This is a genomic window from Bradyrhizobium sp. 22 (genome assembly GCF_000482425.1).
GTDB lineage: Bacteria > Pseudomonadota > Alphaproteobacteria > Rhizobiales > Xanthobacteraceae > Bradyrhizobium > Bradyrhizobium japonicum_B.
Genome location: NZ_KI519399.1, coordinates 2,876,941 through 2,931,734 on the forward strand (window position 1 = coordinate 2,876,941; position 54,794 = coordinate 2,931,734).

Consider the following 54,794-nt stretch of genomic DNA (forward strand, 5'->3'; position numbering starts at 1 on the left):
GAGCAAGCTCATCGCCGACGTACTTGGCGAAGGCGAGGTCGCCGGGGTCGTCGCGTTGCCGGACGGATCGCTGGCCCAGATCCAGGAATCGGTCTTGGCGGGCATCTGGCGCGTGCGGCTGGAGACCGACGCTGCCTCCGAATATCTCGAAATCGGCGCCATCCCGGAGATCGTCAAGCGGGCCGCCGCCGATCTGACGTCCGCCGATTTCGAGATCGGCGAGGTGCCGGAAGGCGCCATGAACGTGCTGCCGGTGCTCGCCGAAATCCGCGAGCGCGCGCTGGCCTGGCGGCCAGGCATGCGCTCGCAGATCATCAATTTCACCTTGCTGCCGATGAGCCCGGTGGACATGAGCTTCCTGCAGGACACGATCCGCAACGGGCCGATCCAGCTGGTGTCGCGCGGCTATGGCACCTGCCGGGTGCTGTCGACCGGCATCCGCAATGTCTGGTCGGTGCAGTTCTTCAATGCCATGGACACCATCATTCTCGATACGCTCGAGGTCGGCGGCGTGCCGACCGTCGCGCTGGCGGCGGAGGAGGATTTCGAGGATTCCGCCGAGCGGCTGCAGGAAATCATCGAGGCCTATTTCAAATGAGCGCCTTCGAGAACTTTGGCGTGCGCCAGGACGTCACCGAGGCCACGCGGCTGGAATGCGGCATCTGCTGGACCGTCTACGATCCCGTCGACGGCGACGAGGTGGCCCAGATCGCGCCTGGCACGCCGTTCGCGGCGCTGCCGGAGGAATGGCGCTGCCCGAACTGCGACGCTCCGAAATCCAAATTCATGGCGATCGAAGCATGACGGGGGCCGCGCCAGATCCCGATGCCGAGGACGCCGTCGCGTGGGGCGAGCGTCTGGCCGGAAGCTATCGGGAGATCGGCGATCGCGCGATGCGCGATCTGCCGATCTACAACGATGCGCTCGGGGTCGACGCGGTCGGCTTCCGCCGCTTCAACGGCACGATCATCGGCATCATGGTCACGCCCTGGTTCATGAACGTCGTGATGCCGGCGGGCGCCATGCGGGAGACGTCGGGCACGACCTTGCAAGTTCGTTTTCCCGCAGGCGAAATCGAGTTCGTCCTCAGCGAGGTCGGGAAGATCGGGCAGATCGCGAGCTGCTCGCTGTTCTCCCCGATGTTCGAGTTCGCCGACATGGCTGCCGCGCGGGCGACGGCCGAAGCCGCGCTTGCCGAGCTGATGCTGCCTGATGACAGCGAGGAGGCGGTTCGCCGTCGCGAGCCCGCGACAACCCCGATCGATCGGCGTAGCTTCCTGCGCGGCACCTTGGCGGAGCGGCGCGGATGAACCTGGCTTTCCGCAATGAGATCGACATCACGGTGTGGCTTGCCGGCGGCACCATTGCCGACGTTGCGATCCAGCCGCGCAGCCGGCCGCCGCTGACGCGGTTGTTCGCGGGTAAGCCGGCAGCGTCCCTACTTACCGTGCTGCCGCGGCTGTTCTCGCTCTGCTCGGTCGCGCATCAGGTGGCGTTTCTGTCGGCGGTCGAGGCCGCGCAAGGGCAGCAGGCGACGCAAGCTGCGGCGCGCAGCCGCCTCACGGCGGTCGTCGCCGAGCGGCTGACCGAATTGCTGCGCAGCCTGTTCGTCGGCCGGCTCGCGCTCGACGGCGCGAGCGCTGCCGCTGTGCGTGCCATGATGCAGGCGAGCACGGTCCTCGGCGGCGCCAGCGAAGGGGTGTCGGAGACCCTGCGGCGTGAGGCCGTGGCTCAGATCAAGGCCGCGCTCGCCGGCTTGGGGATCGCCGGCGACGGCCAGGGTCTCGCGCCGGGCAGCGCGCTCGCTGTCCATCTCGAACGCTGCGGGGGTGAGGAATTGTCGCCGCCGCCGGCCGAGCAATCCTTCCTGACGGCGGCTGACGATCTCGACGTCGTTACATCTCTGCTTGCGGGCGGGGCTGCCTATTCCGACGCGCCGGAGCTCTGTGGCAAGATTCCGGAAACCGGTGTTTGGGCCCGGCGGGCGCGGCGCGAACCGGTGTTGCCTGCGGCGGGCTCGGCCGCGCGACTCCAGGCGCGCATCGCCGAGGTCGCGCGGCTCTGCGCCTGGCTCGAGCGCGGCGACGGCGACCTCGACGATGGCGTCGTCGCGAGCTATCGGCTCGCTGCGGGCAAGGGCGCCGCGGCGGTCGAATGTGCACGGGGCCGGCTCTACCACGCCGTCGTGCTCGACGAGGCGGACCGCATCGTCAATTTCGAGTTCCTGGCGCCGACCGAGTGGAATTTTCACGCCCGCGGACCGTTGGTCCGGAGCCTCAAGGGAGCGGTGCTGACCGCGGGCCGGCGCGGCCAGGACGCGGTGCGCGCGCTGGTCGGCGCGTTCGACCCCTGCGTCGGTTTCAATCTCAGCTTTCGCGAGGTGGGCCATGCATGAGATGGCGCTCTGCGAAGGCATCATCGGCATCGTCGAAGAGGAGGCGCGCAAGCGTTCCTTCGCCAAGGTGAATGTCGTCTGCCTCGAGATCGGCGCGCTCAGCCATGTCGCGCCGGAGGCGATGAAATTCTGCTTCGAGGCCGTCGCAGCGCGGACCATCGCGCGCGGGGCACGGCTCGAGATCGTCGAGACCCCGGGAACGGCCTGGTGCATGGCTTGCTCCAGGAGCGTCGAGATCAAGCAGCGTTACGAGCCATGCCCCTCCTGTGGCGACTATCAATTGCAGGTGACGGGCGGGGAAGAGATGCGCGTAAGGGAACTGGAGGTCGATTGATGTGTACGGTCTGCGGCTGCGGCGACGGCAAGGCGTCCATCGAACACGCGCATGATCATCACCATGACCATGACCATGGTCACGGCGGGCATCATCATCGTCACGGTCATGCGCACGGTCATCATCATGGGCATGGCCACGGCCATGTTCACCCTCACCACCATGACCACGCCAAGGACGAGGCGGGGTTGCTCGATTGCGGCGCCAATCCGGCCGGTCAAGAGATCGCCGGCATGAGCAGCGAGCGCATCATTCAGGTCGAGCGCGACATTCTCGGCAAGAACGACCGGCTCGCCGCCGACAATCGCGCGCGCTTCCATGCCGACGAGGTGCTTGCCTTCAACCTGGTGTCGAGCCCGGGCGCTGGAAAGACCTCGCTGCTGGTTCGCGCAGTCTCGGAATTGAAGGACAGCTTCCCGATCGGCGTGATCGAGGGCGACCAGCAGACCTCCAACGACGCCGAACGTATCCGCGCCACCGGCGTGGCGGCGATCCAGGTCAACACCGGAAAAGGCTGTCACCTCGATGCCGCCATGGTCGGCCAGGCCTATGACCGTTTGCCCTGGCTGAACGGTGGCATCCTCTTCATCGAGAACGTCGGCAACCTCGTTTGTCCGGCCGCGTTCGATCTCGGCGAGGCCTGCAAGATCGTGGTGTTCTCGACCACCGAGGGCGAGGACAAGCCGCTGAAATACCCAGACATGTTCGCGGCGTCGTCCTTGATGCTGATCAACAAGATCGATCTCGCCCCGGTGCTTGATTTCGACCTTGCCAGGACCGTCGAATATGCCCGCAGGGTCAACCCTGGCATCGAGGTGATGACGGTGTCGGCGCGCACGGGCGAGGGTTTTTCGGCCTTCTATGCCTGGATACGCAAGCGCCGGGCGAAGGCGAAGCAGGCCGCGATGGCCATGCAGGGATGACGATGGACGGTGGGACGCGCGCGCCCGAGGTGAGGAGACTGCGCCTGCACGTGCGCGGCGCGGTGCAGGGCGTCGGCTTTCGCCCCTATGTCTACGGCCTCGCCACGCGCTACCGTCTCGGCGGCTTCGTCGCCAACGACCCCGACGGGGTCGTCATCGAGGTCGAGGGCGAGCGCGCCGCCGACTTCATCACGGCGCTGCCGCTGGAAAAGCCGCCGCTTGCCCGCATCGACGACATCTCGGTGCATCCGGTCGGGACGGTGGCGGGCGAGGGGTTCTGCATCCGCGCCAGCGAGCAGGGCAGGGTGTCGACCCGCATCGTCGCCGACGCTGCGACCTGCAAGGAATGCCTGCGCGAGCTGTTCGATCCGAGCAGCCGCTTTCATCGCTATCCCTTCATCAACTGCACCCATTGCGGGCCGCGCTACACCATTGCCGAGCGGCTGCCCTACGATCGTGCGGCCACGGCCATGAAGGGCTTTGCGATGTGCAGAGCCTGTGCGGACGACTATGCCGACCCCGACAGCCGCCGCTTCCATGCCGAGGCGATCGCCTGCCCGGATTGCGGCCCAAGGCTCAGCCATGAGGTCGCGGACATTGCCGCCGCGATCGCCGGCGGCAGCATCGTCGCGATCAAGGGGCTCGGCGGCTATCAGCTGCTCTGCGATGCGCGCGACGATGAGGTGGTGCGGCGGCTGCGGCAGCGCAAGCAGCGCGACCAGAAGCCGTTTGCCGTCATGGTCGCTTCGGTGGAAGCGGTCGCCGATATCGCCGAGGCCGAGACCGCCGAGCTTGCGTTGCTGGAAAGCACGCCACGACCCATCGTGCTGCTGAGGTCGCGCGATCGGCTGGCGCCGGCCATCGCGCCGCAGCTGTCGCGTCTCGGCGTCATGCTGCCGGTCGCCCCGCTCCATCACCTGATCTTCGATGCACTGAATGTGGCCCATGCGCGGGTCGGCGACAGCTGGGCGATCGTCGCCACCAGTGCCAATCCCGGCGGCGAGCCGCTCCTGATCGACAATCGGCAAGCCGAGCGACGCCTTGCCGGCATTGCCGATCTCATCGTCACGCACAACCGCGACATCGTCACCCGTGCCGACGATTCCGTCGCGGCAATCGTCGCGGGCCGGATGCAATTCATCCGGCGCGCCCGCGGCTACGTGCCCGAGCCGGTCCGCCTCGCGCGGCCGGTGCCGCCGATCCTTAGCGTCGGCGGGGCCTTGAAAGCGACGGTGACGGTCACGCGCGGCAACGAGGCGTTCGTGTCCCAGCACATCGGCGACCTCGACACTGCCGAAGGCGTCCGCTTCTTCGAGGAGACCGTGGATCATTTGCTTGCGACACTCGACGTCGAGCCGGTCGTCGTCGCGCATGACCTGCATCCGAATATGGCCTCGACCCGCTTCGCCGAGGCCAGCGGCAAGCGGCTGATCGCGGTCCAGCACCACCACGCCCATGCGGCCTCCGTGATGGCCGAACATGGCATCGCAGGACCGGCGCTGGCGCTGGTGCTCGACGGCTTCGGCCATGGCAGCGATGGCGGCAATTGGGGCGGCGAGCTCCTTGCATGCGACGGCGCTGCCTTCCGGCGGCTCGGGCATCTGGCCCCGATGAAGATGCCGGGCGGGGATCGCGCCGCGCGCGAACCGTGGCGGATGGCTGCGAGCGTGCTACATGGCTTGGGGCGAGGCGACATCATCGCGGCGCGTTTCGACGCGCAGCCGCAGGCGCCACGCCTCTGTGCGATGCTCGAGCAACCGGGCGTGCCGACGACGACCAGCGCCGGCCGGTTGTTCGATGCGGCCGCCGGGCTGCTGGGCCTTTGCCCGGTGCAGAGCTACGAAGGCGAGGCCGCGATGAAGCTGGAAGCGCTGGTACGCACCCCCCGCATCGCGCAAGACGGCTGGATCGTCGAGGACGGCGTGCTGTCGCTGGCCCCGTTGTTCGAGCGCCTGGCAGGTGCGAGCCTCGATCGGACCGAACGCGCCGAGCTGTTCCATGGCACGCTCGCCGCGGCCTGCACCGACTGGATCGGCCGCATGGCGCGCGAAACCGGCATCACCACAATTGCCCTCAGCGGCGGCTGCTTCCTCAACGCGGTCTTGTCGGATGAGATCGCGCGCGGCTGCATCGCGGCCGGCCTTTCGCCGCTGCTGCCGCGCCAGATGCCGCCCAATGACGGTGGCCTCAGTTTGGGCCAGGCCTGGGTGGCCGCGTTGACGCTCCTCGAACAGCAAGATCTGGAAGGAACCGCCTGATGTGTCTCGCGATACCCGCGGAGGTCACGAAGCTCCTGCCCGACGAGATGGCCATCGTCTCGATTGACGGCGTCAGCAAGGAGATCTCGGTCGCCTTGATCGAGAACCTCGCAGTCGGGGACTACGTGATCATCCATGTCGGCTATGCCCTGACCAAGATCGATCCGGAGGAGGCGCGGCGGACGCTCGAATTGTTGCGCGAGCTCAGCCTCGAGGGACAGGGAGCGGCGCCATGAAGTATGCCGACGAGTTTCGCGACAAGGAGATCGCGCTGGGGCTCGCGAGGACGATTCGCGCGGAGACCGATCCGGGGCGGCCGTACCGCTTCATGGAGTTCTGCGGCGGCCACACCCATGCGATATCACGCTACGGCCTGGAAGACATGCTGCCGGACAACGTGCGCATGATCCACGGACCCGGCTGCCCGGTCTGTGTGCTGCCGGCCGGGCGCATCGATATGGCGATCCGGCTTGCCGAGCGCAGCGAGATCATCCTGTGCGTCTATGGCGACCTGATGCGCGTCCCCGGCTCGCAAGGCGCCTCGCTCCTGAAGGCGAAGGCGCGGGGCGCCGACATCCGCATGGTCTATTCCACCATCGACGCCGTCAGGATCGCGCAGGAGAACCCCGCGCGCGAAATCGTGTTCTTCGCCATCGGCTTCGAGACCACCACGCCGCCGACCGCGGTGATGATCCGGGTGGCCGAGAAGAAGCAGCTTTCGAACTTCAGCGTGTTCTGCAATCACGTGCTGACCCCGCCCGCGATGCAGAACATCCTGGAGAGCCCCGATATCCGCAACATCGGCCGCGTCGAGATCGACGGCTTCGTCGGGCCTGCGCATGTCTCGACCATCATCGGCACCGCGCCTTACGAGTTCTTCGCGGAAGAGTTCGGCAAGCCCGTAGTGATCTCGGGCTTCGAGCCGCTCGACATGATGCAGGCGATCCTGATGCTGGTGCGCCAGGTCAACGAGAACAGGCACGAGGTCGAGAACCAGTATAGCCGCGCGGTCACGCGCGACGGCAATCTGCGCGCCAAGGAGGAGGTCTCCGACATCTTCGAGCTGCGCGACCAGTTCGAATGGCGCGGGCTCGGACAGGTTCCCTATAGCGGGCTGAAGCTGAAGCGCGCCTACGCGACATACGACGCCGAGGTCCGCTTCGGCATGAACGAGCTTTGCGTCGACGACAATCCGGCGTGCGAATGCGGTGCCATCCTGCGCGGCGTGAAGAAGCCGGTCGACTGCAAGCTGTTCGGCACGGTCTGCACGCCGGAGACGCCGATGGGATCCTGCATGGTCTCCTCGGAGGGCGCCTGCGCCGCGCATTGGACCTACGGCCGCTTCCGCGACCACCAACAGAGGCGGGCGTCATGAAGGCCTATCAGCGCAAGCTCGATATCAGGAACGGCTGCGTCGACCTGTCCCACGGCTCGGGCGGCCGGGCGATGGCGCAGTTGATCTCGGGGCTATTCCATGAGGCCTTCGGCAATGAATGGCTGGCGCGCGGTAACGACCAGTCGGCCTTCGACGTCGGCGCCGGACGCATGGTGATGACCACCGACGGCTACGTGGTCTCGCCGCTATTCTTTCCCGGCGGCAATATCGGCTCCCTCGCGGTCCACGGCACGGTCAACGACATCGCGATGGCCGGCGCAAAGCCGCTTTATCTGTCCGCGAGCTTCATCATCGAGGAGGGATTTCGCTTCGCCGACCTCAAGACGATCGCGGACTCGATGGGTGAGGCGGCGCGCGCGGCCGGCGTCCACATCATCACCGGCGACACCAAGGTGGTCGAGCGCGGCAAGGCCGACGGCCTGTTCATTTCGACATCGGCGGTCGGGATTCTTCCCGACGGGCTCGATCTGTCGGCCGAGAACGCACGCGTCGGCGACCGCGTCCTGATCTCGGGCACCCTCGGCGATCACGGCGTGGCGATCATGTCGAAGAGGCAGAACCTCGCCTTCGAGACCGAGATCGTGTCGGACTCGGCGGCGCTGAACGATCTCGTGGCCAGGATGGTCGAAGCCGGGGGCGCCGGCATCCGCCTGATGCGGGATCCCACCCGCGGTGGCCTCGCCGCGACGTTGAACGAAATCGCCCAGCAATCGCGGCTCGGCTTTCACCTCGTCGAGGAGGAGATCCCGGTCAAGCCGGGCGTGGCGGCGGCCTGCGAATTGCTCGGGCTCGACCCGCTCCATGTCGCCAATGAGGGCAAGCTGGTTGCGATCGTCGCGCCCGACATCGCCGGTGCCGTGCTCGCCGCTATGCGAGAACATCCGCTCGGCCGCGACGCCGCCGACATCGGCGAGGCCGTTGCTGACGACCATCATTTCGTGCAGATGGCGACGAGCTTCGGCGGCGGGCGGATCGTTGACTGGTTGTCGGGCGAGCAATTGCCGCGGATTTGTTGAGGGATCCCGATGCGTATCCTGCTGCTGTCGCATTCTTTCAACAGCCTGACACAGCGCCTGCATGTCGAGCTGCGCGAGCGCGGCCATGAGGTCTCGGTCGAGCTCGACATCCACGCCGACGTCACCCGGGAAAGCGTGGCGCTGTACCAGCCGGACCTGGTGATCGCGCCGTTTCTCAAGCGGGCGATTCCCGAGGATGTCTGGCGCAGCGTGCGCTGCCTGATCGTGCATCCCGGCCCGCCCGGCGACCGCGGCCCGGCCGCGCTCGACTGGGCCATTCTCGAAGGCGCGACCGAGTGGGGCGTCACTGTGCTGCAGGCGGACGGCGAGTTCGATGCCGGTCCGGTCTGGGCGTTCCGCACGTTCCCGATGCGGCGCGCTGCGAAATCCAGCATCTACCGCAACGAGGTGACCCGATGCGCGGTCGAAGCGGTGCTGGAGGCCGTCAACGCGATTGGAGCGGGACTGCCGACGCCGCAGCCGATGGCGGCGAACGACGGGCGCATTCGCGTGCGCGGGCCCTGCCGCCAGTCGGACCGGGCGATCGACTGGCAGCACGACACGACCGAAACCGTGCTGCGCAAGATCAACAGCGCCGACGGCATGCCCGGCCTGGTCGACAGCCTGTTCTTCCAGGACGTGCGGCTGTTCGACGTCCATGAAGCACGGAATATCTCCGGCATTCCCGGCACGGTCGTGGCCCAATGCGACGGCGCCTTGGCCCGTGCGACAATCGACGGGGCAGTCTGGATCGGCCATGTGCGGCAGCTGGCGCCGAAGAGCTTGAAGCGGTCTGCGGCAAAGGTTTTCGCCGCGCAGGCCGCCTGCCTGCCGCGGCGGCCGGATTGCGGCTATGCTCCGGTTCAATATCGCGAGCACGGCGAGGTCGGCGAGCTGCAGTTCGCCTTCTACAACGGCGCGATGTCGACGGATGATTGTGCAGCGCTGCGCGATGCCTACCATGCCGCGCTGGCGCGCCCGACCAAGGTTCTGCTCCTGACCGGCGGTTTCGACTATTGGTCGAACGGCATTCATCTGGCCGAGATCGAGGCCGCCGACAGTGCCGCCGATGAATCCTGGCGCAACATCAACGCCATCGACGATCTGGCGCGCGCGATCATCGAGACCACGGACCGGCTGGTGATTTCGGTCATTCGCGGCAATGCGGGCGCGGGGGGCGTGTTCCTGAGCCTGGCGGCCGACGAGGTCTGGGCCAGCGACCAGATCGTGCTCAATCCGCATTACAAGGACATGGGAAATCTGTTCGGTTCCGAATACTGGACCTATCTGTTGCCGCGCCGCGCGGGCGCCGGGAACGCGATAGGGATCACGCAGTGCCGGCTGCCGATGGGCGTCGCCGAGGCGCAGCGCCTCGGCATCGTCGACCGCGTGCTCGCACGCGTCGAGCTGGCACGCGAAAGTCTCGTGAAGCTGGCAGCTGCTGCAGGCGCGGATCCAGGCTTTGCAGCGCGCCTCGCCGAGAAGCAAAGGCGCCGCGCGGCGGACGAGGCCGAAAAGCCCCTGCAGGCCTATCGTGACGAGGAGCTGCGGCGGATGAGGCTCAATTTCTACGGCTTCGATCCGAGCTACCACGTCGCGCGCTACAACTTCATCCACAAGGTGCCGAAGTCGCGCACGCCGCTGACCATCGCCAATCACAGGGCGCGGCGGACGACCGAGCGGCAGAGACCCGTGGCGGTGCCCTCATGAGCGTTCTGGGAACCATTCTCGTCGTCGACGACGAAGTCCGTTCGCAGGAAGCGCTGCGCCGCGTTCTCAGGGAGGATTTCGAGGTGCTGTGCGCGGGTAATGCAGCCGACGCGGAGAAGCTGCTGGAAGGCGAGATCGTCCACGCCATCCTCTGCGACCAGCGCATGCCGCATGAATCGGGCGTGAGCTTCCTGAAGCGCGTGCGCGAGCTGTGGCCCGATCCGGTGCGGATGATCATCTCCGGCTATTCCGATTCGGAGGATATCATTGCCGGCCTCAACGAGGCCGGCATCTATCAATACATCACCAAGCCCTGGCAGCCGGAGCGGCTGGTCGACATCGTCAAGGAGGCGGTGCAGCTCTATCGCCTGCAGAAGGAGACGGAAACCGCCGGTGTCGACGTCAAGGCGACGCCGGGGCATATCAAGAAGGTCGTCTCGGTCAAGCGCGGGGTTGCCAAGCAGCTCTATGATTTCGACCGCATCGTGCATTCGCCGGAAAGTCCCATGCACAAGGTGATCGAGCTCGGCAGGCGCGCCGCAGACTACGACATCTCCGTGCTGATCACCGGCGAGTCCGGGACCGGCAAGGAGCTGCTTGCGCGCGCGATTCACTACGGCTCGGCGCGCGCCAACAAGGCTTTCGTGGTCGAGAATTGCGGCGCCTTGCCGGACGAGCTGCTCGAAAGCGAGCTGTTCGGCTGCAAGAAGGGTGCCTTCACCGGCGCCTATCAGGACAGGATCGGCTTGTTCGAGGTCGCCGACGGCGGCACCATCTTCCTCGACGAGATCGGCGAGACTTCGCCAGCATTCCAGGTCAAGCTGTTGCGCGTTCTGCAGGAGAGCGAGATCAGGCCGCTTGGCGCACAGCGGGTGCGCAAGGTCGACGTCCGTGTCGTGGCGGCGACCAACCGGGATCTCGAAGCCGAGGTCGAGGCGGGCCGCTTCCGGCGCGATCTCTACTATCGCCTGGCGGCGTTTCCCGTCCACATGCCGGCCTTGCGCGAGCGCCCGATGGATGTCTCGTTGATCGCCGAAGGGGTGCTGTCGTCGGTGAAGACTTCCTTCAACCGGCCCGGCCTGCGCTTTGCTGCCTCCGCGCTCGAGGCCTTCGCCAGGTATCATTGGCCCGGCAATGTCCGCGAGCTGCAGAACGAGATCCAGCGCATGGTGGTGCTGGCGGACGCGGATGAATTGCAGGCCCCGCCGCTGCTCGGCCGGCGCAACGGCAAGCCGCCGGCGGCGGCGATCCAGGGCAAATTGAACGGCTCGGCGACCCTCAAGGACAAGGTGGAGGATCTGGAGAAGGCGGTTATCATCAGCACCCTGGAGCGGTACGAAGGCAATATCAGCCGGGTCGCCAACGAGCTCGGGTTGTCGCGCGTCGGGCTCAGGAACAAGCTGTCCCGGTATGATTTGAGGAAGAATGCCTGAGGTGACGCATCCTCCTGAAGCCAGCGAGCCCGAAACGCTGCTCAAGCTGATCGCCAAGCGTGGCGCGATGGAGCTTGATCAGGAGCGTGAGGGCGCCTGGATCGAGGTCATCCGCAAGATGGACGAGGTCTATTCCGACCTCCTCCGCTACGAGGTCGACCTCGAGCACAAGAATGCGGAGCTGGAGGAGGCGCAGGCCTTCGTCACCAACGTCATCGAATCCGTCTCCGACATCCTCATCGTCTGCGATGCGAAAGGGCTGGTGCAGCAGGTCAATTCCGCCTTCCAGCACACGCTCGGCTGCAATGTCGCGGATATCGTCGGCAGGAACATCGCCGACGTGATCGATATCGAGGACAAGTCCAAGCTGGTCCCGCTGCTGAAGCCGCGCAGCGCCTCCGACGTCGTCGACGGCGAGCTCAGATTTTCGGGCGAGGGCGGCAGCTCGGATCTGTTCGCCATCAACGCCTCGCCCCGGCACGATCATCGCGGCCGTTTCATCGGCGTGGTGCTGACCGGCCGGCCGATCGGGGAGCTTCGCCGCGCCTATGAGGAGCTGCACAAGGCCCATCACGAGTTGCAGCGTGCCCAGCGGCAATTGGTCGAGCAGGAGAAGATGGCCAGCCTCGGCCGTCTCGTTGCGGGCGTCGCGCACGAGCTGAACAATCCCATCAGCTTCGTCTACGGCAACGTCCATACCCTGATGCGTTATCGCACCGCCATCGCCGCCTATCTCGACGCGGTCCACGGCGAGGCCGGGGAGGATGACCTCGCCGCCAGGCGGCGGAGCCTGCGCATCGACGAGATCCTGGAGGATTTCGGTCCGCTGATCGAGGGCACGCTGGAAGGCGCCGTCCGCATCAGCGAAATCGTGAAGAATCTGCGCCGGCTGTCCTTCAGCAAGCTCGGCGAGGTCGAGCGCGTCAACATCGAGCGGCTCATCAACACCGCGGTGCTGTGGGCCGTGCGCACCAAGCAGGTGCGCATCGACTTGCAGTTGGAGATCGAGCCGGAGCTCTGGGTCAGCGGCAACGAGGGGCAATTGCACCAGGTGATCGTCAATCTCGTGGAGAATGCGATCGACGCAATGCGCGGCACCGAAGCGCCGCGGCTGGTGGTCTCGGCGGTGCGCAAGGGCAACGAGATCCTGTTCCGGATCGCGGACAACGGACCGGGAATCGACAAGGATCACATCAGCCACATCTTCGAGCCGTTCTTCACGACCAAGCGGGTCGGCGAGGGCACCGGACTCGGCCTCTGGATCAGCTATGGCATCGTGCGCGAGCACGGCGGCGAGCTGGTCGCAGGCTATGGGCCGGAAGGCGGCGCGACATTCTCGTTCGCGTTGCCGGCGGCCTAAGCGCGGGCTACGGCATCGCGCCTGTGTCGCCCCGCTGTCAACCGGCTTCGCCAAAAATATTCCACTTTACCGAAATTCGGTTTTGACGTATGTGTCGTCCATCCCGGCTCAACCAGGAGGGGCGATCTCGAGGTCGTCTTGATCGCGAGCCGGGCTTGCGGTGGACGCGGCAGCGTCGGCACGAGAGGGGACGGGCAGGGCGGGTAGTCCCTGTGAGCCCGACACCCGCGTGCAGACGAACGGCGCTGCTAGGCTTCGTCTCGCCTGTAGGTTTCGCAGCTCCGTCGACAGGGCTGGAAATACTGCGGCGAAAGGGCGGGCCGTGCGTACGGCAAAACCGTGTGGTCCTGGCCGTCGTTGCTACGGTCAAGCCGGATCGAAGATGTGCGCGAGCCCAACCGGGTGGACGGCATCGTCAATTCGACCGGCGAGGGAGGCCAGAAGGAAAGTTCGGCTCCCGGGAGAGCACGGCATAAGCCGTCCGACCATCGCGCAGGGAAGGCCGAGTGATCGGCACCACCTGTATGCTGCTGTGCGGTTCTTCTGCGTGTGCATTTTGCGCAGCAGACCGCGGGTGCGTTGTCAGCACCCGGCCTTCCCTGCGCCCTCTTGGATTTGAGGGCGGAGACGCAAGCAAAGCTCGGGCGAAATCAGTCGCGAGAGCGTGAAGGCATGTCTGTGAGTCAAAGTGCTTGCGACAAACTTCATTTCGTAGAGTGAGCAAAGCGCAGCGTGCCCACGCGTCTATCGCCGCATCGGACAGATCGTGGGCACGGCGCTAAGGGCGCCTTTGCCCACCTTACGGCCTCGCAATGACGTCGTTGGGAAACCGTGCGCTATTCAACTCTCGTGCCCCGGACGCAGCGCAGCGCTTCCCCGGCGATGCGAAGCATCGTCCGGTGCGGTGCGCTGCAGAGCCGGGCCCATGTCGCAGCATTGGACCGTGTCGCCCTGGGTCCCGGCTCTGCGCCGCAACGCTTGCGCGTTGCGGCTTGTCCGGGACACGATGGTTTTGCAATGACGCGGGAGGGGCCGCCGGCGTCGACGCCGGGAGCATCAACCCACGCCCTTCCCACGATTCAAGTATCGAAGCGCGAGCTTGATGAAATTGTGCACCACGATCGATGTCTCGTCCGCTCTGAAGACCAGAAACACGTCGGCCGTGGGCGGCGCGGGCCGGATCGGACGGAACACGATGTCGGCGGTGGTGAAGCGCGCGATCGACTGCGGCACGAGCGCGACGCCGAATCCCGCGGCGATCAGGCTCGGGATCGACTGGGCATCGACGACTTGCTGCGACACCTTTGGCAGGAAGCCGGCATCGACACAGCAGGTCTGCAGGTGTCGCGCGAAATCGGAGCTGTCGGGATGGAGGACGACATGATCCTCGGACGCGAGTTCACCGAGCGCGATGCGTTTGCGGCGCGCCAGCTGATGGGTGCGGGGCATTGCGATGACGACCTCTTCCCGCCACGCCAGCTTGCTGGTCAGGTCGCGCTCGGCGGGAATTCCGCGAATGAGACAGATGTTGGTCGTGCGGCTGAGCAGCGCCGCGATCTGCAATGCCGGCGCCTGCTCATGCACCGTCATCCTGACCTGCGGGGCCACCTTGCGGTACGCCGCGAGCAGCTCGGCGAGACGGCCGCGCAGGATCGAGCCGGTTGCCCCGACATCCAGCGTTCCGATCAGGCCGGCTCCGATCGACCGCGCCTCGTCTTCCGCGGCTTTGACCTGTTGCAGGATGGCGCGTCCGCGCACCAGCATGGCCTTACCCGCCTGCGTCAACTCGACCCTGCGGCTGGTCCTGTAGAGCAGCGGGGTCGCGAGCTCTGCCTCAAGGGCCTGGATGTGCTGGCTGAGCGGCGGCTGCGAGAGGTTCAGCCGCCGGGCGGCGCGGGTGAAGCTGCGCTCTTCGGCAACCGCGATGAAGTACCGAAGCTGGCGGAGATCCATAGCGAAAACCTATCAATCGTGTCGGTCTATATATTGGACTTGATGTCGCAGCTGGTCAACGAATGACCCACGCGGGCCTGCAGACCCTTTGAATGCGGAGTGCTTGAGGTTGGCTATGATGACGCTCTCGATCGAGCCTTTGACGAAGCAGGCGTTCGCTCCGTTCGGAGACGTCGTCGAAACGGAAGGCAGGACGCCGCTATCGATCAACCAGGGCTACGCTCAGCGCTTCGACGGGCTTGCCGATATCGACGTTGCCGCGGAAGGCGGACACGTCAACATCAGCTGGTTCATCGCCTCGGTGCGGCCCGCGCCGATCGCGATTCGCCTGATGGAACGTCATCCGCTTGGAAGCCAGCTGTTCATGCCCCTGAACGCAGCGGATTGGCTGGTCGTCGTTTGCGACGACCCCAGCGTCTCGTCGAGCTACCGGGCATTCGCGGCAAGGGGCCACCAGGGCGTGAACTATGCTAGAAATTGCTGGCACCATCCGCTCCTGGTTCTCGAGGACGCAAGCGCGTTCCTCGTTGTCGACCGCAAGGGAGATGGCGCCAATCTCGAAGAACATTGGCTGACCGAGCCGCTACAGCTCGGTGTCCGGTCGGCTGCAAGCTGATACGTTCCCATCGGTAACCTTCACGAGGCTTGATGATGTCATCGCGCACCTATCACGTACCGCAGGGCGGCCTTCCGTCCCAGACGGACCTGCTGAGCGGCCGCGCGGTCTTTACGAACGCATACGCCGTCATCCCCAGCGGCGTGCAACGCGACATCGTCGTCAGCCACCTGCCGCACTGGGACAACACGCGGCTCTGGGTGTTGGCGCGACCGCTGTCCGGTTTCGCCGAGACGTTCTCCCACTATCTCATGGAGATCGCGCCGGCCGGCGGAAGCGACATGCCCGAGCCGGACAAGGATGCCGAAGGGGCGCTGTTCGTCGCAGGCGGGACGTTGATGCTCAACTTGGAAGGTGAACGTGAACTGAGGCCTGGCAGCTTCGCCTATCTGCCGCCCGGCTGCGCCTGGAGCGTTCGCAACCGCGGTCCCAGCCCTGCACAGGTGCACTGGATCCGCAAGCTGTACCAGCGCGTGCCGGGGTTGGCCGAGCCCGAGGCGATCGTGACCCACGAAGAGTCCATCGAACCCGTCGCGATGCCGGGCACGGAGGGAAGGTGGGCCACCACCCGCTTCATCGATCCGGCCGATATGCGCCATGACATGCACATCAACATCGTGACGTTCGAGCCGGGGGCGACGATCCCCTTTGCCGAGACGCATGTCATGGAGCACGGGCTGTACGTGCTCGAGGGCAAGGCGGTCTACCGTCTCAATCAGGACTGGGTGGAGGTCGAGGCCGGCGACTACATGTGGCTGCGCGCCTTCTGCCCCCAGGCATGCTACGCCGGAGGCCCGGGCCGGTTTCGCTATCTGCTGTACAAGGACGTCAACCGGCACATGAATCTGCGGCAGGGCCCGCCGCTGCTCTAGCCCCGGCGGTGGGCCCGCGCGCGCGCCGCTGCGATCTAGTCGATCGCGGTGCGCGAGCGGCGGGAGCTGCTCTGAAGCTCGGGATAGCCGGTCAGCATCAGCTTGTCGGCGCGGACGCCCCAGCTCTCCAGGCGGTCGAGGAAGCTCATGCCGAGCAGGTTGGTCTTCATCTGCCCGCGTTGGACGACCAGCGCCGGCACCGACTTTTCGACGAGATGGCCGACGGAGAGACGGTCGAGCGTGAGCCGGGCCGCCTTGGTGTGGCCGTTCGCGGTTTCGAGTTCGACATCGTATTCGAGCATTTCGAGCGGCAGCCCGATGGCTTTCGCAGTTTCCCAGGTCAGCACCACCGAGGTCGCACCGGTATCGATCACCATCGGCGCTGCGACACCGTTGATCTTCGCACGCAACGCAAATTCGCCGCCCTGGCCACGCGGGATCTGCACGGCGGGGGCGGGCGCCACCGTCTGCGCGCGAAAGATGTGCGAGACCTTGTGGCCGGCGCGCGCGATCTGCTCGGGATCGCCATAGGCGACGACCGCGCCGGCCGTGCCGGCGAGCATGACGAGGACGAGCAGGAAGCGGATCATCGTGCGCCTCCGCAGGCGCGCAGGCCGGTCAGGCCCGCTTCGGAGATGCCGCGATCGGTGCAAGCCCGGCTTCCGTCATGCGTTCCGGCAACATGGCCATGACCGCGCGCCGTTCCGCGCTGTCCATGGCGTGCCAGCGCGCGATCTCGGGCAAGGTCCGGCCGCAGCCGAAGCACAGCTTGGTCCTGGGATCGATCATGCAGACGGCGACGCACGGCGTTTCTTGGCTCATTCGGACATAGTGGGGGATTGTCGGGCATGTCTGCAAGCATCTGGTTAGGAGCCGGTGCCGGCGCTCATGATCGGCTTGTGGCGCGGCCGGCGCTTCTCGTCGGGCAGTGCGGAACCCTCCGGCTGGAGCGGTGGCGAATCGTCCGACAGCGGCGCAAGCGCGCTCATCACCCGTTCCGGCGGGAAGGTGACGATCACCTCGGTGCCGATGCGCAGCTTCGATTTCAGCGTGAACGTGCCGCCGTGCAGGTCGATCAGATTCTTGGCGATCGGCAGGCCGAGGCCTGCGCCCTGTTCGGCCGATTTGATCGAGTTGGAGCCCTGGCCGAACGAGGCGAGCACGACCGGTATCTCGTCCTCGGGGATGCCGGAGCCGGTATCCCTCACCGAGAGGTATTGTCCGCCCGAAGCGGTCCAGCCGGCCTTGAGCCAGATCTCGCCGCCCTGCGGCGTGAACTTGATCGAGTTGGAGATCAGGTTGAGCACGACCTGGCGGATCGCGCGCTCGTCGGCCCAGAGCCGCGGCATGGACTGCTCGAACACCTCGTGGATGGTGATGCCCCGGCTCGATGCGCGCAGCTTCATCAGATGGTGGCAGTCGGCGACGATGCCGACCAGCGACACCGCCTCCTCGTTGAGCTCGTAGCGGCCGGCCTCGATCCGCGACAAATCGAGGATCTCGTTGATGAGGTTGAGCAGGTGGACGCCGGAATTATGGATGTCGGCCGAATATTCCTTGTAGACCGGCACCGCATGGGCGCCGAAGATCTCGCTCTTCATCACCTCGGAGAAACCGAGGATGGCGTTCAGCGGCGTGCGCAGCTCGTGGCTCATCTGCGCCAGGAAACGCGACTTGGCGACGTTGGCGGATTCGGCGCGGTGGCGCGCTTCGTCCGAGATCGCCTTGGCCTGTTCGAGCTCGCCGATCAGCGCGTCCTTCTCGGCGCGCGCCTCCAGCGTCGCGAAGGTGGAGGAGTGCAGGCGGTGCGCCAGCAGCACGAAATAGCCTTCGGCCGCGAGCGAGAGCGCGGCCAGGATGTAATTGTCCAGCGAGCCGGTGATCGCAAAGCTCAGCGCCATCGCGACCGCGACCGGCGCGGTGGCGGCAAGGGCTGCGATCGGCAGGTTCGCCGCGACCATGCTCGATACCGCGATCACCAGCAGCATCAGGAACATCATCAGCGTTTCCGTGACCATGTCGAGCACGGGATGAATCAGGATCGCCATCCAGCACAGGCCATAGAGCAGATCGAGCACGACGAAGCGCGTCCGCCACGCCCGCGTCGCCGCGGGCGAGGCGGGCTCGGTCAGGAAGCGCCGGCAGCTGCGGATCATCGCCGCATGGATGCAGAGCATGCCGACGGTCCAGGCGGCGGCCGGGATCGGCTGCATCCACAACCCGAACAGCAACCCGGTCGCGACCACCAGCAGCATCACGACATAGGAGGCCGACAGCCGGGTCTGGGCGTATTGCCGCAGCATCTCGGCGTCGAAGGCCGGCCGGGTTCCGCTGGTCGACGTTAACTTGTCGCGCGCCTCGCGCACCCGCTGCGCCGCAGCCCGTCGGCTGCTCGCCGATGGAGCGCTCACCGGCTCGGCCGGAAGCTGCACAACCTCGGGCTTTTCAGCGGGGTTACTCATCAAGCAACAACGATTCCTGCCCACGCCGGACGAGGGCCTTCTGCATTGTCTATCTCTGGCAAGAAATCCTTAAGAGGTGACTTAAGGAGCTAAAGAATTACGTTAACGGGGCGTTAATCCAAGACCCGGCTCGACCTCCGCTCGCGGACCCCGCAGGCCCTTCACCTGAAGAAAACGAGCGTGACCAACGCGAACACCGGCAGCAGCAGGACGGAGGTCCAGGCCATGTACCCGAAGAAGCCCGGCATGGCGACGCCGCTCCCTCGCGCGATCGCGTACACCATGAAGTTGGGCGCGTTGCCGATGTAGGAGTTTGCGCCCATGAACACCGCACCTGCCGAGATCGCGGCCAGGGTCATGGCGCCATTCGTCATCAGATGCTTGGCGTCGCCTCCAGCAAGCTCAAAGAAAACCAGATAGGTCGGCGCGTTGTCGAGAAAGGACGAGAGCAAGCCGGTCAGCCAGAAATAGGCGGCATTGTTCGGCGTGCCGTCGGCATTGGTGACCATGTTCACGACGGAGGCAAAGGCGCCGGATTTTCCGGCGTTGAGGATCGCAAGCACGGGAATGATGGTGATGAAGATGGCGGCGAACAGCTTTGCCACTTCGATCATGGGGCCCCACGAGAAGCCGTTCGCGTCGTGGTCCTCCTTCGAGGTGACGGCAAGAGATGCGAATACGACGCCGATCATCACGGCATCGCGCAGAAGATTCTGCAGCTGAAGGTGCGTGCCGAGAACCTCGAATCCGCCGAGATCGAGCTTGGCACTCAAGAGGATCGCAGCGATGATGACGCCCATCAGAGCGAAGTTGAGGCCGCCGCTGATCCGCAACGGATTGTCTGGAGTCGGGTCCGGTTTGACGCGGCCTTCCTTGCGATACAGATAAGCGTCGATGCAAAAGAACAGGACGAGCAGAATCCAGGCGGCGAACGTCGTCTGGGGGAACAGGTGCGTCGTCGTCCAGAAGAAGTCCACGCCGCGCAGGAATCCCAGAAACAGCGGCGGATCTCCCAGGGGCGAAAGCGAGCCGCCGATGTTCGATACCAGAAAGATGAAGAAGATGACGACGTGCGCGTTGTGCCGCCGGTCGTCATTGGCGCGGATCACCGGCCGGATCATGACCATCGACGCGCCGGTCGTGCCGATGACGCTCGCGATCAGGGTGCCTAGCGCGAGCAGCAGGGTGTTCAGGACCGGCGAGCCGTGAAGATTGCCGCGCACCACGATTCCGCCTGCCACCGTGAACAACGCAAGGAGCAGCAGAATGAAGGGGATGTATTCGAGCAACGCGGTATGAACGAGAGCCTGGATGGTCGGCAGCGGGCCGTGCCAGACTACAAGCGGCAGCACGATCAGGGCACCCCACATCGCGGCAATCTTGCCCTGGTGGTGCTCCCAGAAGTGAGGCGCTGCGAGCGGAAAGATCGCGATCGACAGCAGCATGCCGGCGAAGGGAAGCGCCCATTGCGGGCCGATGCTGGCGCCATCGAGCGATGCGGCGAGCGCCTGCGAAGGTGATGCAGCCAGGATCAGGAGCGCGACCGGGAGCAGGCGCACAACAACAAGGATGGCGGCGATCACGCTAAGCAAGGCTCCCCCCGAAGGCTATTTTTCTTTCCGTTCAACCGCTTGGCCGAAGCTTCGTCGCGGCCGAGGTCGCGACGAAGCTCGGATGCTGCACGCCCCCGAACGACGCCGCAACAGCTCCTCAGCGCTGCAGGCGCGCGAGCAGGCTGGAGGTGTCCCAGCGCTTGCCGCCCATCTTCTCGACCTCGGAATAGAACTGATCGACCAGCGCGGTGACAGGCAGGTTGGCGCCGTTGCGGCGGGCTTCGGCGATCGCGATCGAGAGGTCCTTGCGCATCCATTCGACCGCGAAGCCGAAATCGTACTTGTCCTCGTTCATGGTCTTGTAGCGATTTTCCATCTGCCAGGACTGCGCGGCCCCTTTCGAGATGGTCTCGATCACAGCAGTGACGTCGAGGCCGCTCTTCTTGGCGAAGTGGATACCCTCGGAGAGACCCTGCACCAGACCGGCGATGCAGATCTGGTTGACCATCTTGGTCAGCTGGCCGCTTCCGGCCGGCCCGAGCAGCTTGCACATCCGCGCATAAGCGCCTGTGATGATCGGCTCGGCGCCGGCATAGCTATCGGGCGCGCCGCCGCACATCACCGTCAGCACGCCATTCTCGGCGCCGGCCTGGCCGCCGGAGACCGGCGCGTCGACGAATTTGAAGCCGGCCTTGCCGGCGGCTGCGTCGAGCTCACGCGCGACCTCGGCGGAGGCGGTGGTGTGATCGACGAAGGTCGCGCCCTTCTTCATGCCGGCGAAGGCGCCGTCGGGCCCGATCGTGACCGCGCGCAGATCGTTGTCGTTGCCGACGCAGCACATCACGAAATCCTGACCCTCGGCGGCCGCCTTCGGGGTCGCTGCGGTCTTGCCGCCGAACTTGTCCGACCATTCCTTCGCCTTGGCCGCGGTGCGGTTGTAGACGGTGACCTCATGGCCCCCTTTTTTCACGAGGTGTCCGGCCATCGGGAAGCCCATGACGCCGAGACCGAGGAAAGCGACTTTAGCCATGTGTGGTACCTTGTCCGTAGTTTTGAGCTTTACGGTTGTAGCAGGGCGAGGGCGCCGGGCGGCACCCTCGAAGTTCCGCAGCGAGGGCGGATCGGAGGCGCACCATAAACCGTTAAGCCGGGAGGGCAACGGCTTCGTTTGGCGGCCCCCTGTGCTAGGATGGCGGGACCTAAGGACTTCGAAAAAGGGAGCGAAACATGGCATCGGGCTTGGGCGGTGTGAGCGTTGGCGTCCTCGATCATTTCAACATCCGGACCCGCAATCTGGCCGAGACCGTCCGTTTCTACGAGGACGTGCTGGGCCTGGAAAAAGGCGCCCGTCCGAATTTCGCCTTCCCCGGCGCCTGGATGTACAGCGAGGGCCGGGCGGTGGTGCACCTGGTCGATATTTCCGCGACGGCGGAGCCGCAGAAGCCGGATTCCGGCGTCGTCCATCATGTCGCCTTCGTCAGCCGCGGTTTTGACGGCATGAAGCAGCGGCTGGCCTCCAAGGGGATGAAGTTCGACGCCCGCCAGGTGCCCGGCGGCGACCTCTGGCAGATCTTCGTTCACGACCCCAACGGGGTCATGATCGAGCTGAATTACGAGGCCGCCAAGGAGCAGGGGGCGGCGCCCGCCGAGATGGCTGACGATATCGGCAGGCAGTAGCCTTTTGAGCGTTTCCGCTCTAATGGGGCATCCTAAAGTCTCGTGCCTGGCCCTGCCGGAAAGCCGCTTCCCGCTTCGCGCTGGTGCGGCCCTCCGGGTCCGGATCAGGCTCCGTCCAGGAGATGCACTTTGAGCGTGACGCAGCAACAGGTTCTCGACAGCCTCGCCAGGATCAAATCCCCCCGCGGGGTCGCGCTCACCAATGCCAACGTGCTGAGCGCGATCAGCGCGTCCGACGGCAAGGTGTTCTTCTCGATCAATGTCGATGCCGCCGAGGCCAGGGCCTGGGAATCCATCCGGGCCGAGGCCGAGGCCGCCGTGCGCAGCATCCCCGGCGTCACCACCGTCATGGTGGCACTGACCGCCGAGCGCAAGCCGGGCTCCGCACCGCCGCCGCCTCCGCAACCCAGTCGCGGCGCGCCGGGCGTGCAGCCGGCCCATGCCCACAAGCCGCCGCAGGGAGGCGGCTCGCCGATGGCGCGGCAGTCGGAGATCCCGGGCGTCGCTGCCGTGATCGCAGTCGCCTCCGGCAAGGGCGGCGTCGGCAAGTCGACCACCGCGCTGAACCTGGCGCTCGGCCTGCGCGATCTTGGCCTTAAGGTCGGGCTGCTCGATGCCGACATCTATGGCCCCTCGGTGCCCCGCCTGACGGGCCTGCGCGACAAGCCGGAGCTGAACGACGAGCGCAAGATGATTCCGCTTCGACGCTTCGGCCTCGCCATCATGTCGATCGGTTTCCTAGTCGAGGAAGAAACCGCGATGATCTGGCGCGGTCCCATGGTGATGTCGGCGGTGACGCAGATGCTGCGCGACGTCGAATGGGGCAAGCTCGATGTTCTCGTGGTCGACATGCCGCCGGGCACCGGCGATGCCCAGCTCACCCTGGCGCAGAACGTGCCGCTCAAGGGCGCGGTGATCGTCTCGACCCCGCAGGACCTGTCCCTGATCGACGCGCGGCGGGGACTTGCCATGTTCAAGAAGGTCAACGTGCCCGTGCTCGGTATCGTCGAGAACATGAGCTATTTCCAGTGCCCGCATTGCGGCACGCGGTCGGACATTTTCGGCCATGGCGGCGCGCGGCACGAGGCCGAGAAGCTCGAGGTGCCGTTCCTCGGCGAGATCCCGCTGCACATGGCGATTCGCGCGACCTCGGATGCCGGCAACCCCGTCGTCGATAGCGAGCCGGACGGTCCCCATGCGGCGATCTACCGCGCCATTGCAGGGCAGGTCCGGGACCAGCTCAAGGGCGTCATCGCGGCGGCTTGAAGCGGCCGCCGGCGCGCCGCCTCGTCCCCTTGGGAGACATGCGACTTTCGTAGAGCCCCGTCATGCCATTGTCGCGTTCCGCAAACGCGCCTTCCGTGTTAAAGGCCCACCGCAGTCAAGCCCCTTCGGTTCGACGCGGCCCTGTCGCGTCGCCGGAATCAGCGGCGGCACAAGAGAAGTTCAAGGGGAAACGCCCCAGCAAGGAGAGACCTGAAGATGAAGCGTCGTGATTTTCTGAAAGTGTCGGCAGCAGGCGCGGCGGCGACCGCAGTGGCCTCGCCGGCGATCGCGCAGTCCTCGCCCGAGGTGAAGTGGCGCCTGACTTCGAGCTTCCCGAAATCGCTCGATACCATCTATGGCGGTGCCGAGCAGGTGGCGAAGTACGTCGCCGAGATGACCGACAACAAATTCCAGATCCAGGTGTTCGCCGCCGGTGAGCTCGTTCCCGGCCTGCAGGCGCTGGATGCGACCACGAACGGCACCGTCGACATGTGCCACACCGTGTCCTACTATTACGTCGGCAAGGACCCGACCTTCGCGATCTTCGCCTCGGTGCCGTTCGGCCTCAATGCGCGCCAGCAGAATTCCTGGCTGTTCCAGGGCGGCGGCAACGAGCTCGCCAACGAGTTCTTCAAGAAGTCGAACGTGATCGGTTTCCCCTGCGGCAACACCGGCACCCAGATGGGCGGCTGGTTCCGCAAGGAGATCAAGACCGTCGCCGACCTCTCCGGCCTCAAGATGCGCATCGGCGGCATCGCCGGCCAGGTGCTCCAGAAGGTCGGCGTGGTGCCGCAGCAGCTCGCCGGCGGCGACATCTATCCGGCGCTGGAGAAAGGCACCATCGACGCCGCCGAGTGGGTCGGCCCCTACGATGACGAGAAGCTCGGCTTCGCCAAGGTCGCCAAGTACTACTACTATCCGGGCTTCTGGGAGGGCGGTCCCACCGTCCACGCCTTCGCCAACCTGGAGAAGTTCAACGCGCTGCCGAAGAACTACCAGGCCATCCTCGCCAATGCGACCACCCATGCCAATACCTGGATGGCCGCGCGCTACGACATGCAGAATCCGGCGGCGCTGAAGCGCCTTGTTGCCGGCGGCACCCAGCTTCGTCCCTTCACCAACGAGGTGCTGGAAGCCTGCCTCAAGGCGACCAACGAGCTCTGGGCCGAGGTCTCGGCCAAGAACGCCGACTTCAAGAAGGTGATTGACGCCATGCAGGCCTACCGCTCCGACGAATATCTGTGGTGGCAGGTTGCCGAATATACCTACGACAGCTTCATGATCCGCTCGCGCACGCGCGGCTGATCGCCTGGAATCGCAAGACCGCAGAGCCCGGCCTCCTGGAGGCCGGGCTTTTTCTTTGCCCCAGTGCGATCGGGGATGGCATTGCGTCCCGGCTTGCGTCATGCTGGCCCTAAGCCTCGGCAAGAAGGCCCACAATCGCAAACCATCAGGGCAGGAAATCATGAAGAGAAGAGACTTCATCAAGGTCACCGGACTTGGCGCGGCCGGCGCCGCCACGCTCGCGGCTCCCGCGATCGCGCAGTCGATGCCGGAGATCAAATGGCGTATGCCGACGAGCTGGCCGAAGTCGCTCGACACGCTGTTTGGCGGGGCCGAGATGATGTGCAAGATGGTCGCTGAGGCGACCGACAACAAATTCCAGATCCAGATCTTCGCGGCCGGCGAGATCGTTCCGGGCCTCCAGGTGCTCGACGCCGTGCAGAACGGCACCTGCGAAATCGGTCACACCGCGTCCTACTATTATTTCGGCAAGGATCCGACCTTCACCTTTGGTTCGGCCGTGCCGTTCGGCCCCAACATGCGCATCAACCAGGCTTGGTACATGCTGGGCGGCGGCCGCGACGTGCTCAACGAATTCTACAAGAGCTACAACGTCGTCTCGCTGCTCGCGGGCAACACCGGTTGCCAGATGGGCGGCTGGTTCAGGAGAGAGGTCAATACGCCCGACGATCTCAAGGGCATGAAATTCCGCATCGGCGGCTTCGCCGGCCGCGTGCTCCAGAAGCTCGGCGTGGTCCCGCAGCAGCTCGCCGGCGGCGACATTTATCCAGCGCTGGAGAAGGGCACCATCGACGCCGCCGAATGGGTCGGCCCCTATGACGACGAGAAGCTCGGCTTCTACAAGATCGCGCCGCACTACTACTATCCCGGCTGGTGGGAAGGCGGGCCGATGCTGATGGCTTTCGTCAACCTCGACAAGTGGAACGCGCTGCCGAAATATTACCAGAGCGTGCTGGAGCAGGCCGGCCACTATGCCAACAACTACATGATGGCGCGCTACGACAATGCCAATCCGCTGGCGCTGAAGAAGCTGCTCGCCGGCGGCACCAAGCTGCACGCCTTCTCGCCGTCGATCATGGATGCCTGCCACAAGGCCGCCAAGGAGCTGCACGCCGAAGTCGCCGCGAGCAACCCGAACTTCAAGAAGGTGCACGACTCGCTCGCCAAGTTCACGAGCGACGGCTACTCCTGGTTCCAGGTCGCCGAGGTCGGCTACGACATCTTCATGGCGCGCCGCTCACAGAGCTGATCACGCCATCTCTCGCAGGCAGCGCCCCGGTGTGAAAGCTCCGGGGCGCTGTCGTGTCTGGCGGCGCCCGGACTTAAAAACTGAAAAACAACCCCATGCACAGTAGCCAACGGATTGATAAGTCAGCGGAAAAAATTGGCGATCCAAGCGGCCTTCGCCGAGGCGGGAACGGTGCTGAGCTTCGACCCAGATGACGTTCAGAGAACGCTGCGCAGGGCATGGTCGCTGGCGACGGCGAGACAATGGACCGCGAGCAATCCGGCGGCGGGGCAATGCAACGTCACGGCGCTGCTCGTTCATGAGCTGTTCGGCGGCGACCTCCTGAAGACGCCGCTGCCGGCCGGCGACCATTTTTACAATCGGATCGAAGGCGAGCGGTACGACTTCACGGCGAGCCAGTTCGATCAGCCGATCGCCTACCTGGACTTGCCGGCAAGCCGCGCCGACGCAGAGCGAGGGGCGACGGCGCACGAACTGGCTGAGCTCAGGACCGCGTTCCGGCTGCACAGTACCAAGTCGGGCTGAAGCGAAGCAACGCTATGGCCGCACCGGATCTCTGCACCTGCGCGGCTCCGGCCGGCATGAACTTGACAGGGAAGGGCGACCGACGCCGTGCTTTTTCGCTGGCCGAGGCGGCCGGAATGGTGGAAGAGAGCGAAGATGCCGCGCGAGCGGTGCGGTGACTTGAGTTTTCGGCGGACATGCGATGCGCCTTCTGATCGTCGAGGACAATGCCGAGCTGTCGCGGCTGGTCGCGGGCGGGCTGGCGGCGGCCGGCTATCAGAGCGACATCGTGGGCAGCGCGGCCGAGGCGCGCGAGGCGGTGAGCAGCGTCAGCTATGCCGCGATGATCCTCGACCTCGGGTTGCCCGACGGCGACGGCCTGTCGGTGTTGCGCGAGCTGCGCGCCAGGATGGAGCCGCTCCCCGTGCTGGTGCTGACCGCACGCGGCGGCCTGCAGGACCGCGTCGGCGGCCTGCGCAGCGGCGCCGACGATTATCTCGCAAAGCCGTTCGCGATGGAGGAGCTGGTGGCGCGGCTGGAGGCGATCCTGCGCCGGCCCGGCCAGCTGCTCGGCCGCTCGCTCAGTCTCGCCAACCTGGTCTACGACACCGAGAGCCGCCAGATCTTCGTCGACGACCAGCCGCGGATCATCTCCGCGCGCGAGACCTCGGTGCTCGAGATCCTGCTGCGCCGGCAGGGGCGGGTGGTGCCGAAGAAGAACGTCGAGGACCATATCTTCGGGCTGGACGGCGAGGTCGCCTCCAACGCCGTCGAGGTTTATGTCTCGCGGCTGCGCAAGCAGCTCGCCGAACACGGCGCCAGGGTCGTGATCCACACCATCCGCGGTGTCGGCTATCTCATGACCGAGGAGAAATAGCGTGCCCGCCAAGGGCCATGTCAGATCGCTCGCGTTCAAGTCGCTGATCTCGCGGATCGTGTTCCTGCACATCGTCGCGGTCGCCGTGGTCGCGATCTTTCTGCCCCTGGTTCTGTTCTGGCTGCTCAACTCCGAGATCAACCAATTGCATCGCGATGCCATGCGTGCGCAGGCCGAGGTGCTGGCGGAGCGCGTCGCCGCGCAGCCGGACGGCTCGTTGAGCTTCAGCCTGCCGGACAGCCTCAAGGGACTCTACTCGGACGCCTACGGGCGCTACCAGTTCGACATTCGCGATGCTGACGGCAGGTTGCTGTTCTCCTCCCACCGACGCTCAGCCGCGACGGCGCCCTCGCGCTTCTCCGAGAGCATCTCCGGCGCCAGCGTTACTCGGGATGTTGCCGGCAAGATGGTGCGCATCCAGGTTGCCGAGGATCTTGCGCACCGCGACGTCATCATCGACGACATCGTTTCGAACTTTTTTCGGCGGGTAGGGTGGATTACCATCCCGATCCTCCTGGTCCTGCTTGCCATCGACATCATCATCTTCCGCCGCGCGATTGCGCCGTTGTGGAAGGCCTCTCAGGATGCCAGTAACATCGGCCCGGCCCGCACCGACATTCGCCTGCCGACGGCGCAGATCCCGAGCGAGATCCTGCCGCTGGTCACCGCCGTGAACCAGGCCCTCGGTCGCCTCGAGCGCGGCTTTCGGGTGCAGCGGCAGTTCACGGCGGACGCCGCGCATCAATTGCGCACGCCACTTGCGATCCTGCGCACCCGGATCGATACGCTTGGCAACGATGCGGCACGACGGGCCCTGCTGACCGACATCGAAGCCATGAGCCGGATTGTCGCGCAGTTGCTGGAGATCGCCGAACTCGACACATTGGTGCTCAATCCAGGCGAGACCGCGGATTTGCGCGCCGTCTGCGCCGACGTGGTCGGTTCGATCGCGCCATTCGCGATCGCGCAGAAGAAGGACATCGCGCTGAAAGGAACCGACTCGCCCGTCCTGATCCACGGCAATTCGGAGATGCTCCAGCGCGCGATCTTCAATCTCGCCGAAAACGCCATCAAGTTCACGGCAAAGGACAGCACCGTCGAAATCGAGGTGGGCGAGGACGGTTCGGTGCGCGTGCGCGATTCCGGTCCGGGGATCGCGGAGGCCGAGCGCGAGCTGATCTTCCAGCGCTTCTGGCGCGCCGACCGCCGCCGCAGCGACGGCGCGGGCCTCGGACTCTCGATCGTGCGCGCGGTGGCGGACGATCACGCCGCTACGGTTGCGGTGGAGAATCTTCCCGGCGGCGGAGCCGAGTTCACGCTACGGTTTCGGCTGGCGGATGCGGCAAAGGCTGTTGAGGACAACTGGCGCGGCAGTGACGCTGCACCGTCTCCCCCTGTGGGAGAGGGTGGCGCCCCGCGTTAGCGGCGAGACGGGTGAGGGGTTCTCTCCGCGAGTCCTACTCTCAATTGACGCGTGGAGAGAACCCCTCATCCGGCGTTTCGCGCCACCTTCTCCCGCAAGGGGAGAAGGAAGAAGGCTCGCCCCGCTATTTCTGCGGCGGACCGAGATCAAGCGGCGGCAGCTCGATCTGCGGCACCTCGATCTTGATGGTGTTGGGATCGATGTTCGACTGCACACCCTTGTAGTGCATCACCATCGCGGGGAAGGCGATGACCAGGCCGACCATGATGATCTGGATGACGACGAACGGCACCGCGCCCCAATAGATCTGGCCGGTGGTGACCGGGTCCATCCGCTTGCCGGTGACGCGATCGGTGTAGCGTTCCTTTGGCGCGACCGAGCGGAGATAGAACAGGGCGAAGCCGAACGGCGGATGCATGAACGAGGTCTGCATGTTGACGCCGAGAATGACGCCAAACCAGATCAGATCGATTCCGAGTTTCTCGGCGGCCGGTCCGAGCAGCGGGATCACGATGAAGGCCAGCTCGAAGAAGTCGAGGAAGAAGGCCAGTATGAACACGAGCACGTTGACGAAGATCAGGAAGCCGACCTGGCCGCCGGGCAACGAGGTGAGCAGGTGCTCGACCCAGACGTGGCCGTTGACGCCATAAAATGTGAGCGAAAAGATACGGGCACCGACCAGGATGAAGACGACGAAAGCCGACAGTTTCGCGGTCGATTCCGTGGCCTGTCGGATCAGATCCCAGCTCAGCCGGCGCTTCACGGCGCCCAGGATGAGGGCGCCCGCAGCACCCATGGCGCCGCCTTCGGTGGGCGTCGCGATGCCGATGAAGATCGTGCCCAGCACCAGGAAGATCAGGAACAACGGCGGCACCATGACGAAGGTGGTCTGCTGCGCCATTTTAGAGAGGAAACGGAATCCGGTCAGCTTATCCACCACCCAGTTCAGCACGGCGACGACGAATGCGAAGATGATGCCGTAGAACATGCTGAGCACGACGTAATCGGCGCCACGCGTGGTGGAATTGCGCATCATGAACCATCCGAACACGCAGCTCGCCAGGAACAGCATGCCGAGCGAGACCAGGCCGCGGTCGCCATTGTCTTCGCGGAAACCGATGGCGTCCTTCGGCAGGCCGGGTGCTGCCGCCGGGAAGATCATGCTGACGAGGAAGGCGTAGCCGGCATAGAGGGCCGCGAGTACGAGGCCGGGGATGAAGGCGCCCTCGTACATGTCGCCGACGGACTTGCCGAGCTGGTCGGCCATCACGATCAGAACCAGCGAGGGCGGGATGATCTGGGCGAGCGTGCCGGAGGCGGCGATGACGCCGGCTGCCACCCGGCGGTCATAGCCGTAGCGCAGCATGATGGGCAGCGAGATCAGACCCATCGAGATCACGGAAGCCGCGACCACGCCCGTCGTCGCGGCGAGCAGCGCGCCGACGAAGATCACGGCATAGGCGAGGCCGCCGCGGATGGTGCCGAACAATTGGCCGATGGTGTCGAGCAGGTCCTCGGCCATGCCCGACCGCTCCAGCACCAGTCCCATGAAGGTGAAGAACGGGATGGCGAGCAGCGTGTCGTTGTTCATCACGCCGTAGACGCGCTCCGGCAGGGCCTGGAGGAAGTCGGGGTGGAACTGGCCGAGTTCGACGCCGATCACGGCATAGAACAGGCCGACGGCGCCGAGCGAGAATGCCGCGGGATAGCCAAGCAGCAGCATGACGACCAGCGACACGAACATGATGGGCGCCATATTGGCGATGATGAATGCGGTCATGAAATCCCCCTACACCGTCGCCAACGGCTATTTCTTCTCGATCGCTTCGACGAGATGCTCGACTTCCGCCTCCAGCGCCGACACCTGGGATTCATGCGGGTCCGGGATCAATCCGCGCATCACCGCAATCCGCTTGATCAGCTCGGAGATGCCTTGAACGAGCAGGAACGCGAATGCGATCATGATCAGGGATTTGGCCGGCCATTGCGGCAGCCCGCCGGCGTTGCCGGATTGCTCGTTGATCTGGAAGGAGCGCAGGAAGAACGGCACCCCCGTGATGATCATCACGATGCAAATCGGAAACAGGAAGAATACGTGGCCAACCACGTCGATGACGTTGCGGGCCTTCTTCGGCAGCGTGTTGTTCACGATGTCGATGCGGATGTGCTCGTTGTCGAGCAGGGTCCAGGGGGCACAGAGCAGGAAGACGATGCTGAACAGCACCCATTGCAGCTCGAGCCATGAATTCGAGGAGGTGTCGAACGTCTTGCGGATGATGGCGTTGACCGCCGAGATGATCACGGCGAGCACGATCAGCCACGCCACGCGCTTGCCTGTCCAGCGCGTGAACGCGTCAATCCTGCTGCTCAGCTTAAGGAGCGCTTGCAACGATAGGTCCTCCCCCGATTGTGCCCCGGCCGTCTTGACTGCGCCGAGATGGCGCGTGGCTTGTCTCGCCGCGCAGGCATGAGGCCGGCGCACCAAACCAGTGGGCGTGCCGCCAGTCAATCGGAAGTTTGTTGATAGTTAAGGGGAATAAGGCCGTAATCCGCCGGTGTCAGCCGCCGGTGACGCTCATGTGCCTGCTGACGCTCGGACGGTCGTGGCGGCGGTCGATGATGAAATCGTGGCCCTTCGGCTTCAGGCCGATGGCGCGGTCGATCGCATCCGCAAGCAGCATGTCGTCATCGGATGCACGCAGAGGTTTGCGCAGATCCGAGGCATCCTCGTGGCCGAGGCAGGTGTGCAGCGTTCCGGTGCAGGTGATGCGAACCCGGTTGCAGGATTCGCAGAAATTGTGCGTCATCGGCGTGATGAAGCCGAGCTTGCCGCCGGTCTCGGCGACGCTGACATAGCGGGCTGGACCTCCGGTGCTCTCGGCGAGGTCGGTCAGCGTGAATTGCTGGGCAAGGCGCGCACGCACCAGCGACAGCGGCAGATATTGGTCGATGCGGCCCGAGCCGATCTCGCCCATCGGCATGACCTCGATCAGCGTCAGGCCCATGCCCTTGCCGTGGGCCCAGCGCATCAGTTCGGGAAGCTCGTCCTCGTTGAGGTTCTTCAGCGCCACCGCGTTGATCTTGACGGCAAGGCCCGCGGCGCGCGCGGCCTCGATGCCTTCCAGCACCTTGTCGATCTCGCCCCAGCGCGTGATCTCGCGAAACTTCTTGGGGTCGAGCGTGTCGAGCGAGACGTTGATGCGGCGGACGCCGCAATCGGCGAGCTCGCTCGCGTGTTTCGCCAGTTGGGTGCCGTTGGTGGTCAGCGTCAGCTCGTTCAGGGCGCCGCTCGACAGATGCCGCGACAGCGAACGCACCAGCGTCATCACGTTGCGCCGGACCAGCGGCTCGCCTCCGGTGAGGCGCAGCTTTTTGACACCCTTGGCGATGAAGGCCGAGCAGAGCCGGTCGAGCTCCTCCAGCGTCAACAGGTTCGCCTTGGGCAGGAACGTCATGTCTTCCGACATGCAGTAGAAGCAGCGCAGGTCGCAGCGGTCGGTCACGGACACGCGCAAATAGCTGATGGTCCGCCCGAACGGATCGGTCATCGGGGTCGACAGCGCGGCGGGTCCGTTCATGCGAGAGGCCTTGTCACTGATGGCGACGGGGGCACCTCGGCTTCAAGCGGTGGCTTCAAGCGGTGCTCGGGACGCAATCTAAGCACCGGACGCGGCGAGGACAATCGGGTGGTATACTTAGCTCAGCGCCGGCCGGCGTTCGGATCGGGGAACGGCGAGGCCGCGGCCGGAGTAGCCTGAGCCGGTGCCGCAGCAGGCGCCGCTGCGGCTGGTTTCGGTTTCCTCGGCCGGTGCGGCTTGCGGACCGGTTTGGGCGGCGTTGTCGGCTGCAGTTCCGCAAACACTGGATTCGGGTCCGTGGTCACCGAGGCCGGGGTGGTGAAATCCCCAGGATTCTTGATCAGGTTCACCGGGACGGTTGCCGGCTGGTACTTCGGCAGCGCGAACGCGACCGTGAAGGGGGCATCTGGAGCTGGAACCGAGACGGAGCAGGGGGTCTTGCAGCCCGGGCCGAGCGAGGTCGTGGCGTCCGCACCCGGTGGATTGGATTCGAGCCGGACCTGGACCGTCGGCGGGGTCGATTTGAACACGTCCCAGGACATCGAGGAGCAGCCGCCAAGGCTGGCCGCTCCCAACAGGCCCGCCCCCGCTACTGCAGCCGCGATGACACGACGCATGACCCATCCACTTCAACTGCGACGAACCGCCACACAAGTCCCGCACCGACCATAGGAGTGTCGTTTGAGGCAGGCAACCGGCGGGCGGCGCATAGTCAATGAATGGTAAATGCGAGATCGGGTGAAATAAACCAAGTTATTTCAATAGGTTGATCGCCTCTGCGGTCATCAGGCTGCTGGCGGCAGCCGGCAGGTCGCGCATGTGATGGATCAGCCGGTCAGGCTTCAGCTCGGCAATCGGCACGTCCGTGTAGCCGAAGCTGACCCCGATCACCGGCACCCCCGCCCGCCGGGCCACCCCGACATCGGTTCCGGCATCGCCGACCATGATGCTGGCTTTGACCGCGCCGCCGGCCCGCGCCACCGTTTCCCGGAAGATGGTCGGATCGGGCTTCTGGACGCCAAAAGTGTCGGCGCCGCAGATCGCAGCGAAGCGGCGGCTGAGGTCGAGCTGGTCCAGCAGCCGCTTGGAGAGCCATTCCAGCTTGTTGGTGCAGACCGCGAGGCGGTGGCCCTGAGCCGAGAACTGGTCGAGCGCGGCCTCGAGCCCGTCGAAGGGGCGGGATTCGACCGCGATATGATCGGCATAATAGGCGATGAAATCTGCGGTCATCCGGTCCATGTCGGCGGGCGTGACGGTGCGGCCCTCCGCCTCCAGCCCGCGCTCGATCAGCTTGCGGGCGCCGGCGCCGATCATGTTGCGGGCCGAGGCCATCGGCACCGGCGGCAGCCCTTCGCGGTCGAGCACGTAGTTCAGCGCGGTGATCAGGTCGGGCGCCGTATCCACGAGCGTGCCGTCGAGATCGAAGACGATGGTGTGTGGGGAGGTCATGATCCAAGCGCTACCGGCCCGGTCGCGTCCACGCAAGGGGCGGGCCCATAAGATCACCTTATAGGCCTGTTCCCGCGCGGAAAACGAGGCTACATAGGCCGCCGAAAACGGTCGCTGTCGGCGGCTCACGAATTCAGAGGCGGGCGCAAACGTGAACATGGACCAGTTGAAGCGACAGGCTGCCGCCCGCGCGCTCGAGGAGGTGCGGGACGGCATGCAGCTCGGGCTCGGCACCGGCTCGACCGCCAAGCATTTCGTCGAGCTGCTCGGCGAGCGCGTCGCCGCCGGGCTGAAGGTGATCGGCGTGCCGACCTCCGAGGCGACGCGCCTGGACGCGACGCGTTGCGGCGTGCCGCTGACCACGCTCGACGAGATCGACCATCTCGACATCACGGTCGACGGCGCCGACGAGATCGATCCCGCGCTCAACCTGATCAAGGGCGGCGGCGGTGCGCTGCTGCGCGAGAAGATCGTGGCGGCGGCCTCGGATCGCATGATCGTGATCGCCGACGACAGCAAATGGGTGCCGACCCTCGGCAAGTTTCCGCTGCCGGTCGAGGTCATCCCGTTCGGCCTCGGTGCGACGCGCCGCGCGATCGAGAAGGCATTTGCCGAATGCGGCGTTTCCGGGCAAATGGCGGTCCGCAAGGGCAAGGACGGCCACGTTTTCGTCACCGACGGCGGCCACTGGATCATCGATGCCCAGCTTGGACGGATCGAGGATCCTGCCAGCCTCGCCAAGGCGCTGAGCGCGATCCCCGGCGTCGTCGAGCATGGATTGTTCATCGGCTTGGCCAGCTCTGCCGTTCTGGCAGGTGGCGAGGGAATCCGCGTGATTGAACGGCGCAAGCCGAAAGGAGACTAGGAATGAAGAGCTTTTTGAGATTCTTGCCGGCCGCGACGCTCGCTGCGGGCCTGGCCCTCGCGGCCGTCCCGGCCGTGGCGCAGCAGGCCCAGAAGGCGCCCGCGGCGCCGGCCCAGTCGAAGGCTTCGCCCGGGGCGATTGCGGCCGCCAAGGAGATCCTGCAGATCAAGAACGCCAGCGGGATGTATGCGGGCGCCGTGCCCGGCCTCGTCGAGAAGACCAAGAATGCGCTGCTCCAGCAGAACCTCAACTACCAGAAGGACCTCAACGAGATCGCCCCGATCGTGGCCCAGCAGCTCAACGGGCGCCAGAACGAGATCGGCGACGGCATGGCGCAGATCTATGCCAGCGAGTTCACCGAGCAGGAGCTGAAGGACCTCGTCGTCTTCTACAAGTCGCCGCTGGGCAAGAAGCTGCTCGACGCCGAGCCGCGCGCCATCGGGCTCAGCATGAACTTCATCAATTCCTGGGCCCAGACCTTCTCCGAGACCGTGATGGCGGCCTTCCGCGCCGAGATGCGCAAGCGTGGCAAGGAAATCTGACAGACCCTATCTGACAGGGAGTTCCTCAAGCGCGTCATCGCGCTTCAGGTGGTTGTTTGAGTATGGTCCTCTCGGAAGACCGCTGCACGCTTTGCGCTGGCACGGCCCTCCGGGATCGGACCATGAATTTGAGGTCGGAGTGGACAATGGCTGAATTCGACGTCGACCTCTTCGTCATCGGCGGTGGCTCGGGCGGCGTGCGTGCCGCCCGCATTGCGGCCGGTCACGGTGCGCGCGTAACGATCGCGGAAGAGTACCGCATGGGCGGGACCTGCGTGATCCGCGGCTGCGTGCCGAAGAAGCTGTTCGTGATCGGCTCGCACTTCCGGCAGGATCTGGAAGATGCCGCCGGTTTCGGCTGGACCGTTCCGCCCGCCAGCTTCGACTGGGCGACGCTGATCGCCAACAAGGACAAGGAGATCGCGCGGCTGGAGGCGGCCTACACGGCCAATGTCGAGAAATCCGGAGCGCAGATCGTCAAGAGCCGCGCGGTGATCGAGGACAAGCACACCGTCCGTCTGCTCGAGAACGACCGCAAGATCACCGCAAGATACATCCTGATCGCCACCGGCGGCGCGCCCAACCATGGGGCCGCGATCCCCGGCATCGAGCACGTGATCTCCTCCAACGAGGCGTTCCATCTGAAGAAGCTGCCGAAGCGGATCGTGATCCAGGGCGGCGGCTATATCGCGCTGGAATTCGCCGGCATCTTCGCCGGCTTCGGCTCCGACGTCACCGTGGTCTATCGCGGCGACAACATCCTTCGCGGTTTCGACGAGGACGTCCGCGCCCATGTCCGGGCCGAGATGGAGAAGCAGGGCATCACCATCCTCACCGGCTGCACCGTGGCGAAGGTCGACCGCCACGGCGAGGAGTTCACCACGCATCTGTCGAACGGATCGAGCCTCGCCTCCGACCAGGTGATGTTCGCGATCGGCCGCCATCCGGCGGTGGCCAATCTCGGGCTGGAGAAGGCCGGTGTCGCCATCAATCCCGCCAACGGCGGCATCGCGGTCGACCATTTCTCGAAGAGCTCGGTCGACAGCATCTATGCGATCGGCGACGTCACCCATCGCTTCAACCTGACGCCGGTCGCGATCCGCGAGGGCCATGCCTTCGCCGATACCGTGTTCGGCAAGCGCGAGGTGAGGGTCGATCACGCCAACATCCCCACCGCCGTGTTCTCGCAGCCGGAGGTCGGCACGGTAGGCCTGACCGAAACCGAGGCGCGCGCGCAGTTCAGCCACGTCGACATCTACAAGACGACGTTCCGCCCGATCAAGGCGACGATGTCGGGCCGCGACACCCGCGTGCTGATGAAGCTCGTGGTCGACGGTGCGACCGATCGCGTGCTCGGCTGCCATATCGTCGGCGATGCCGCCGCCGAGATCACGCAAGCCGTCGCGATCGCCGTGAAGATGAAGGCGACCAAGGCCGATTTCGACGCCACGATCGCGCTGCATCCGACCGCGACCGAGGAGCTCGTCACCATGCGCACGCCGACCGCGCGGCACGTGCGCCAGGCGGCGGAGTAGGCTCGGCCGCTCAGCCGTACAGATACCCGACCGGCTTGCCTTCGGTGCGCAGCGGACGGACATCACTGTGGGTGATGATCTGACCGGCAAGGCCGTCGATCTCGTCACGCTGCGCAGGCGTCCAGCTGCGCAGCTCGTTCATGCCCTTGAGCAGGCCGAGGCGGAGCAACTGGGTATTTTCGCCGAGGCCGACGAGGCTGATCGAATCCTTACCCGCCGTCACGACGTCGCCGACGGCAAGTTCGAAGGTCTCGCCGGCTCTCTTCCTGAATTCGGCTAAGCCGCGAATGACGCGGTAGATCACGACCTCGCCCTTGGTGAAGCAACTCGCATCCGCCGCGATCGACGTGCTCTTCGGCAGCAGCGACTGGCCGCGCGGGTCGGTTGCGATGATGTGGCCGGTAACGAGATGACCGCTCGGCACCTCGATGCCGATATCGCGCAGATAAACCGGCAGCGCCGATTTGATCGAGCCATCGGTGAGCGGCTTGAACAGCGCATCCAGCGCCAGCGGATCCTGCAGCCAGAAGCCGGCATCGACCGGCCGGTCGTGCAGCTTGTGGCTCCAGGCCAGGCGCGGCGTCTCGGCCTCGTCGATCTGGTCCGGACCCACGATGGTCGGATTCGGAAAGGTGGTGGGATCGGTAATGAAGGCTTCGAGGAACTTGCCGGAATAGCCCATCGAGATCGGGTCGGGCACCACCGTCTGGGGCGTCTTCAAATTCTCTTCGGTTGGCAAGCCCGACCAGGTGTAGAACAGCTGGCGATGCACGATCGCGCTTTGCAGCATCACCGCGCCAGGGCCGACATTGTAGAAGCGCCCGTCATAGTCGAAGGTGAAGGCGCCCGAGGTGACCAGCACGAGCTGAAAGCCGCCGGGCGGAAGATGCAGATGGAAATCGGTGGGACCGGTTTCGGGACGGTAGATCGGCAGATTGGTCGCCACTTCGTGCAGCAGGAAGGTTTCGTTGTTGGCGTGAAAGCCTTCGTTGGCGCGATTGTAGAGCGCTTGCGGACGATACGTCGCCTCGAACTTCGCATTCCGGTCGCGGTCGATTGCGACGAAGTCCTGCATGTTGAGGCGAAGCGGTGCGCCGTTCGGATGAGTCAGGCCGGTCGTCTTGAGATCGCCCGCAGCATGCACGTTCATGACGTTCTCCGCTCTGCGCCGTTGCTTCGCTCGCAACGTCATTGCGAATTTTGGGCCAGTCGGTTGACGAGCCAGCAAGCGAGCCCGGCGCGGCGATGCAGGCGTGCCTGTGCAGAAGAAAATTCGATGGTTGCACGGGACGTTAGATCGATGGCTGGGTCTGATCGTCAGGCGCCGGTGCGAGGGGCGCGTGCTTCCGGGGCGCGACGGCAGCTGTCTAATTTGTCAGCAAGCTTCGCCAGTGCGTGCAGCGCGTCGGGGAAAAGCGAGTGCGATGCAGGCCTTGAGATGGGGGTCTTGGGATGAGCGAAAACGTCGGGTCAAGGCCTCGCGGCGATTGACAGATTGTTCACGTTTTGTTCTTATGCTGTCACCGAGATGGAGGCAGCCATGGACAATCGTATCAGCGAAATTCGCAAAACCATCAGGGCGCTTCGCGTCAGCATGCGCGAAGCCGAGGCGATCATGCACGAGCAGATCAACCGCGACGAGGATTGCAGCTTCGTGGCGCAGGAAGTCATCAAGATGCGCGCGGTCATGAGCCTGCTCGCGAAGGAGCGGATCGCGCTCGGCGATCACGAGCCGATCCTCGTGAACAATTTCTTCATCCCGCGGCGCCGGCCGGCGCGAAAGCCGGTCGCGGCGCTTTCACCCGCCGCCGAATCCGCGTTCCGTCCGCGCCTGGTAGCGCGGGCTTGACGCGGAGGGCGCCTCAATCGAAGGCGCGGGGCGCGGCCCGATCCGGCTTGCCGGCCGGGCTGTCCGCCCACTTCGCCATCTCCATGGTCCGCGCATCGACGCCCTCGCACCACAAGCAGCTCGGCCGCGCGCGGTCGTTCTCGGACAGGATCGGAACCAGGCTGTGGCCGCAACCGGTGCACCAGGTGATGTCAGTCATGCATTCCCCCACGGCCTGCCAAATTCAGAAATGACGTTCTCGTTCGCAAAGCTTGCGCGGCCGCTACGATGGCGCAGGAGCGCTGCGTTGGACAGGCGCGCTCGTTCCGGACAGCGTAGACGTAGCAATCCATCGTGACACGGCTGTGATGTCGTCGCCGTTGTCGCGATAGGCGCGAAGCTGGAATTCGGCCGAGCTGCCGCGGTCGACGATGACGCGGCAATGCTCGATCTCGGCGGTGCAGCCGAGTGCGTCCGCGTCCTCGGCGGTGGCGTCGATGATCCGGGAGAGCATCTCCGAGATCGTGACCGGTCCTTCCCGGGAGGCGAAGATGCAATCGGTCCCGTAGCGCTGGGCGCGCCATTTGTTCTCCACCGCGATGGCGCGGTCGACCGCCGTGACCTCCTTCGACAAATGAGGCCGCAGATAGAGGTGACGTGTCAGGCAGCGATAGAGCGAGGCGATGGCGACGGCATCGTCGACGAAGGTGCAGGTGTCGGGCGCACGCAGCTCGAGCGTCGGGTGCCGCATCGAAGGACGCATCGCCCACCAGATGTGGCTCTCGTCGGGGATGACGCCGGAGCGCTGCAAGGCGCCGACATATTCGTCGTAATCCCGCCGGCTCTCGAACAATTCGGGCAGGCCGGTGCGCGGCAGCTCGGAATAGGCGGCGAGGCGGTAGCCCTTCAGCCCGGTCTTGTGCGAAGCCCAGAACGGCGAGGATGCCGACAGCGCGATGAACAGCGGCAGGTGCGGCAGCATCGCCCGCATCACCGCCATGCGCTTCTCGGGATCCGGCAACTGAACATGCACATGCATGCCGCACATCATGTTGCGATGGCCGATGCTGCGCAGATCCTCGATCATCTCCTCGTAGCGCGGTTTCGGGCTCGGCTGCGACATGCGCCAGACTGCCGTCGGATGCGTGCCGCAGGCCATGATCACGAAGCCATATTGCGCGGCGACGTTCGCGACTTCGCGCCGCAGGAAGCGCAGCTCTTCGCGGGCGTCGTTGACGTCGACGTGAACGTTGGTGGCGACCTCGAGCTGGGATTGCAGCATCTCGCGCATGGCCTGGCCGCCCGTCGACCAGTTCGCCGATTCGAACAACTCGTTGGGCGTCTGGATCGCGACCTCGAGGCTGCGGCGGTCGGCCAGGAAATACTCTTCCTCGATGCCGAAGGAATAGTCGGTGGCCTTGCCGCGTCCGCCGGCGGAACGGATGACGACGTGCTGCTTGTCGTCGGAAGACTCGAGACGCAGCAGTTTCAGAACGTCGGAAGCGATTGACATTTATCCCACCCGGCAAAGGAACTATCTGCGGGCGATAATCCTTTTGACCGGAACCGGTTCCGCATCGCTCTCACTGGAAATTGCAGGCTCGAACGGAACAATCTTTGCGCTCTCGGACGCACGCGCGATCAAGGCGTGATTGGGAGGCACCTCAATCCAATCCGATTCCTTGTCGAACGGCTCGGAGACGACGATGACCTCGCCGCCGTCCTCGCGGAAATAGAGCGTGTTGGCGGCGTCGTTGACCGCGACGCGGAAGGCGTAGAGGTCCCTGCCGTTGGCGATCGCACTGGTGAAGCGCAGCCGTTCGCGCAAGTGGCCTTCATTGACGAGATCGACGAGCGCTTGCAGCACCCGCCGCGTCGCCTCGAGCGGATCGCTGTCGAGGCCGGCGCCCATCATTGCCAGGAACACGGCTTCGGAGTCGGTCGTGCCCAGCCGCGACGGGTAATAGTCGTTGGGAATGAGCGCCTCAACCTTGCGCCGCAGCCGATTCCAGCTTCCGATGAATCCGTTGTGCATGAACATCCAGTGCCCGCAGGCAAAGGGATGGCAATTCTGCCGCGTCACTGCCGTGCCGGTGGCGGCGCGCACATGGGCAAAGAACAAATGCGAGCGCAGATGCCGGCAGAGGTAGCGCAAATTCTCGTCCGACCACGCCGGCCGCGTCTCGCGATAAAGGCCCGGCTCCGGATGCTCGCCGTACCAGCCGAGACCGAAGCCGTCGCCGTTCGAGCCCGCCGTCGATTGCAGCGAGCGGATGCTCTGCGCGACCAGGGAATGCTCGGGTTCGGTGACATAAGGCTCGAACGACGTCGTCTCGCCCCGGTATGCGATCCAGCGGCACATGGGTGTATCCTGTCGGGAGATGCCGTGATGTGCGGTAACTCATTGGCCTGCATGATAGTTCCTGACCGCTGGCGAACTGCCCGCCAAGTTCTGCCAGTGCATACGGCCGCAGGACGAGCGTCGCGGTCACTGACAAGTTTGTGGTAGCCACGGAGTTATTTCCCAAAGAGAAAGGGCCAGCGTGGAGCTGACCCCCTCTGCAGCACTGTAACGGTCAAGAAAAAGCGCTCACTTCTTGCACTTCTTGGCCGCCTCTTTGTCCGCATACGGACCACAATTGTAGGCGTTGGTCAGTTCGTCCATCGTCTGCGGCCAGCTATCCATGGAGCCCGCCCGGGCACCATTCTGGGTCGTGCCGAGCTGGCTGATTCCCCCGTTCTTCACCTGCTGGGAATGACGTGGGTTTGCTTGTGCATCAACCGCGAAAGATGCGGAGAGAAAGCCGGCTGCAAGAAGGCCGACGAACAGCGTCTTGGTAATCATCATGGTTTTGTCCTTTTGGAGTTTGAGTTCAGACATCCGTTGGTGGCTACGCAAATCGGATGGGTTCGAGATCAGCGCGGACGGCGTGACCGACATCACAATCAGCGATCAGCGATCAGTATTGTTGCCACGCGCGGCGCACGATCGATCGAACCGAGCATTCAGATGCTGCCACGTCCGCTTCTGACCATCGGCGAAGGAGCTGCGCACCTCCGTTGAGGTCCGCTCAGTGAGGCATGGCGGACCAGATCTGCTCAGGTTGAGATCTTCGCATTTTGACCCCAAGCGGACATTGTTTAGTTCGGCGAGCGCAACGACGATTGGACACCGAGCTGGTATCGCGCGGCGCCTAGCAGGGAGCGCGAAGGACAGAGTCGATGACCAAAGTGAACGTGTCGATGACCTCCGCCTCGCTCGCAATTTCGCGAATTAGCGCTGCCGAAAGCGCTTCCCCGGCGCCGACTAGCGCGACGCACCGTCGCTCGACCTCGGCAGGCGGTAGAGCAGGATTGTGCGGCGACAGCACCGACACAAACATCTGAACCGAATTATCGAGCAGCTCCTGAAAGACTTTCGCCTTTTCATCGCTGCCTGCCAAGGCGGCGCCGACCGCGTGAAATTCACCTTTCGTGTCGGCGGCACATTTGATGTAGGCCGCCGACAATGCCGAGACGGTTTCAGTCTGGCTAAGTTGCTCCTCGGCCATCGCTCGACGGAACGCGTTCACGCGCTCGAAATCGATCCACCGATACAGTTCGATCAACAGCGCCGATCGTGTCTTGAAGTGTTCATAGGCGACGGGCTTGGAAACTCCCGCACGAGCGGCGAGATGCCCAAGCGTTAATCGATCGGCGCCCTCCTCCCGCACGATCACCATCGCCGTGTCCAAAAGCTGTCGTCGGCGCTCGGCCCCCGCAAGACGACGCGTGCCCACGCCCTGAGTCTTTCGCTTCCCGCCTGCCGTCACTTGATCGGACCTATTTCGTACATCGGTACAGGAACCTACGAACAGTAGTTTGGTTACATCCTACCAAAGGTAAGTTAGGCCGACCGCGTTTGTCCGCAAGCTGGAAGGAGCAGCTGTATGCAACAAAGTTCCGCGCTATTGACGGCAGTTCGAAGGGGCGATCTCGCCGACGCTGCTGACCGGTTGCGCTTGGGCGCGGATTGCGACTCTCCGGACGCGGAAGGTCTCACGCCCCTCATGATTGCTTCGGGGCGTGGGCAGGCGCAGATGGTAGAGCTTCTGCTGGCTGCTGGCGCACAAGTTCATCTCGTTGATCCCCGGGCTGGCGCGACAGCGCTGCACAAGGCTGCCTTGGCCGGCAATCCGGACGTCGTAACGCTGCTGCTCGATCGCGGCGCCTTTATCGATCAACAATGCCCTATCCTGGGGCACACCGCATTGCACGATGCCGTCGTCTACAAGGCGGAAATGGTGGTGCGTCTGCTGCTCTCGCGCGGCGCACGCACGAGCATCCGAAATCACTGGCAGGAAACGCCGCTCGACCTGGCGCGGCGCGATAAGCTCGAGGTCTTGGCGCGCCTGATTTCAGCAAGGGACAAGGCCGCCGAAGATCACATTGCCGCGCTCCCGCTGGTCGCAGCAATCGCCGCCGGCGATCCGGACAAGGTGGGTCAGCTGATCGGCGAAGGGGCGGACATTGATGTTCGGCTGCCGATGGTTGGCGCTCCCGACGACAATTATACGCCGCTGGCGATTGCCGCGCGCGAAGGACATGCTGGCATCGTCCGGTCGTTACTGGCGGCGGGCGCCAATCCCCGGCGGGTGATTGGATTGTTTCTTGGAACCGCGATGCACGAGGCCTGCTATTTTGGCCACAGCGACGTACTCCGGGTGATGCTCGACGGTCACGAGCGCGACGATATCAGGCCTTCCGAGCTTGATGCACAGGGCGCGTTGAACGGTTTCACACCGCTCCACGATGCGGTCTGGCACGGACACAAGGAGGCTGCGCGCATTCTGGTCGAGGCGGGTGCTAGGCTCGACCTCGTCAACCACGCTGGGCTGACGCCGCGCGAGCTGGCGGTGCGCTACGGCTATGGCGAATTGGCGCTGCTGCTGGCGGATACCGAACGAAAGAGCGATGCAACGTCTGCCGCATTTGCCGAAGCAAGCGCCCGCGCTACGTGACCGTGTTGTTCGAATCCCTTTACTGCGAGGTGCACCGATGTTCGCCCTTTCACGCAGAGCTATGCTTGCCGGATCAAGTGCTGCGGTCGTGAACGCCGCGATGCCCGCTGTCGCGCAGCAGACAACGATGCCGGCAGTGCGCATGGTCGAGACCAACGGCATTCGGCTCGCCGTCTATGAGGCTGGCGCCGGACCGGCGGTCGTCTTGCTTCACGGCTTTCCAGGGTTAGCCTTCAGCTGGCGAAACCAGATACCGGCGCTGGTTGATGCCGGTTACCGCGTGATTGCCCCCGACTTGCGTGGTTATGGGCTCAGCGATGCGCCACAGGCCGTCGAGGCCTATGACATCACCCAGTTGACTGCCGATCTCACGGGCCTCCTTGACAAGTTCGGCATCGAGAGGGCGGTGTTGATGGGGCATGATTGGGGCGGGTTGCTCGCCTGGCAGATGCCGCTGCTCCATCAGGAGCGAGTGGCAGGTGCGATCGGGATCAACACGCCGTTTGTTCCGCATTGGATGCTGTGGCTGCACCCTGATTTGGTGAAGGCCGCCCGGCCTGGCGAGAAGAGCTTCATTGCAGATCCGGCGCGCGATCCCATCGCGCAGATGCGCGCTGTCTACAGCTCCAAGATGTACGTATTGCTGTTCCAAGACGGACATTCCGCCGACGAAGCGATGGAGCGCGACCCACGTGCGACCCTGCGCAACTCGATGCGCAAGGATTTAATGACGAGCGCCGAGTGGGGACGATTACCTCCCGAAGTTGCGAACATGGAATATTATGGGCAGCCGATTCCTGCCGAATTGCCGGGCAAGGACGTGCAGACAGATGCCGAACTTGACTTCTTCGCCGAGCGGTTCAAGCGCACCGGCTTCACGCCAGGGATCAACTGGTATCGCAATCTGACGCGCAACTGGGCGTCGGGTCTCGCAGTCGACCAGACCATCCGCGTGCCGTCGCTGATGATCTCGGGCTCCGAGGACGTGGTCTTGCGGGCCAGTATGGCGGCGGGCATGCACGCACACGTTCCTGATCTTGAGCGGCAGGTGATCGAGAATTGTTGGCACTGGACCCCCGAGGAGAAACCAGCGGAACTCAACCGGCTGGTCATCGCGTGGCTGAAGCGGCGCTTCCCCGCGTGATTAGTCGGCCGAACCACCGACGGGCTCCCCATAACCGGATTGAGCAGGCGTCGGCCCACGTCCGCTTCCGGCCTTAAGAGACCAATCGGGGCGAACTGGCCATGTCCGTCTTGAAGGTTAAACGGACTCGCCCTCCGCGCAGGTTGATCGGGTTTACGAGACCACGTTCTAGTAAATCATTAACAGGACACGGTTAGGTTGCGCCCGATAATTTGAGTGCGCATCATGAGCCGCTTCATTCTTTTCACTTGCATGGCATTCGTCACCGCATTCGTCGGCGTGTCCTGGGCGATGCGTGGTTTTCCCACGACCGGCGCTTCCTCTTCACTGAGCGGAGAGTTGAAGGCGAAACTCACGACCTCGTTCGGCGACGAGAGTGTCAAGGTGCACGAACGCAAGGCGTGGGAAGCCAAGCATACCCTGCAAAGTGACAAGGATCCGCAGCTCGATGCGCTACGCATGGACGCGCTGCAGGCGGGGACCGCCTACGCGATGTCGCCGTGTGACAAGACGATGAAGGCGAACCTCATCGCGGCCACGTCGGCCTATGCGCGGGGCTACATGAAGATTTTCGACTGCCCAAATCCGGCACTGGCGATGTTCTGTAGCGAAAAGAAGCGTGATCAGGCCAACGCCGCGTACTCGACGCCACTTGACGTTCGCGTCCAGGCCCAGCTCGCCGAGGCGTTCGACCAAAAGGGAATCGTCAAGGAGGATTTCCCGGAGGAGATCCGCCTCACGGTACTCCAGTTTGCCGGGCCCGGCCTGTGGTCCGATCCGTCTCCTGTATGCCTGCCGCAGCAACGCGGGACGAATGTGCGATGAACCGCGCCTGGTTCATCGTCTGGGCCCTGGTCGTCTGTCAGGTTGCCGCATGGGCATTTGCGCCGCAACAGTCAGCCGAGCCTGCAAGGCCAACCGACGGTCCGGGCTATGACTCCAACGAAACGATCTTCGTCGACGGGAGAGCGAGGACGCGCCGTGAAGCGACGCTGGCGTTCGAAATTCCCTATGGCTCACGCTGTGCAGGTGAGGGCCGGAAGCGGTTCATCGGTTCGGTCAGCGGATATTACTATCGCCGTCAGAACGAGACCGAACGTTACCCCGAGACCTTTGGCAAGCCCGGTGCGGACTACATCACGAAGCAATGGTCCACCGGCGAAGACAAACGCCTGGAGCGATTGACGCAGGAAGCTTATGCGCAGGGCTATCTGCAACCGTCCGACTTTGACGACGTCGCACGCAAAGCGGTTGAAGCGGTCGTCAGGGGGGAGCGCGTGACGATGCGCTCCTGCGCAAGCTGACATCAGGATGGGGTTCGAAGGCGTCGCTACCACGGCCAGATCCGACCGATATGGAACCGATGCGGCGGCTGGTCGCAGTCATCTTGCCTTGATTCCGACAGACGCACCTATATTTCTGGTACGAACAAGAATCCGGGCCCCTCTGGCGAGGACGCCGACAATGTCGGCAAACCTCGTGATGTCGGATGACCTGTCCCGCGCGAATGCGATGGATTGGCCGATCGTCGGGCCCCAGATGTTCTCTCCGACTCCATCGACCCCCATCGCAGCTCCGTGCGGCCATTTCGCAAGACCAAGGGAGCAACGATGTCTGACGTCAAGCATTCAAATCCCATCGAGATCGCAGAGCCGTCCAGCCTGAACGAGCAGGCCGCGGCCGCGCTGGTGATCGCCGGCGCGCTCGTCGCCGTGGCCGACCGGCAGGTTTCGCCGGTCGAGCGCGACGAGGTGATCCGGTTCATCAGGGATCGCGGCTTGGCGCCGCATCTCGACGACGAGAGGCTGTTTGCAATGTTCGACGCACTCGCCGAACGGCTGGAAGAACCGGATTTCGCCAATGTCGTGATCGACACGCTGCGGCCGGTCTCGGACATGCCGTTGTCGTCACATCTGATGGATCTGTCGCAGCGGGTCGCGGCCGCCGACCAGGACGTCCATCCCCACGAAGTGCAGGCGATCAAATTGTTGCGCCTGCTGACGCTGGCGCTGCCGCGCGCGAAGCCGATCCCACAGGGGCAGGCGCGCACCGAACGGCAATTCGCCACAGAGGAATAAGCATGAGCGCAGCATCGAACGGGCGTACGCGTCAGGCCACGGGTCCCGCCAGTGAGCTGGCGGGCGGTGACCCGCGCCTCGACAAGCTCGTCGATCGACTGCCGCCGCGCATGGGTGATACCGTCACCTATCTGCTCAAACCGTCGAGCCGCTGGGTCAGAATTCCCTCCGGCGCGCTGCTCATCTTCGGCGGCGTGTTGTCCTTCCTTCCGATCCTCGGTGTCTGGATGCTGCCGCTCGGCCTGGCTCTGCTCGCCGAGGACGTCCCTGCGCTGCGCACCTCCCGTTCAAAAGTCTTCGACTGGATCGAGCGCCGCAAGCCGCATTGGCTCGAATCGTCGGCCTCTAGGAATGATCAATCATGACTGAACTCATCACCGCCGAAGCGCTGACCGCGCTGTTCCAAGTCATCCTGATCGACCTCGTTCTCGCCGGCGACAACGCCGTCGTCATTGGCCTTGCCGCAGCGGGACTGCCGGCCGAGCAGCGCCGCCGCGCCATCATCGTCGGCATCGCTGCCGCCACCGCGCTGCGCATCGCCTTTGCCGGCGTCGCGACGCAGCTGCTTCAGGTCATCGGCCTGTTGCTTGCCGGCGGCGTGCTGCTGCTCTGGGTGTGCTGGAAGATGTGGCGCGAGCTGCGCGAGCAGTCTGCGCATTCGCGGCAACTCGCCTTCAGCCATGGCGGCAGCCAGGACGCTGCCCCGGTGCAGTCAAAGACCTTCGGGCAGGCCGCGTTGCAGATCATTGCAGCCGACGTCTCGATGTCGCTCGACAACGTGCTCGCGGTCGCGGGCGCCGCGCGCGAGCACCCTTACATCCTCGCTTTCGGCCTGTTGCTCTCGGTCGCGATGATGGGCGTCGCCGCCGATCTGCTCGGCCGCGTGCTCCAGAAGCAGCGCTGGGTCGCCTATGTCGGCCTTGCCATCATCATTTACGTCGCCTTCGAGATGATCTATCGGGGTTCGCTCGAGCTCGCGCCTGTCATCGCGAGTCTCTGAGGCAGCATGCCTGCCTGCAACCCGGAGTGATCAATGACGTCTGAACCCAAAGCACCTTCGGCGACGGCCGCGCCACTGCCGCCGGTCGGCCTGCTTCCGAAGCTGATCTTCGGCTCGCGCTGGCTGCAATTGCCGCTCTATGTCGGCCTCATCGTCGCCCAGGCCGTCTATGTGCTGTTGTTCCTGAAGGAGCTTTGGCACCTGGTCCTGCATTCGTTCGACGCCAGCGAGCAGCAGATCATGCTGGTCGTGCTCGGGCTGATCGACGTGGTCATGATCTCGAACCTGCTGATCATGGTGATCGTGGGCGGCTACGAGACCTTCGTCTCACGGCTGAACCTCACCGGCCATCCCGACGAGCCGGAATGGCTCGGTCACGTCAATGCCAGCGTGCTCAAGATCAAGCTCGCGATGGCGATCATCGGCATCTCCTCGATCTCGCTGCTCAGGACCTTCATCGAGGCCGGCAATCTCGGCACGACGCGCAGCAATTTCACCGAGAGCGGGGTGATGTGGCAGGTGCTGATTCACATGACCTTCATCGTCTCCGCGGTCGGCATCGCCTGGGTCGACCGCCTCAGCGAGAGCGGCCATCGCGAGAAAGCCGCCCACGACTGACGAATCCGGCCGCCTGAGACCTCCCGAGCGGCCAAGCCTGGAGCCCGCCTGATCCTCCGATCCGGCGGGCTCTTTTTTGCAGGATCGATAAGATTGTCTGCAATCCGTTCAGCGGCGGCAAAGCCTGCGGACAAGAAGCCCGACGCTTTAAACCAGGCCTTTGGAACCGGTCTGCATCCTGCCTGCAAAAGGGCAGGGCTATGGGCATGGCAATTCTCAGGGAGACCATCGCAGCCGTCGCGGGAGTCTACGCGCTCCTGCTGGTCTGTGACGCATTGTTCGGGATCGGCGAGGCGCGCTTCGACGATTCCTATTACCGCGCCAGCTTCTACGCGCCGCGGCCGAAGGAGTTTCGGTTTGCGAGCGACACGCCGCCGGCGGTCCGCGTCAGCGAGGCATTCGCGCAATTCGCGCCGGGCGATGCAAAACCGAACAGGCGTTACTCGTCTCTCACGACCATCATTCGCTGACGCGGTCTCACTCCCCCTGGACCCATTCCGCGACGCCGCGCCATAGCGTGTCGCGGTGTTCGGGGCGGAAGAAGCCGAAATGGCCTATTGTCTTGGCGCCGACCTCGGACGGCTTCAACGTCAGCACCTCCGGCTTGATCGCGGAGAACCCGCTCGTGAGCAGCTCGACCGCGGGCCGCGTCGCCCAGGGATCGTCGGAGAAGCACAGCGCGCGCAGCTCGCCCTTGAACCTGGTGAAATTGTCCAGCGCCGGCAGCTTGGAATCGAAGAGATAGCGGGGGCTCGAGACCCACTCGGCCCATTGCAGGAAGACCCCCTTGGGCAGATCCTCGCCGATCCCGGCCCAGCCCGGCGCATAGCCGAGCGTGTGGGTGAGCGGTACGCCGATGAGGTTCATGAAGGCGAAGACGCGGTACTTCTCGGGTGAGGTCATCAGCCGCCAGGTCGCGGCCTGCGAGGCCACCAGGGCCGCGCGAGAGATGTCGGTATTGTTCTCGATCAGCCCGAGCGCCTGACCGCCGAAGGAATGGCCGATATAGGCGAGCGGCAGCGTATTGTACCGCTCCCGCATCCAGCGCACCGCGGCGGTGACGTCGAGCGCGGCCCAGTCCGACATCGAGGCCTTGAAGCCGACCAGCGATTTCGGCTGGTTGTAGCCGACCATCGCCGGCAGGCGGGAATCGCCGATGCCGCGATAGTCGTAAGTGAGCACCGCGCAGCCGCGATGGGCGAGGTAGGATGCAAAGCCGCGATAGATCTTGCGCGGGACCGCGGTCGCCGAGCTGATCAGCACCGCGTGGCGCTTGGCACCCCGCGGCAGGAACAGGGTGCCGGTGAGCCCATACCCGTCGGCCGCCGGGAAGCTGATCTCGTCGATGAAAACGTCGTCCAATGCCGCGCCCATGGCCAGAAGGTATTTGCCAGTTTCCTCAAGCTTTCCAGCAAATGCGAATTTGGCTTTCGCCGCAAGGGCTTGCGACGCCAAACGGATTTACAACTGGCGGGGCGGAGCGAGCCTGTGTATAAGGCGGCCCTCACAACCCCTAGATCAGGTTGTGCTTTTTGCTTCACGGAGAGATTGCGATGTCCGAGCGGTGGACGCCCGAGTCCTGGCGCAGCAAGCCGGTGCTACAGGTGCCCGACTATCCCGACGCCAAGGCCCTGGCCGACGTCGAGGCGCAGCTTGCGACCTTTCCGCCGCTGGTGTTCGCGGGCGAGGCACGCAACCTGAAGAAGGCACTGGCGCGCGTTGCCGCCGGCGAGGCCTTCTTGCTTCAGGGCGGCGACTGCGCCGAGAGCTTTGCCGAGCACGGCGCCAACAACATCCGCGACTTCTTCCGCGTGCTGCTGCAGATGGCGGTGGTCTTGACCTATGCCGGCGCAGTGCCGGTGGTGAAGGTCGGCCGGATCGCCGGTCAGTTCGCCAAGCCGCGCTCGTCGCCGACGGAGAAGGTGAACGGCGTCGAGCTGCCGAGCTATCGCGGCGACATCGTCAACGACATCGCCTTCACCAGGGAAGCGCGCGTCCCCGATCCGCAGCGCCAGCTGATGGCCTATCGCCAGTCGGCCGCGACGCTCAATTTGCTGCGCGCCTTCGCCACCGGCGGCTTCGCCAATCTCGGCAGCGTGCATCAATGGATGCTGGGCTTCCTCAAGGATTCCCCGCAGTCCCGCCGCTACAAGGAGCTGGCCGACCGCATCTCGGACGCGCTCAACTTCATGCGCGCCTGCGGCCTCGACCTCGAGAGCCATCCGGAGCTGCGCGCCACCGATTTCTACACCAGCCACGAGGCATTGCTGCTCGGCTACGAGCAGGCCCTGACCCGCGTCGATTCCACCACCGGGGACTGGTACGCGACCTCGGGCCACATGATCTGGATCGGCGACCGCACCCGCCAGCTCGACCACGGCCATGTCGAATATTTCCGCGGCATCAAGAACCCGATCGGGCTGAAGTGCGGCCCGTCCCTGAAGCCCGACGAGCTGTTGAAGCTGATCGACGTGCTCAACCCCGACAACGAGCCGGGCCGGTTGACGCTGATCGGCCGCTTCGGCTCGGACAAGATCGGCGAGCACCTGCCGAACATGATCCGCGCCGTGAAGCGCGAGGGCCGTGTGGTGGTCTGGTCCTGCGATCCCATGCACGGCAACACCATCACCTCGACGTCGGGCTACAAGACGCGGCCCTTCGACCGCATCCTGTCCGAGGTGAAGTCGTTCTTCGCGATCCATGCCGCCGAAGGCACCCATGCCGGCGGCGTGCATCTGGAGATGACGGGCCAGGACGTCACCGAATGCCTCGGCGGCGCCCGCGCGATCACCGACGAGGACCTCAACGACCGCTATCACACGGTCTGCGATCCCCGCCTCAATGCCGAGCAATCCATCGACATGGCTTTCCTGGTCGCTGAGCTGCTCAAGCAGGAGCGCGCCGGCAAGGCCCAGCCGATGCCGGTCGCAGCGGGGCTCTGACACCTTGCTGCGGATCTGGAAGGCCACGATCAATTCCCGTAACGGTCTGGCCTTTGCGTTCAAATCGGAGCAGGCCGTCCGCGAGGAGATCTTTGCGCTTCTGCTGTCGGTGCCGCTTGCCTGGTTCATCGGCGCGACCGCGATGCGCGCGGTCGAGCTAGTTTGTGCCGTTGCCTTCGTGCTGGTCGTCGAGCTGCTCAACACCGCGATCGAGAAGCTCGCCGACCGGCTGACCATGGACCACGACAAGCAGATCGGCCGGGTCAAGGACATGGGCTCGGCGGCGGTCGGCGTGGCGTTGCTCATGGCCGGTGCGTTCTGGATTTTCGCCATCGTCGAGCGGTTGGGTTTCGTCTAACGAGGAACGGATAAAGGCGCCCGATGACCGAACGTCTCAACGCATTCGCGGTCACGCTCGCCCAGCTCAATCCTGTTATGGGCGACATCGCGGGCAATGCCGCCAAGGCACGGGCGGCGCGCGCGCAAGCGATCGCCGAAGGCGCCGATCTCGTGCTGTTTCCGGAATTGTTCATCGCCGGCTATCCGCCGGAAGACCTCGTGCAGAAGCCGGCCTTCCAGGCCGCCTGCCGCGCCGCGATCGAAGCCCTGGCGCGCGAGACCGCCGATGGCGGGCCTGCAATGCTGGTCGGCACGCCCTGGGTCGAGGAGGGCAAACTCTATAATGCCTGCGCGCTGCTCGACGGCGGCCGCATCGCGAGCCTGCGCTTCAAATGCAACCTGCCGAATTACGGCGTGTTCGACGAGAAGCGGCTGTTTTCGCGCGGGCCCGCGGCGGGCCCGGTGACCGTGCGCGGCGTGCGCATCGGCGTGCCGATCTGCGAGGACATCTGGCTGGAGGAGTCCGAGGATTACGAGAACGTGGTCGAGACGCTGGCCGAGACCGGCGCCGAGATCATCCTGGTTCCGAACGGCTCGCCTTACGCTCGCGACAAGAACGACGTGCGCCTGTCGGTCGCGGTCGCCCGCGTCACCGAGAGCGGGCTGCCGCTGGTCTATCTCAACCAGGTCGGCGGCCAGGACGAGTTGGTGTTCGACGGCGCCTCGTTCGCGCTCAACGGCGATCTCTCGCTCGCGGCGCAACTGCCGGCATTCGAGGACAGCATCGTCACGCTGCGCTTCACACGCAACGGCGACGATTGGCGCTGCGCGGGGCCGGTCGCGACGTTGGCCGAAGGCGACAAGGCCGATTACGCCGCATGCGTGCTGGGCTTGCGCGACTATGTCGGCAAGAACGGCTTTCCCGGCGTGCTACTCGGCATTTCCGGCGGCATCGATTCAGCTTTGTGCGCGGCGATCGCGGTCGATGCGCTCGGTGCCGATCAGGTGCATGGCGTGATGCTGCCGTATCGCTACACGGCGGCACACTCGATTGCGGATGCGGGCGAGCTCGCCGGCCATCTCGGCATCCGCTACGAGGTGTTGCCGATTGCGGAAGCCGTCAATGGGTTCGAGACCATTCTCTCGGGCCTGTTCAAGAATCTGCCGCCAGACATCACCGAGGAGAATCTCCAGGCCCGCACCCGCGGCACGCTCCTGATGGCGATCTCCAACAAGACCGGCCTGATGGTGGTGACGACGGGCAACAAGTCCGAAATGTCGGTCGGCTACGCCACGCTCTATGGCGACATGAACGGCGGCTTCAATCCGATCAAGGACATCTACAAGACGCAGGTGTTCCGCCTGGCAAGCTTGCGCAACAGCTGGAAGCCGGACGGCGCGCTCGGACCCGCCGGCGAGGTGATCCCGCCCGACATCATCACGCGGCCGCCGACTGCGGAGCTGCGCGAGAACCAGACTGACCAGGATTCGCTGCCAGCCTATGACGTGCTCGATGCCATCCTGGAGTGCCTGGTCGAGCGCGAAGAGCCGCTGGACCGGATCATTGCTGCCGGCTTCGATCGCGAGATCGTCACCCGCATCGACCATCTGCTCAACGTCGCCGAATACAAGCGCCGCCAGGCCGCGCCCGGCGTGAAGGTCACGCCAAGGAATTTCGGCCGCGACCGCCGCTATCCCATCACCGACCGCTTTCGCGACAAGGGTGAGAAGCTGCCGGCCGCCGACGAGACGCTGGTGTCGCGCGCGAGCAGGGCGTCGATCGACGCGTTCGAGGGGTGAGTGGGAGGCGGGCGATGGCGCTCAGGTGTTTGCTGTCATCATCCGCGAAGGCGGATGATCCAGTACTCCGCGGCGGACGTTGTCGAACAACAATTCCCGCCGGGGAGTACTGGATGCCCCGCCTGCGCGGGGCATGACCGTTGAGATGGGAGCGGGCGCCTTACGCTACTTCTGCTGCTGCGGCAGGAAGGTGGGCCCGACTGAGCGGATCGGCTTGTTCTCCGACGAGGTCGCCGGGGCTGCATCCGCCGCCGGCGCTGCGGCCGGTGCATTCGCGGTCGTCGGCGCGGGGGCGGCACCCTTCTTGGCATTCGCAGGCGTGCCCTTGTTGAGCCGCTGCTGCTGCATCTTCTTGGCGCTCTCCTCGGTGACGATGATGTCGCCCTGCTGCTCGGCCGCGGCCTTGTCGTCGGCGGATTTCAGCGCATCCGCCCAGGTCTGACCTGCGGCCTTGCAGGAGCAGGACGGATTGAACTCGCTGCGGAATTTGAACGCGGTCGGCAGCGCCGTATAGGGCTGGCCGCTGATCGAGACCGCGGAGTTCATGTCTTCGCCGGGATTGCGATGGGTGTAGAGCACGGCTTCCGCCGCCGGGCAGAGCGCCTTGCAAGTCTTCTCGTCGTCGGGGAAGCGCGCCGGCACCGTCGCGAACGAGACCGGGAAATAGGCGCCATCGCAGGTACGCACGCACACGGTGCGGAAGGTGCCGGATTGCGGTCCGAGATCGGACGGCGGCATGCCTTGCGGATTGTTCGGATTATTGCCGCCGAACAGATTGCTCAGGAAGTTGCCGCCGCCTTGCTGCTGCGCCGCCGCCGCATATTGCGGGCCGCAATTGTTCTGCGCCAGCGCCGCCAGCACCGAGCGGCGCTGGGCGTCGCGTTCCGGGCTGAAGCCGCCGGGGCCGCCACCGCGCAGGCGCTCGAGATTGCCGGTGATCTGGTCCAGATTGGCGCGCATTTGCTGGATCTGGGTGTTGACCGGGCCGCATTGCGCCGACTGGCCGCTGAACAGCGAGAAGAAGCCGGAGGAATCGCAGCCCATGCGCTTGGCCTGCATGGTGACGCGGTCGAGCTCGGCCTGCTGGCGGGTCTGGGAATCCTGGTAGCGGCGGACCTGCTCTTCACGCGCGGGGTCGCCACCGCCGCCGCGATCCAGCGCGGCGAGCTGGCCCTCCAGGCGCACGCACATCGGATTCGGCCCGACGCCGTTCTGGCCCGCTTGCGGCGGCGGTCCAGGCGGACCGGCCTGCGCGAAAGCACCGGTGACGAGCACGGCCGTGCTCAACAGCACGGTGCAAGCAAGGAGACAGCGAGCACGGGAGAGAGACAGGAATTCAGGCATATCCGCCATTCTAGCGAGGTCACGGCCCAATGTGACTATCCACCAACTTGACTTGGAGGGCCGAAGCGCGCCCTCCAATAGCCGCTTCCTGCGGCATCGTCACGTCGTTTCAGGGGGCCAAGGACCGGCCTAAGCTGCGCCAGCTCCGAG

General features: G+C 64.9%; 57 protein-coding genes (1 of these 57 running past the window's edge). 38 read left to right on the top strand and 19 right to left on the bottom strand.

Annotation, left to right across the window (positions count from 1 at the left end; genetic code table 11):
• The 13 genes in view from K410_RS0114815 to K410_RS0114875 are tightly spaced (at most 9 nt apart) and all read left to right on the top strand, a layout consistent with a single transcriptional unit that may run on beyond the window.
• Positions 1-598: the 3' portion of a hydrogenase expression/formation protein gene (locus tag K410_RS0114815; protein ID WP_028135611.1), read on the top strand. The gene continues 266 nt to the left of window position 1, outside the view; the window shows 598 of its 864 coding nt (coding positions 267-864); its start codon lies beyond the left edge, outside the window; the stop codon is at positions 596-598.
• Positions 595-804 (top strand): rubredoxin, encoded by a 210-nt coding sequence (locus K410_RS0114820; RefSeq protein WP_028135612.1) that lies wholly within the window; start codon positions 595-597, stop codon positions 802-804. The genes K410_RS0114815 and K410_RS0114820 overlap by 4 nt, the downstream gene beginning before the upstream one ends.
• Positions 801-1,310: a [NiFe]-hydrogenase assembly chaperone HybE gene (gene hybE / locus K410_RS0114825; protein ID WP_028135613.1), complete on the top strand. Its 510-nt coding sequence runs from the start codon at positions 801-803 to the stop codon at positions 1,308-1,310. Before K410_RS0114820 ends, hybE begins: the two co-directional genes overlap by 4 nt.
• Complete coding sequence (locus K410_RS0114830) at positions 1,307-2,395, top strand: nickel-dependent hydrogenase large subunit (RefSeq protein ID WP_028135614.1); 1,089 nt, start codon at positions 1,307-1,309, stop codon at positions 2,393-2,395. Before hybE ends, K410_RS0114830 begins: the two co-directional genes overlap by 4 nt.
• Positions 2,388-2,729: a hydrogenase maturation nickel metallochaperone HypA gene (gene hypA / locus K410_RS0114835; RefSeq protein WP_028135615.1), complete on the top strand. Its 342-nt coding sequence runs from the start codon at positions 2,388-2,390 to the stop codon at positions 2,727-2,729. Before K410_RS0114830 ends, hypA begins: the two co-directional genes overlap by 8 nt.
• Complete coding sequence (gene hypB, locus K410_RS0114840) at positions 2,729-3,652, top strand: hydrogenase nickel incorporation protein HypB (RefSeq protein WP_028135616.1); 924 nt, start codon at positions 2,729-2,731, stop codon at positions 3,650-3,652. The genes hypA and hypB overlap by 1 nt, the downstream gene beginning before the upstream one ends.
• A complete protein-coding gene (hypF, locus tag K410_RS0114845) occupies positions 3,649-5,910 on the top strand; it encodes a carbamoyltransferase HypF (RefSeq protein WP_028135617.1) in 2,262 nt (753 codons plus the stop codon). Before hypB ends, hypF begins: the two co-directional genes overlap by 4 nt.
• Positions 5,910-6,146 carry a HypC/HybG/HupF family hydrogenase formation chaperone gene (locus K410_RS0114850; RefSeq protein ID WP_028135618.1) on the top strand — a complete coding sequence of 79 codons (237 nt, stop codon included), beginning with the start codon at positions 5,910-5,912 and terminating at the stop codon, positions 6,144-6,146. The genes hypF and K410_RS0114850 overlap by 1 nt, the downstream gene beginning before the upstream one ends.
• Complete coding sequence (gene hypD, locus K410_RS0114855) at positions 6,143-7,285, top strand: hydrogenase formation protein HypD (protein ID WP_028135619.1); 1,143 nt, start codon at positions 6,143-6,145, stop codon at positions 7,283-7,285. Before K410_RS0114850 ends, hypD begins: the two co-directional genes overlap by 4 nt.
• Positions 7,282-8,322, top strand: a complete 1,041-nt coding sequence (gene hypE, locus K410_RS0114860; RefSeq protein WP_028135620.1) for a hydrogenase expression/formation protein HypE — start codon at positions 7,282-7,284, stop codon at positions 8,320-8,322. Before hypD ends, hypE begins: the two co-directional genes overlap by 4 nt.
• Before the next feature lie 9 nt (positions 8,323-8,331).
• Positions 8,332-10,032, top strand: coding sequence for a hydrogenase maturation protein (locus K410_RS0114865; RefSeq protein WP_028135621.1), 1,701 nt, complete (start codon positions 8,332-8,334; stop codon positions 10,030-10,032).
• Entirely contained in the window at positions 10,029-11,465 is a 1,437-nt protein-coding gene (locus tag K410_RS0114870; RefSeq protein ID WP_028135622.1) for a sigma-54-dependent transcriptional regulator, read from the top strand. The genes K410_RS0114865 and K410_RS0114870 overlap by 4 nt, the downstream gene beginning before the upstream one ends.
• Positions 11,458-12,825 carry a PAS domain-containing sensor histidine kinase gene (locus K410_RS0114875; protein WP_028135623.1) on the top strand — a complete coding sequence of 456 codons (1,368 nt, stop codon included), beginning with the start codon at positions 11,458-11,460 and terminating at the stop codon, positions 12,823-12,825. Before K410_RS0114870 ends, K410_RS0114875 begins: the two co-directional genes overlap by 8 nt.
• 1,056 nt (positions 12,826-13,881) lie before the next feature.
• Here K410_RS0114875 and K410_RS0114880 read toward each other — a convergent pair.
• Positions 13,882-14,778 carry a LysR substrate-binding domain-containing protein gene (locus tag K410_RS0114880; protein WP_028135624.1) on the bottom strand — a complete coding sequence of 299 codons (897 nt, stop codon included), beginning with the start codon at positions 14,776-14,778 and terminating at the stop codon, positions 13,882-13,884.
• Between the two features lie 115 nt (positions 14,779-14,893).
• On the opposite strand from K410_RS0114880, the gene K410_RS0114885 reads away from it, so the two are divergent.
• The gene (locus K410_RS0114885; RefSeq protein WP_028135625.1) at positions 14,894-15,394 is read left to right on the top strand and encodes an ureidoglycolate lyase; all 501 of its coding nucleotides are present in this window, start codon (positions 14,894-14,896) and stop codon (positions 15,392-15,394) included.
• Positions 15,395-15,429: 35 nt separating this feature from the next.
• Positions 15,430-16,266, top strand: a complete 837-nt coding sequence (locus tag K410_RS0114890; RefSeq protein ID WP_028135626.1) for a bifunctional allantoicase/(S)-ureidoglycine aminohydrolase — start codon at positions 15,430-15,432, stop codon at positions 16,264-16,266.
• 35 nt (positions 16,267-16,301) lie between these two features.
• Here K410_RS0114890 and K410_RS0114895 read toward each other — a convergent pair whose 3' ends face one another.
• The 5 genes from K410_RS0114895 to K410_RS0114915 form a co-directional block, all read right to left on the bottom strand.
• The gene (locus K410_RS0114895) at positions 16,302-16,856 is read right to left on the bottom strand and encodes a TIGR02281 family clan AA aspartic protease (RefSeq protein ID WP_028135627.1); all 555 of its coding nucleotides are present in this window, start codon (positions 16,854-16,856) and stop codon (positions 16,302-16,304) included.
• A 28-nt stretch (positions 16,857-16,884) separates the two neighbouring features.
• Positions 16,885-17,088 carry a DUF1289 domain-containing protein gene (locus tag K410_RS0114900; RefSeq protein WP_028135628.1) on the bottom strand — a complete coding sequence of 68 codons (204 nt, stop codon included), beginning with the start codon at positions 17,086-17,088 and terminating at the stop codon, positions 16,885-16,887.
• A gap of 44 nt (positions 17,089-17,132) precedes the next feature.
• Complete coding sequence (locus tag K410_RS0114905; protein WP_028135629.1) at positions 17,133-18,728, bottom strand: sensor histidine kinase; 1,596 nt, start codon at positions 18,726-18,728, stop codon at positions 17,133-17,135.
• Between the two features lie 161 nt (positions 18,729-18,889).
• A complete protein-coding gene (locus K410_RS0114910; protein ID WP_433994199.1) occupies positions 18,890-20,311 on the bottom strand; it encodes a sodium:proton antiporter in 1,422 nt (473 codons plus the stop codon).
• Between the two features lie 127 nt (positions 20,312-20,438).
• Positions 20,439-21,311, bottom strand: a complete 873-nt coding sequence (locus tag K410_RS0114915; protein ID WP_028135631.1) for an NAD(P)-dependent oxidoreductase — start codon at positions 21,309-21,311, stop codon at positions 20,439-20,441.
• Between the two features lie 197 nt (positions 21,312-21,508).
• On the opposite strand from K410_RS0114915, the gene K410_RS0114920 reads away from it, so the two are divergent.
• The 7 genes from K410_RS0114920 to K410_RS0114950 all read left to right on the top strand — a co-directional run bounded on the left by K410_RS0114920 (position 21,509) and on the right by K410_RS0114950 (position 28,582).
• Positions 21,509-21,958 carry a VOC family protein gene (locus K410_RS0114920; RefSeq protein ID WP_245269383.1) on the top strand — a complete coding sequence of 150 codons (450 nt, stop codon included), beginning with the start codon at positions 21,509-21,511 and terminating at the stop codon, positions 21,956-21,958.
• 129 nt (positions 21,959-22,087) lie between these two features.
• Positions 22,088-23,224, top strand: a complete 1,137-nt coding sequence (locus K410_RS0114925; RefSeq protein ID WP_028135633.1) for an Mrp/NBP35 family ATP-binding protein — start codon at positions 22,088-22,090, stop codon at positions 23,222-23,224.
• A gap of 216 nt (positions 23,225-23,440) precedes the next feature.
• Entirely contained in the window at positions 23,441-24,529 is a 1,089-nt protein-coding gene (locus K410_RS0114930) for a TRAP transporter substrate-binding protein (protein ID WP_028135634.1), read from the top strand.
• 160 nt (positions 24,530-24,689) lie between these two features.
• The gene (locus tag K410_RS0114935) at positions 24,690-25,778 is read left to right on the top strand and encodes a TRAP transporter substrate-binding protein (protein ID WP_028135635.1); all 1,089 of its coding nucleotides are present in this window, start codon (positions 24,690-24,692) and stop codon (positions 25,776-25,778) included.
• Positions 25,779-25,913: 135 nt separating this feature from the next.
• Positions 25,914-26,303: a YunG family protein gene (locus K410_RS0114940; RefSeq protein WP_433994200.1), complete on the top strand. Its 390-nt coding sequence runs from the start codon at positions 25,914-25,916 to the stop codon at positions 26,301-26,303.
• A 181-nt stretch (positions 26,304-26,484) separates the two neighbouring features.
• Positions 26,485-27,159 carry a response regulator transcription factor gene (locus K410_RS0114945; protein ID WP_028135637.1) on the top strand — a complete coding sequence of 225 codons (675 nt, stop codon included), beginning with the start codon at positions 26,485-26,487 and terminating at the stop codon, positions 27,157-27,159.
• Position 27,160: 1 nt separating this feature from the next.
• The gene (locus K410_RS0114950) at positions 27,161-28,582 is read left to right on the top strand and encodes a sensor histidine kinase (RefSeq protein WP_028135638.1); all 1,422 of its coding nucleotides are present in this window, start codon (positions 27,161-27,163) and stop codon (positions 28,580-28,582) included.
• 124 nt (positions 28,583-28,706) lie between these two features.
• Here K410_RS0114950 and K410_RS0114955 read toward each other — a convergent pair whose 3' ends face one another.
• The 5 genes from K410_RS0114955 to K410_RS36820 form a co-directional block, all read right to left on the bottom strand.
• Positions 28,707-30,362, bottom strand: a complete 1,656-nt coding sequence (locus K410_RS0114955) for a TRAP transporter large permease (RefSeq protein WP_028135639.1) — start codon at positions 30,360-30,362, stop codon at positions 28,707-28,709.
• Between the two features lie 27 nt (positions 30,363-30,389).
• Positions 30,390-30,971: a TRAP transporter small permease subunit gene (locus K410_RS0114960; protein ID WP_028135640.1), complete on the bottom strand. Its 582-nt coding sequence runs from the start codon at positions 30,969-30,971 to the stop codon at positions 30,390-30,392.
• A gap of 169 nt (positions 30,972-31,140) precedes the next feature.
• Positions 31,141-32,160 (bottom strand): GTP 3',8-cyclase MoaA, encoded by a 1,020-nt coding sequence (moaA, locus tag K410_RS0114965; protein WP_028135641.1) that lies wholly within the window; start codon positions 32,158-32,160, stop codon positions 31,141-31,143.
• A gap of 122 nt (positions 32,161-32,282) precedes the next feature.
• Positions 32,283-32,777: a hypothetical protein gene (locus tag K410_RS0114970; protein WP_028135642.1), complete on the bottom strand. Its 495-nt coding sequence runs from the start codon at positions 32,775-32,777 to the stop codon at positions 32,283-32,285.
• A gap of 136 nt (positions 32,778-32,913) precedes the next feature.
• Complete coding sequence (locus K410_RS36820) at positions 32,914-33,609, bottom strand: HAD family hydrolase (protein WP_049820044.1); 696 nt, start codon at positions 33,607-33,609, stop codon at positions 32,914-32,916.
• 151 nt (positions 33,610-33,760) lie between these two features.
• Between K410_RS36820 and rpiA the strand changes: the two genes are divergently transcribed.
• The 3 genes from rpiA to gor all read left to right on the top strand — a co-directional run bounded on the left by rpiA (position 33,761) and on the right by gor (position 36,551).
• Positions 33,761-34,474, top strand: a complete 714-nt coding sequence (rpiA, locus tag K410_RS0114990; protein WP_028135645.1) for a ribose-5-phosphate isomerase RpiA — start codon at positions 33,761-33,763, stop codon at positions 34,472-34,474.
• A gap of 2 nt (positions 34,475-34,476) precedes the next feature.
• Positions 34,477-35,016, top strand: coding sequence for a DUF2059 domain-containing protein (locus tag K410_RS0114995; protein ID WP_028135646.1), 540 nt, complete (start codon positions 34,477-34,479; stop codon positions 35,014-35,016).
• Between the two features lie 146 nt (positions 35,017-35,162).
• The gene (gene gor / locus K410_RS0115000) at positions 35,163-36,551 is read left to right on the top strand and encodes a glutathione-disulfide reductase (protein WP_028135647.1); all 1,389 of its coding nucleotides are present in this window, start codon (positions 35,163-35,165) and stop codon (positions 36,549-36,551) included.
• A 10-nt stretch (positions 36,552-36,561) separates the two neighbouring features.
• On the opposite strand, the gene K410_RS0115005 is transcribed toward gor, so the two are convergent.
• Positions 36,562-37,701, bottom strand: a complete 1,140-nt coding sequence (locus K410_RS0115005) for a hypothetical protein (protein ID WP_028135648.1) — start codon at positions 37,699-37,701, stop codon at positions 36,562-36,564.
• A 390-nt stretch (positions 37,702-38,091) separates the two neighbouring features.
• Here K410_RS0115005 and K410_RS36825 point away from each other — a divergent pair, with 390 nt between their 5' ends.
• Positions 38,092-38,400 carry a hypothetical protein gene (locus K410_RS36825; RefSeq protein WP_049820260.1) on the top strand — a complete coding sequence of 103 codons (309 nt, stop codon included), beginning with the start codon at positions 38,092-38,094 and terminating at the stop codon, positions 38,398-38,400.
• 13 nt (positions 38,401-38,413) lie between these two features.
• Here K410_RS36825 and K410_RS0115015 read toward each other — a convergent pair whose 3' ends face one another.
• From K410_RS0115015 to K410_RS0115035, 5 genes are all read right to left on the bottom strand, one after another.
• Positions 38,414-38,599, bottom strand: coding sequence for a hypothetical protein (locus K410_RS0115015; RefSeq protein ID WP_028135649.1), 186 nt, complete (start codon positions 38,597-38,599; stop codon positions 38,414-38,416).
• Between the two features lie 63 nt (positions 38,600-38,662).
• The gene (locus K410_RS0115020) at positions 38,663-39,892 is read right to left on the bottom strand and encodes a carboxylate-amine ligase (RefSeq protein WP_028135650.1); all 1,230 of its coding nucleotides are present in this window, start codon (positions 39,890-39,892) and stop codon (positions 38,663-38,665) included.
• Between the two features lie 21 nt (positions 39,893-39,913).
• Positions 39,914-40,741 carry a class II glutamine amidotransferase gene (locus tag K410_RS0115025; protein WP_028135651.1) on the bottom strand — a complete coding sequence of 276 codons (828 nt, stop codon included), beginning with the start codon at positions 40,739-40,741 and terminating at the stop codon, positions 39,914-39,916.
• 228 nt (positions 40,742-40,969) lie between these two features.
• Positions 40,970-41,227: a hypothetical protein gene (locus tag K410_RS0115030; RefSeq protein WP_155253409.1), complete on the bottom strand. Its 258-nt coding sequence runs from the start codon at positions 41,225-41,227 to the stop codon at positions 40,970-40,972.
• A 346-nt stretch (positions 41,228-41,573) separates the two neighbouring features.
• Entirely contained in the window at positions 41,574-42,101 is a 528-nt protein-coding gene (locus K410_RS0115035) for a TetR/AcrR family transcriptional regulator (RefSeq protein ID WP_028135653.1), read from the bottom strand.
• A 207-nt stretch (positions 42,102-42,308) separates the two neighbouring features.
• Between K410_RS0115035 and K410_RS36830 the strand changes: the two genes are divergently transcribed.
• The 9 genes from K410_RS36830 (at position 42,309) to K410_RS0115085 (ending at position 48,689) form a co-directional block, all read left to right on the top strand.
• Complete coding sequence (locus K410_RS36830) at positions 42,309-43,379, top strand: ankyrin repeat domain-containing protein (protein ID WP_049820046.1); 1,071 nt, start codon at positions 42,309-42,311, stop codon at positions 43,377-43,379.
• A gap of 37 nt (positions 43,380-43,416) precedes the next feature.
• Positions 43,417-44,523 (top strand): alpha/beta fold hydrolase, encoded by a 1,107-nt coding sequence (locus K410_RS0115045; RefSeq protein WP_245269385.1) that lies wholly within the window; start codon positions 43,417-43,419, stop codon positions 44,521-44,523.
• Positions 44,524-44,748: 225 nt separating this feature from the next.
• Positions 44,749-45,348 carry a hypothetical protein gene (locus K410_RS36835; protein ID WP_155253410.1) on the top strand — a complete coding sequence of 200 codons (600 nt, stop codon included), beginning with the start codon at positions 44,749-44,751 and terminating at the stop codon, positions 45,346-45,348.
• On the top strand, positions 45,345-45,827 hold the full coding sequence (locus K410_RS0115055; protein ID WP_028135655.1) for a hypothetical protein: 483 nt from the start codon (positions 45,345-45,347) through the stop codon (positions 45,825-45,827). Before K410_RS36835 ends, K410_RS0115055 begins: the two co-directional genes overlap by 4 nt.
• Positions 45,828-46,133: 306 nt before the next feature.
• On the top strand, positions 46,134-46,601 hold the full coding sequence (locus tag K410_RS0115065) for a TerB family tellurite resistance protein (RefSeq protein ID WP_028135657.1): 468 nt from the start codon (positions 46,134-46,136) through the stop codon (positions 46,599-46,601).
• Positions 46,602-46,603: 2 nt separating this feature from the next.
• A complete protein-coding gene (locus K410_RS0115070; protein WP_028135658.1) occupies positions 46,604-46,966 on the top strand; it encodes a hypothetical protein in 363 nt (120 codons plus the stop codon).
• Positions 46,963-47,601, top strand: coding sequence for a TerC family protein (locus tag K410_RS0115075; RefSeq protein WP_028135659.1), 639 nt, complete (start codon positions 46,963-46,965; stop codon positions 47,599-47,601). The genes K410_RS0115070 and K410_RS0115075 overlap by 4 nt, the downstream gene beginning before the upstream one ends.
• Before the next feature lie 33 nt (positions 47,602-47,634).
• A complete protein-coding gene (locus K410_RS0115080) occupies positions 47,635-48,219 on the top strand; it encodes a TIGR00645 family protein (RefSeq protein WP_028135660.1) in 585 nt (194 codons plus the stop codon).
• 206 nt (positions 48,220-48,425) lie between these two features.
• The gene (locus K410_RS0115085; RefSeq protein ID WP_028135661.1) at positions 48,426-48,689 is read left to right on the top strand and encodes a hypothetical protein; all 264 of its coding nucleotides are present in this window, start codon (positions 48,426-48,428) and stop codon (positions 48,687-48,689) included.
• Between the two features lie 7 nt (positions 48,690-48,696).
• Here K410_RS0115085 and K410_RS0115090 read toward each other — a convergent pair whose 3' ends face one another.
• Complete coding sequence (locus K410_RS0115090) at positions 48,697-49,593, bottom strand: alpha/beta hydrolase family protein (protein ID WP_028135662.1); 897 nt, start codon at positions 49,591-49,593, stop codon at positions 48,697-48,699.
• A 179-nt stretch (positions 49,594-49,772) separates the two neighbouring features.
• Here K410_RS0115090 and K410_RS0115095 point away from each other — a divergent pair, with 179 nt between their 5' ends.
• The 3 genes from K410_RS0115095 to K410_RS0115105 are packed head-to-tail and all read left to right on the top strand — an operon-like array spanning position 49,773 to position 53,300.
• A complete protein-coding gene (locus K410_RS0115095) occupies positions 49,773-51,161 on the top strand; it encodes a class II 3-deoxy-7-phosphoheptulonate synthase (RefSeq protein ID WP_028135663.1) in 1,389 nt (462 codons plus the stop codon).
• 4 nt (positions 51,162-51,165) lie between these two features.
• Positions 51,166-51,519, top strand: coding sequence for a diacylglycerol kinase (locus K410_RS0115100; RefSeq protein WP_028135664.1), 354 nt, complete (start codon positions 51,166-51,168; stop codon positions 51,517-51,519).
• 23 nt (positions 51,520-51,542) lie between these two features.
• Positions 51,543-53,300, top strand: a complete 1,758-nt coding sequence (locus tag K410_RS0115105; protein ID WP_028135665.1) for an NAD+ synthase — start codon at positions 51,543-51,545, stop codon at positions 53,298-53,300.
• 165 nt (positions 53,301-53,465) lie between these two features.
• Here the strand turns inward: K410_RS0115105 and K410_RS0115110 are convergent, their stop codons facing one another.
• Positions 53,466-54,653 carry a DUF2865 domain-containing protein gene (locus tag K410_RS0115110; protein ID WP_028135666.1) on the bottom strand — a complete coding sequence of 396 codons (1,188 nt, stop codon included), beginning with the start codon at positions 54,651-54,653 and terminating at the stop codon, positions 53,466-53,468.
• Positions 54,654-54,794 lie beyond the last annotated feature (141 nt).

What these genes read in the sequence shown, in the direction of transcription:
- K410_RS0114915 (WP_028135631.1), bottom strand. Translation starts at nt 21,311, where the DNA reads ATGGCTAAAGTCGCTTTCCTCGGTCTCGGCGTCATGGGCTTCCCGATG.
- K410_RS0115080 (WP_028135660.1), top strand. Translation starts at nt 47,635, where the DNA reads ATGACGTCTGAACCCAAAGCACCTTCGGCGACGGCCGCGCCACTGCCG.
- K410_RS0115025 (WP_028135651.1), bottom strand. Translation starts at nt 40,741, where the DNA reads ATGTGCCGCTGGATCGCATACCGGGGCGAGACGACGTCGTTCGAGCCT.
- K410_RS0114820 (WP_028135612.1), top strand. Translation starts at nt 595, where the DNA reads ATGAGCGCCTTCGAGAACTTTGGCGTGCGCCAGGACGTCACCGAGGCC.
- hypE (WP_028135620.1), top strand. Translation starts at nt 7,282, where the DNA reads ATGAAGGCCTATCAGCGCAAGCTCGATATCAGGAACGGCTGCGTCGAC.
- K410_RS0114850 (WP_028135618.1), top strand. Translation starts at nt 5,910, where the DNA reads ATGTGTCTCGCGATACCCGCGGAGGTCACGAAGCTCCTGCCCGACGAG.
- K410_RS36825 (WP_049820260.1), top strand. Translation starts at nt 38,092, where the DNA reads ATGGACAATCGTATCAGCGAAATTCGCAAAACCATCAGGGCGCTTCGC.
- K410_RS0114875 (WP_028135623.1), top strand. Translation starts at nt 11,458, where the DNA reads ATGCCTGAGGTGACGCATCCTCCTGAAGCCAGCGAGCCCGAAACGCTG.
- K410_RS0114930 (WP_028135634.1), top strand. Translation starts at nt 23,441, where the DNA reads ATGAAGCGTCGTGATTTTCTGAAAGTGTCGGCAGCAGGCGCGGCGGCG.
- K410_RS0114935 (WP_028135635.1), top strand. Translation starts at nt 24,690, where the DNA reads ATGAAGAGAAGAGACTTCATCAAGGTCACCGGACTTGGCGCGGCCGGC.
- K410_RS0115035 (WP_028135653.1), bottom strand. Translation starts at nt 42,101, where the DNA reads ATGGTGATCGTGCGGGAGGAGGGCGCCGATCGATTAACGCTTGGGCAT.
- K410_RS0115065 (WP_028135657.1), top strand. Translation starts at nt 46,134, where the DNA reads ATGTCTGACGTCAAGCATTCAAATCCCATCGAGATCGCAGAGCCGTCC.
- K410_RS0114895 (WP_028135627.1), bottom strand. Translation starts at nt 16,856, where the DNA reads ATGATCCGCTTCCTGCTCGTCCTCGTCATGCTCGCCGGCACGGCCGGC.
- hypF (WP_028135617.1), top strand. Translation starts at nt 3,649, where the DNA reads ATGACGATGGACGGTGGGACGCGCGCGCCCGAGGTGAGGAGACTGCGC.
- K410_RS0115070 (WP_028135658.1), top strand. Translation starts at nt 46,604, where the DNA reads ATGAGCGCAGCATCGAACGGGCGTACGCGTCAGGCCACGGGTCCCGCC.
- K410_RS0114955 (WP_028135639.1), bottom strand. Translation starts at nt 30,362, where the DNA reads ATGACCGCATTCATCATCGCCAATATGGCGCCCATCATGTTCGTGTCG.
- K410_RS0115105 (WP_028135665.1), top strand. Translation starts at nt 51,543, where the DNA reads ATGACCGAACGTCTCAACGCATTCGCGGTCACGCTCGCCCAGCTCAAT.
- K410_RS0114970 (WP_028135642.1), bottom strand. Translation starts at nt 32,777, where the DNA reads ATGCGTCGTGTCATCGCGGCTGCAGTAGCGGGGGCGGGCCTGTTGGGA.
- K410_RS36835 (WP_155253410.1), top strand. Translation starts at nt 44,749, where the DNA reads ATGAGCCGCTTCATTCTTTTCACTTGCATGGCATTCGTCACCGCATTC.
- K410_RS0114995 (WP_028135646.1), top strand. Translation starts at nt 34,477, where the DNA reads ATGAAGAGCTTTTTGAGATTCTTGCCGGCCGCGACGCTCGCTGCGGGC.
- K410_RS0114865 (WP_028135621.1), top strand. Translation starts at nt 8,332, where the DNA reads ATGCGTATCCTGCTGCTGTCGCATTCTTTCAACAGCCTGACACAGCGC.
- K410_RS0114945 (WP_028135637.1), top strand. Translation starts at nt 26,485, where the DNA reads ATGCGCCTTCTGATCGTCGAGGACAATGCCGAGCTGTCGCGGCTGGTC.
- K410_RS0114880 (WP_028135624.1), bottom strand. Translation starts at nt 14,778, where the DNA reads ATGGATCTCCGCCAGCTTCGGTACTTCATCGCGGTTGCCGAAGAGCGC.
- K410_RS0114900 (WP_028135628.1), bottom strand. Translation starts at nt 17,088, where the DNA reads ATGAGCCAAGAAACGCCGTGCGTCGCCGTCTGCATGATCGATCCCAGG.
- gor (WP_028135647.1), top strand. Translation starts at nt 35,163, where the DNA reads ATGGCTGAATTCGACGTCGACCTCTTCGTCATCGGCGGTGGCTCGGGC.
- K410_RS0115090 (WP_028135662.1), bottom strand. Translation starts at nt 49,593, where the DNA reads ATGGGCGCGGCATTGGACGACGTTTTCATCGACGAGATCAGCTTCCCG.
- K410_RS0114830 (WP_028135614.1), top strand. Translation starts at nt 1,307, where the DNA reads ATGAACCTGGCTTTCCGCAATGAGATCGACATCACGGTGTGGCTTGCC.
- K410_RS0114885 (WP_028135625.1), top strand. Translation starts at nt 14,894, where the DNA reads ATGATGACGCTCTCGATCGAGCCTTTGACGAAGCAGGCGTTCGCTCCG.
- K410_RS0115095 (WP_028135663.1), top strand. Translation starts at nt 49,773, where the DNA reads ATGTCCGAGCGGTGGACGCCCGAGTCCTGGCGCAGCAAGCCGGTGCTA.
- K410_RS0114870 (WP_028135622.1), top strand. Translation starts at nt 10,029, where the DNA reads ATGAGCGTTCTGGGAACCATTCTCGTCGTCGACGACGAAGTCCGTTCG.
- K410_RS0115055 (WP_028135655.1), top strand. Translation starts at nt 45,345, where the DNA reads ATGAACCGCGCCTGGTTCATCGTCTGGGCCCTGGTCGTCTGTCAGGTT.
- hypD (WP_028135619.1), top strand. Translation starts at nt 6,143, where the DNA reads ATGAAGTATGCCGACGAGTTTCGCGACAAGGAGATCGCGCTGGGGCTC.
- K410_RS0115110 (WP_028135666.1), bottom strand. Translation starts at nt 54,653, where the DNA reads ATGGCGGATATGCCTGAATTCCTGTCTCTCTCCCGTGCTCGCTGTCTC.
- K410_RS0114905 (WP_028135629.1), bottom strand. Translation starts at nt 18,728, where the DNA reads ATGAGTAACCCCGCTGAAAAGCCCGAGGTTGTGCAGCTTCCGGCCGAG.
- K410_RS36830 (WP_049820046.1), top strand. Translation starts at nt 42,309, where the DNA reads ATGCAACAAAGTTCCGCGCTATTGACGGCAGTTCGAAGGGGCGATCTC.
- hybE (WP_028135613.1), top strand. Translation starts at nt 801, where the DNA reads ATGACGGGGGCCGCGCCAGATCCCGATGCCGAGGACGCCGTCGCGTGG.
- K410_RS0115075 (WP_028135659.1), top strand. Translation starts at nt 46,963, where the DNA reads ATGACTGAACTCATCACCGCCGAAGCGCTGACCGCGCTGTTCCAAGTC.
- K410_RS0115020 (WP_028135650.1), bottom strand. Translation starts at nt 39,892, where the DNA reads ATGTCAATCGCTTCCGACGTTCTGAAACTGCTGCGTCTCGAGTCTTCC.
- K410_RS0115085 (WP_028135661.1), top strand. Translation starts at nt 48,426, where the DNA reads ATGGCAATTCTCAGGGAGACCATCGCAGCCGTCGCGGGAGTCTACGCG.
- hypB (WP_028135616.1), top strand. Translation starts at nt 2,729, where the DNA reads ATGTGTACGGTCTGCGGCTGCGGCGACGGCAAGGCGTCCATCGAACAC.
- K410_RS0115030 (WP_155253409.1), bottom strand. Translation starts at nt 41,227, where the DNA reads ATGATGATTACCAAGACGCTGTTCGTCGGCCTTCTTGCAGCCGGCTTT.
- K410_RS0115045 (WP_245269385.1), top strand. Translation starts at nt 43,417, where the DNA reads ATGTTCGCCCTTTCACGCAGAGCTATGCTTGCCGGATCAAGTGCTGCG.
- K410_RS0114920 (WP_245269383.1), top strand. Translation starts at nt 21,509, where the DNA reads ATGGCATCGGGCTTGGGCGGTGTGAGCGTTGGCGTCCTCGATCATTTC.
- moaA (WP_028135641.1), bottom strand. Translation starts at nt 32,160, where the DNA reads ATGAACGGACCCGCCGCGCTGTCGACCCCGATGACCGATCCGTTCGGG.
- K410_RS0115005 (WP_028135648.1), bottom strand. Translation starts at nt 37,701, where the DNA reads ATGAACGTGCATGCTGCGGGCGATCTCAAGACGACCGGCCTGACTCAT.
- hypA (WP_028135615.1), top strand. Translation starts at nt 2,388, where the DNA reads ATGCATGAGATGGCGCTCTGCGAAGGCATCATCGGCATCGTCGAAGAG.
- K410_RS0115015 (WP_028135649.1), bottom strand. Translation starts at nt 38,599, where the DNA reads ATGACTGACATCACCTGGTGCACCGGTTGCGGCCACAGCCTGGTTCCG.
- K410_RS0114890 (WP_028135626.1), top strand. Translation starts at nt 15,430, where the DNA reads ATGTCATCGCGCACCTATCACGTACCGCAGGGCGGCCTTCCGTCCCAG.
- K410_RS36820 (WP_049820044.1), bottom strand. Translation starts at nt 33,609, where the DNA reads ATGACCTCCCCACACACCATCGTCTTCGATCTCGACGGCACGCTCGTG.